At 70.3% G+C, this 55890-nt stretch carries 56 protein-coding genes and 2 riboswitches (1 of these 58 running past the window's edge); of the genes, 29 read left to right on the forward strand and 27 right to left on the reverse strand.

Annotated elements, in window-relative coordinates; translation table 11 throughout:
• Positions 1 to 323: 323 nt before the first annotated feature.
• From AUV07_RS02395 to xseA, 6 genes are all read right to left on the reverse strand, one after another.
• Positions 324 to 1160 carry a type IV toxin-antitoxin system AbiEi family antitoxin domain-containing protein gene (locus AUV07_RS02395; protein WP_062633566.1) on the reverse strand — a complete coding sequence of 279 codons (837 nt, stop codon included), beginning with the start codon at positions 1158 to 1160 and terminating at the stop codon, positions 324 to 326.
• Between the two features lie 294 nt (positions 1161 to 1454).
• A complete protein-coding gene (locus AUV07_RS02400; RefSeq protein ID WP_062633568.1) occupies positions 1455 to 2849 on the reverse strand; it encodes a class II fumarate hydratase in 1395 nt (464 codons plus the stop codon).
• Entirely contained in the window at positions 2846 to 3520 is a 675-nt protein-coding gene (locus tag AUV07_RS02405) for a carbonic anhydrase (protein WP_025103947.1), read from the reverse strand. The genes AUV07_RS02400 and AUV07_RS02405 overlap by 4 nt, the downstream gene beginning before the upstream one ends.
• Positions 3517 to 4161 carry a DUF4245 family protein gene (locus AUV07_RS02410; protein ID WP_062633569.1) on the reverse strand — a complete coding sequence of 215 codons (645 nt, stop codon included), beginning with the start codon at positions 4159 to 4161 and terminating at the stop codon, positions 3517 to 3519. Before AUV07_RS02410 ends, AUV07_RS02405 begins: the two co-directional genes overlap by 4 nt.
• Positions 4158 to 4391, reverse strand: coding sequence for an exodeoxyribonuclease VII small subunit (locus AUV07_RS02415; protein ID WP_062633571.1), 234 nt, complete (start codon positions 4389 to 4391; stop codon positions 4158 to 4160). The genes AUV07_RS02410 and AUV07_RS02415 overlap by 4 nt, the downstream gene beginning before the upstream one ends.
• Positions 4392 to 4427: 36 nt before the next feature.
• On the reverse strand, positions 4428 to 5705 hold the full coding sequence (gene xseA / locus AUV07_RS02420) for an exodeoxyribonuclease VII large subunit (RefSeq protein WP_062633573.1): 1278 nt from the start codon (positions 5703 to 5705) through the stop codon (positions 4428 to 4430).
• A 100-nt stretch (positions 5706 to 5805) separates the two neighbouring features.
• Between xseA and AUV07_RS02425 the strand changes: the two genes are divergently transcribed.
• The 3 genes from AUV07_RS02425 (at position 5806) to AUV07_RS02435 (ending at position 8401) form a co-directional block, all read left to right on the forward strand.
• On the forward strand, positions 5806 to 6852 hold the full coding sequence (locus AUV07_RS02425) for a 4-hydroxy-3-methylbut-2-enyl diphosphate reductase (protein WP_164498174.1): 1047 nt from the start codon (positions 5806 to 5808) through the stop codon (positions 6850 to 6852).
• A gap of 2 nt (positions 6853 to 6854) precedes the next feature.
• Positions 6855 to 7646: an IclR family transcriptional regulator gene (locus AUV07_RS02430; protein ID WP_062633575.1), complete on the forward strand. Its 792-nt coding sequence runs from the start codon at positions 6855 to 6857 to the stop codon at positions 7644 to 7646.
• A gap of 233 nt (positions 7647 to 7879) precedes the next feature.
• Complete coding sequence (locus tag AUV07_RS02435; RefSeq protein ID WP_025103953.1) at positions 7880 to 8401, forward strand: DUF6264 family protein; 522 nt, start codon at positions 7880 to 7882, stop codon at positions 8399 to 8401.
• Between the two features lie 64 nt (positions 8402 to 8465).
• Here AUV07_RS02435 and fbaA read toward each other — a convergent pair whose 3' ends face one another.
• Complete coding sequence (gene fbaA, locus AUV07_RS02440; RefSeq protein ID WP_025103954.1) at positions 8466 to 9494, reverse strand: class II fructose-bisphosphate aldolase; 1029 nt, start codon at positions 9492 to 9494, stop codon at positions 8466 to 8468.
• Between the two features lie 187 nt (positions 9495 to 9681).
• On the opposite strand from fbaA, the gene glpX reads away from it, so the two are divergent.
• Both glpX and AUV07_RS02450 read left to right on the forward strand, forming a co-directional pair.
• Complete coding sequence (gene glpX / locus AUV07_RS02445) at positions 9682 to 10668, forward strand: class II fructose-bisphosphatase (RefSeq protein ID WP_025103955.1); 987 nt, start codon at positions 9682 to 9684, stop codon at positions 10666 to 10668.
• Positions 10669 to 10840: 172 nt separating this feature from the next.
• Positions 10841 to 11128, forward strand: a complete 288-nt coding sequence (locus tag AUV07_RS02450) for a hypothetical protein (RefSeq protein ID WP_062633577.1) — start codon at positions 10841 to 10843, stop codon at positions 11126 to 11128.
• Between the two features lie 36 nt (positions 11129 to 11164).
• Here the strand turns inward: AUV07_RS02450 and rmuC are convergent, their stop codons facing one another.
• Together rmuC and AUV07_RS02460 are read right to left on the reverse strand one after the other, a co-directional pair.
• Positions 11165 to 12433, reverse strand: coding sequence for a DNA recombination protein RmuC (gene rmuC / locus AUV07_RS02455; protein ID WP_062633579.1), 1269 nt, complete (start codon positions 12431 to 12433; stop codon positions 11165 to 11167).
• A gap of 51 nt (positions 12434 to 12484) precedes the next feature.
• Positions 12485 to 13078, reverse strand: a complete 594-nt coding sequence (locus tag AUV07_RS02460) for an exonuclease domain-containing protein (protein ID WP_025103958.1) — start codon at positions 13076 to 13078, stop codon at positions 12485 to 12487.
• Between the two features lie 59 nt (positions 13079 to 13137).
• On the opposite strand from AUV07_RS02460, the gene AUV07_RS02465 reads away from it, so the two are divergent.
• The 6 genes from AUV07_RS02465 to AUV07_RS02485 all read left to right on the forward strand — a co-directional run bounded on the left by AUV07_RS02465 (position 13138) and on the right by AUV07_RS02485 (position 17357).
• Positions 13138 to 13878, forward strand: a complete 741-nt coding sequence (locus tag AUV07_RS02465) for a class I SAM-dependent methyltransferase (protein WP_062633581.1) — start codon at positions 13138 to 13140, stop codon at positions 13876 to 13878.
• 197 nt (positions 13879 to 14075) lie between these two features.
• Positions 14076 to 14435, forward strand: coding sequence for a Cd(II)/Pb(II)-sensing metalloregulatory transcriptional regulator CmtR (gene cmtR, locus AUV07_RS17215; protein WP_082802823.1), 360 nt, complete (start codon positions 14076 to 14078; stop codon positions 14433 to 14435).
• Positions 14432 to 15115 (forward strand): cation transporter, encoded by a 684-nt coding sequence (locus tag AUV07_RS02470; protein ID WP_062633583.1) that lies wholly within the window; start codon positions 14432 to 14434, stop codon positions 15113 to 15115. Before cmtR ends, AUV07_RS02470 begins: the two co-directional genes overlap by 4 nt.
• A 42-nt stretch (positions 15116 to 15157) precedes the next feature.
• Positions 15158 to 16234 (forward strand): redox-regulated ATPase YchF, encoded by a 1077-nt coding sequence (gene ychF / locus AUV07_RS02475; protein WP_062633585.1) that lies wholly within the window; start codon positions 15158 to 15160, stop codon positions 16232 to 16234.
• A 173-nt stretch (positions 16235 to 16407) separates the two neighbouring features.
• Complete coding sequence (locus AUV07_RS02480) at positions 16408 to 16950, forward strand: hypothetical protein (RefSeq protein WP_157523877.1); 543 nt, start codon at positions 16408 to 16410, stop codon at positions 16948 to 16950.
• Positions 16951 to 17015: 65 nt separating this feature from the next.
• The gene (locus AUV07_RS02485; RefSeq protein WP_157523879.1) at positions 17016 to 17357 is read left to right on the forward strand and encodes a hypothetical protein; all 342 of its coding nucleotides are present in this window, start codon (positions 17016 to 17018) and stop codon (positions 17355 to 17357) included.
• A 33-nt stretch (positions 17358 to 17390) separates the two neighbouring features.
• Here AUV07_RS02485 and AUV07_RS02490 read toward each other — a convergent pair whose 3' ends face one another.
• The 5 genes from AUV07_RS02490 to AUV07_RS02510 all read right to left on the reverse strand — a co-directional run bounded on the left by AUV07_RS02490 (position 17391) and on the right by AUV07_RS02510 (position 22665).
• Positions 17391 to 17885, reverse strand: coding sequence for a BLUF domain-containing protein (locus AUV07_RS02490; RefSeq protein ID WP_062633591.1), 495 nt, complete (start codon positions 17883 to 17885; stop codon positions 17391 to 17393).
• Positions 17882 to 18139, reverse strand: coding sequence for a hypothetical protein (locus AUV07_RS02495; RefSeq protein ID WP_025102908.1), 258 nt, complete (start codon positions 18137 to 18139; stop codon positions 17882 to 17884). The genes AUV07_RS02490 and AUV07_RS02495 overlap by 4 nt, the downstream gene beginning before the upstream one ends.
• An 84-nt stretch (positions 18140 to 18223) precedes the next feature.
• On the reverse strand, positions 18224 to 20584 hold the full coding sequence (locus AUV07_RS02500; RefSeq protein ID WP_062633593.1) for a glycoside hydrolase family 65 protein: 2361 nt from the start codon (positions 20582 to 20584) through the stop codon (positions 18224 to 18226).
• 145 nt (positions 20585 to 20729) lie between these two features.
• A complete protein-coding gene (locus AUV07_RS02505) occupies positions 20730 to 21782 on the reverse strand; it encodes an SDR family oxidoreductase (protein ID WP_062633595.1) in 1053 nt (350 codons plus the stop codon).
• A 1-nt stretch (position 21783) separates the two neighbouring features.
• A complete protein-coding gene (locus tag AUV07_RS02510; RefSeq protein WP_062633597.1) occupies positions 21784 to 22665 on the reverse strand; it encodes a manganese catalase family protein in 882 nt (293 codons plus the stop codon).
• Positions 22666 to 22865: 200 nt separating this feature from the next.
• Here AUV07_RS02510 and AUV07_RS02515 point away from each other — a divergent pair, with 200 nt between their 5' ends.
• Together AUV07_RS02515 and AUV07_RS02520 are read left to right on the forward strand one after the other, a co-directional pair.
• Positions 22866 to 24263, forward strand: a complete 1398-nt coding sequence (locus AUV07_RS02515; RefSeq protein WP_062633599.1) for a M20/M25/M40 family metallo-hydrolase — start codon at positions 22866 to 22868, stop codon at positions 24261 to 24263.
• Between the two features lie 144 nt (positions 24264 to 24407).
• A complete protein-coding gene (locus AUV07_RS02520; RefSeq protein ID WP_062633601.1) occupies positions 24408 to 24977 on the forward strand; it encodes an alpha/beta fold hydrolase in 570 nt (189 codons plus the stop codon).
• Between the two features lie 64 nt (positions 24978 to 25041).
• On the opposite strand, the gene AUV07_RS02525 is transcribed toward AUV07_RS02520, so the two are convergent.
• A complete protein-coding gene (locus AUV07_RS02525; RefSeq protein WP_060921362.1) occupies positions 25042 to 25341 on the reverse strand; it encodes a hypothetical protein in 300 nt (99 codons plus the stop codon).
• Between the two features lie 108 nt (positions 25342 to 25449).
• On the reverse strand, positions 25450 to 25905 hold the full coding sequence (locus AUV07_RS02530; RefSeq protein ID WP_062633602.1) for a GNAT family N-acetyltransferase: 456 nt from the start codon (positions 25903 to 25905) through the stop codon (positions 25450 to 25452).
• A 152-nt stretch (positions 25906 to 26057) separates the two neighbouring features.
• On the opposite strand from AUV07_RS02530, the gene AUV07_RS02535 reads away from it, so the two are divergent.
• The gene (locus tag AUV07_RS02535) at positions 26058 to 26618 is read left to right on the forward strand and encodes a Dps family protein (protein WP_062633604.1); all 561 of its coding nucleotides are present in this window, start codon (positions 26058 to 26060) and stop codon (positions 26616 to 26618) included.
• A gap of 34 nt (positions 26619 to 26652) precedes the next feature.
• Here AUV07_RS02535 and AUV07_RS02540 read toward each other — a convergent pair whose 3' ends face one another.
• Positions 26653 to 27198 carry a DUF6328 family protein gene (locus tag AUV07_RS02540; RefSeq protein ID WP_062633606.1) on the reverse strand — a complete coding sequence of 182 codons (546 nt, stop codon included), beginning with the start codon at positions 27196 to 27198 and terminating at the stop codon, positions 26653 to 26655.
• 81 nt (positions 27199 to 27279) lie between these two features.
• Between AUV07_RS02540 and AUV07_RS02545 the strand changes: the two genes are divergently transcribed.
• Entirely contained in the window at positions 27280 to 27483 is a 204-nt protein-coding gene (locus AUV07_RS02545; protein ID WP_062633608.1) for a hypothetical protein, read from the forward strand.
• A 4-nt stretch (positions 27484 to 27487) separates the two neighbouring features.
• Here AUV07_RS02545 and AUV07_RS02550 read toward each other — a convergent pair whose 3' ends face one another.
• Both AUV07_RS02550 and AUV07_RS02555 read right to left on the reverse strand, forming a co-directional pair.
• Positions 27488 to 28072 carry a 1-acyl-sn-glycerol-3-phosphate acyltransferase gene (locus AUV07_RS02550; protein WP_060921358.1) on the reverse strand — a complete coding sequence of 195 codons (585 nt, stop codon included), beginning with the start codon at positions 28070 to 28072 and terminating at the stop codon, positions 27488 to 27490.
• Positions 28073 to 28095: 23 nt separating this feature from the next.
• Positions 28096 to 28689, reverse strand: a complete 594-nt coding sequence (locus tag AUV07_RS02555) for a carboxymuconolactone decarboxylase family protein (protein WP_062633610.1) — start codon at positions 28687 to 28689, stop codon at positions 28096 to 28098.
• A gap of 125 nt (positions 28690 to 28814) precedes the next feature.
• On the opposite strand from AUV07_RS02555, the gene AUV07_RS17725 reads away from it, so the two are divergent.
• Positions 28815 to 28961, forward strand: a complete 147-nt coding sequence (locus tag AUV07_RS17725) for a hypothetical protein (protein ID WP_197462102.1) — start codon at positions 28815 to 28817, stop codon at positions 28959 to 28961.
• A 30-nt stretch (positions 28962 to 28991) separates the two neighbouring features.
• Here AUV07_RS17725 and AUV07_RS02560 read toward each other — a convergent pair whose 3' ends face one another.
• On the reverse strand, positions 28992 to 30467 hold the full coding sequence (locus AUV07_RS02560) for an MDR family MFS transporter (protein ID WP_025102922.1): 1476 nt from the start codon (positions 30465 to 30467) through the stop codon (positions 28992 to 28994).
• 165 nt (positions 30468 to 30632) lie between these two features.
• Here AUV07_RS02560 and AUV07_RS02565 point away from each other — a divergent pair, with 165 nt between their 5' ends.
• A complete protein-coding gene (locus AUV07_RS02565) occupies positions 30633 to 32708 on the forward strand; it encodes an ABC transporter ATP-binding protein (RefSeq protein ID WP_062633803.1) in 2076 nt (691 codons plus the stop codon).
• Positions 32709 to 32720: 12 nt separating this feature from the next.
• Here the strand turns inward: AUV07_RS02565 and AUV07_RS02570 are convergent, their stop codons facing one another.
• The 7 genes from AUV07_RS02570 to AUV07_RS02600 are packed head-to-tail and all read right to left on the reverse strand — an operon-like array spanning position 32721 to position 40050.
• On the reverse strand, positions 32721 to 33494 hold the full coding sequence (locus tag AUV07_RS02570) for an SDR family NAD(P)-dependent oxidoreductase (RefSeq protein ID WP_062633612.1): 774 nt from the start codon (positions 33492 to 33494) through the stop codon (positions 32721 to 32723).
• A gap of 22 nt (positions 33495 to 33516) precedes the next feature.
• Positions 33517 to 34464: a glycosyltransferase family 2 protein gene (locus AUV07_RS02575; protein WP_062633614.1), complete on the reverse strand. Its 948-nt coding sequence runs from the start codon at positions 34462 to 34464 to the stop codon at positions 33517 to 33519.
• Positions 34465 to 34487: 23 nt separating this feature from the next.
• On the reverse strand, positions 34488 to 35624 hold the full coding sequence (locus AUV07_RS02580; protein WP_062633616.1) for a cysteine desulfurase family protein: 1137 nt from the start codon (positions 35622 to 35624) through the stop codon (positions 34488 to 34490).
• A 4-nt stretch (positions 35625 to 35628) separates the two neighbouring features.
• Entirely contained in the window at positions 35629 to 36480 is an 852-nt protein-coding gene (gene nadC, locus AUV07_RS02585; protein WP_062633618.1) for a carboxylating nicotinate-nucleotide diphosphorylase, read from the reverse strand.
• Positions 36480 to 38003: an L-aspartate oxidase gene (gene nadB, locus AUV07_RS02590; RefSeq protein WP_062633620.1), complete on the reverse strand. Its 1524-nt coding sequence runs from the start codon at positions 38001 to 38003 to the stop codon at positions 36480 to 36482. Before nadB ends, nadC begins: the two co-directional genes overlap by 1 nt.
• On the reverse strand, positions 38000 to 39337 hold the full coding sequence (nadA, locus tag AUV07_RS02595) for a quinolinate synthase NadA (protein ID WP_062633622.1): 1338 nt from the start codon (positions 39335 to 39337) through the stop codon (positions 38000 to 38002). The genes nadB and nadA overlap by 4 nt, the downstream gene beginning before the upstream one ends.
• Entirely contained in the window at positions 39334 to 40050 is a 717-nt protein-coding gene (locus AUV07_RS02600; RefSeq protein WP_062633624.1) for an NUDIX hydrolase, read from the reverse strand. The genes nadA and AUV07_RS02600 overlap by 4 nt, the downstream gene beginning before the upstream one ends.
• 265 nt (positions 40051 to 40315) lie before the next feature.
• Here AUV07_RS02600 and AUV07_RS02605 point away from each other — a divergent pair, with 265 nt between their 5' ends.
• From AUV07_RS02605 to AUV07_RS02660, 12 genes are all read left to right on the forward strand, one after another.
• Complete coding sequence (locus tag AUV07_RS02605; protein ID WP_062633626.1) at positions 40316 to 42013, forward strand: ABC transporter substrate-binding protein; 1698 nt, start codon at positions 40316 to 40318, stop codon at positions 42011 to 42013.
• Between the two features lie 43 nt (positions 42014 to 42056).
• Complete coding sequence (locus AUV07_RS02610) at positions 42057 to 43052, forward strand: ABC transporter permease (RefSeq protein ID WP_062633628.1); 996 nt, start codon at positions 42057 to 42059, stop codon at positions 43050 to 43052.
• Positions 43045 to 44025, forward strand: a complete 981-nt coding sequence (locus tag AUV07_RS02615) for an ABC transporter permease (RefSeq protein ID WP_062633630.1) — start codon at positions 43045 to 43047, stop codon at positions 44023 to 44025. The genes AUV07_RS02610 and AUV07_RS02615 overlap by 8 nt, the downstream gene beginning before the upstream one ends.
• Complete coding sequence (locus AUV07_RS02620; protein WP_062633632.1) at positions 44022 to 44876, forward strand: ABC transporter ATP-binding protein; 855 nt, start codon at positions 44022 to 44024, stop codon at positions 44874 to 44876. The genes AUV07_RS02615 and AUV07_RS02620 overlap by 4 nt, the downstream gene beginning before the upstream one ends.
• Positions 44873 to 45730: an ABC transporter ATP-binding protein gene (locus AUV07_RS02625; protein ID WP_062633634.1), complete on the forward strand. Its 858-nt coding sequence runs from the start codon at positions 44873 to 44875 to the stop codon at positions 45728 to 45730. The genes AUV07_RS02620 and AUV07_RS02625 overlap by 4 nt, the downstream gene beginning before the upstream one ends.
• Before the next feature lie 49 nt (positions 45731 to 45779).
• A riboswitch (glycine riboswitch) is annotated at positions 45780 to 45874 on the forward strand.
• Position 45875: 1 nt separating this feature from the next.
• A riboswitch (glycine riboswitch) is annotated at positions 45876 to 45972 on the forward strand.
• A 51-nt stretch (positions 45973 to 46023) separates the two neighbouring features.
• The gene (gene gcvT, locus AUV07_RS02630; RefSeq protein WP_062633636.1) at positions 46024 to 47133 is read left to right on the forward strand and encodes a glycine cleavage system aminomethyltransferase GcvT; all 1110 of its coding nucleotides are present in this window, start codon (positions 46024 to 46026) and stop codon (positions 47131 to 47133) included.
• Positions 47130 to 47507 (forward strand): glycine cleavage system protein GcvH, encoded by a 378-nt coding sequence (gene gcvH / locus AUV07_RS02635; protein ID WP_025102937.1) that lies wholly within the window; start codon positions 47130 to 47132, stop codon positions 47505 to 47507. Before gcvT ends, gcvH begins: the two co-directional genes overlap by 4 nt.
• 61 nt (positions 47508 to 47568) lie before the next feature.
• The gene (gene gcvP / locus AUV07_RS02640) at positions 47569 to 50409 is read left to right on the forward strand and encodes an aminomethyl-transferring glycine dehydrogenase (protein WP_062633806.1); all 2841 of its coding nucleotides are present in this window, start codon (positions 47569 to 47571) and stop codon (positions 50407 to 50409) included.
• A gap of 215 nt (positions 50410 to 50624) precedes the next feature.
• Positions 50625 to 52259, forward strand: a complete 1635-nt coding sequence (locus AUV07_RS02645; protein ID WP_062633638.1) for a peptide ABC transporter substrate-binding protein — start codon at positions 50625 to 50627, stop codon at positions 52257 to 52259.
• Positions 52260 to 52360: 101 nt separating this feature from the next.
• Complete coding sequence (locus tag AUV07_RS02650) at positions 52361 to 53287, forward strand: ABC transporter permease (protein WP_062633640.1); 927 nt, start codon at positions 52361 to 52363, stop codon at positions 53285 to 53287.
• Complete coding sequence (locus tag AUV07_RS02655) at positions 53280 to 54224, forward strand: ABC transporter permease (protein WP_062633642.1); 945 nt, start codon at positions 53280 to 53282, stop codon at positions 54222 to 54224. The genes AUV07_RS02650 and AUV07_RS02655 overlap by 8 nt, the downstream gene beginning before the upstream one ends.
• Positions 54221 to 55890: the 5' portion of a dipeptide ABC transporter ATP-binding protein gene (locus tag AUV07_RS02660; protein ID WP_062633645.1), read on the forward strand. The gene runs 4 nt beyond the window's last position; the window shows 1670 of its 1674 coding nt (coding positions 1-1670); its start codon is at positions 54221 to 54223; the stop codon falls past the right edge of the window. Before AUV07_RS02655 ends, AUV07_RS02660 begins: the two co-directional genes overlap by 4 nt.

Raw genomic sequence — 55890 nt, forward strand, 5'->3', positions numbered from 1 at the left:
ACTCGTGCATCCGCAGGTCCAGACGTCACGTCACACGAGCGACTGGATTCACGGTCCCGTCGGATGCACGGTCTCCCGGATGCACGATCCGACGACAGTGGCGGGGCGATCAGGGGTGTTCCGTCGTGCAGGCGTATCCAGCTCGTGCATCCGTGGCGCGGGCCCTCGGACGTCGGTAGCGACACCTGCACGATCCTGCACGGTCGGCCGGCCGCTGCGGCCAGAGGGGTCGTGCGCGCGGAACGGGGTCGTGCACGCGGAACAGGGCGGGCTCGAGGAACGGGGTCGTGCGGGCGGACGAGAGCGTGCGGGCGGAGCCGTGGTCAGATGCGGTCGTTCGCCCGACGCAGGGCACCCTCGATCGCGGCCTGGACCGTCGGCCAGTCGTGCAGGACCTGGGCGTAGTCGAAGCGCAGCGTCTCGTACCCGAGTCGCGAGGCGGCAGCGTCACGGGCGAGATCGCGGTGGCGCATCGCAGGGGCACCGTGGTGCTCGCGGCCGTCGACCTCGATGATGAGCCGACCGTCGACAACGAAGTCGACGCGGCCGACACCGGAGATCGTGACCTGCGTCGTGAGCTGCACGCCGAGGATGTGGAGACGGAGGCGCAGGAGGGATTCCAGGCCGCTGTCCGCGTCGGAACGGGCGAAGTCCACGAGCCAACGCGCGGACTGGGGCAGCGCGGCGCGGATCCGGGCCCGTGCGGCCCGCCCGATCAGTCCCTGCCGCCAGGCCGACTCGAAGGACACGAAGAAGGCCTCGTCACCCTCGCACACGTGCAGATGCCGAAGCGCGTCCTCGACAGACACGATGCCGAACCGGGTGCGTCCCTCGAAATGATGCGGGATGCACCGGCACTCGATGTGCGGGTGCGCGCGGCCGTTGCGACCGAGCCAGACGTGCGGCGCATCGCTCTCCGACAGCACCCAGACTCCGTGGGCACGGAGCGCGGTGCCGCAGCTGATGGCCCCTCCGTGGGTGGCCGCCGTGAGCACCGTCGCGTCGAGGTCCCGACTGGCGAAGACCCCCGCGCGGACCCGATGGATCCGGCCGGCGCGCACCGCGCGGGACAAGGCGGAGCGGGAGATTCCGAAAGCCCCGAGGTCGCGGCCGCGGGCGATGCCTCCGAGACGGTGAAGGGTCGAGACGGGATCGAGCATTCGCCGATTCTGCGTCCTCCGGTGTCTCGGCGGGGCCCGAAGGGCGTCATGGGGACGAGTCGGGGTGTCCGGGGATCCGTGGAGGAAGAGTCACCTGCACGATCCGGAGCCGCGGGTCGTCCTGATCCGGGGATTCCGTCGTGCAGACGGAACGTGGTCGTGCATCCGAGGCAGGAACCGAGACCGACGGAGACGGGATCGGAGACGGACGGAGACGGGATCGGAGACGGGACGGGCCGGAGACGACGGATGCCGCGAGGACCGAGGTCCTCGCGGCATCCGTGTCGGTGGGGATCAGCCCGGGTGGGTCATCGAGAGCAGGTCGAGCTTCTCGTCCAGCTGCTCCAGGGTGAGCTCACCGCGCTCGACGTAGCCGAGGTCGATCACGGCGTCGCGCACCGTGATGCCCTTGGCGACGGAGTGCTTGGCGATCTTCGCGGCGGCCTCGTAGCCGATCAGCTTGTTCAGCGGCGTCACGATCGACGGGCTCATGCCCGCGAAGGCGGCGGCGCGGTCGAGGTTCGCCTGCAGGCCGTCGATGGTCTTGTCGGCGAGCACCCGCGAGGCGTTCGACAGCAGACGGATCGACTCGAGCAGCGCGGTGCCCATGACCGGGATGGCGACGTTCAGCTCGAACGAACCGGAGGCGCCGGCCCAGGCGACCGTGGCGTCGTTGCCGATGACGCGCGCGCACACCATGAGCACGGCCTCGGGAACGACGGGGTTCACCTTGCCCGGCATGATCGAGGATCCCGGCTGCAGGTCGGGGATGTGCAGCTCGCCGAGACCGGTGTTCGGGCCGGAGCCCATCCAGCGCAGGTCGTTGTTGATCTTCGTGAGCGACACGGCGATGGTGCGGAGCGCACCGGAGGCCTCGACGAGACCGTCGCGGTTCGCCTGCGCCTCGAAGTGGTCCTTCGCCTCGGTGATGGGCAGCTCGGTCTCGGCCGCGAGCAGCTCGATGACCTTCTGCGGGAAGCCGAGCGGCGTGTTGATGCCGGTGCCGACGGCCGTGCCGCCCAGAGGCACTTCGGCCACGCGGGGGAGCGCCGACTGCACGCGCTCGATGCCCAGGCGGATCTGGCGGGCGTAGCCGCCGAACTCCTGGCCGAGCGTGACGGGCGTCGCGTCCATGAGGTGCGTGCGGCCGGACTTGACCGCGTCCTTCCAGAGCTCCGCCTTGGCCTCGAGCGCGACGGCGAGGTGGTCGAGCGCCGGGATCAGGGTGTCGATGAGCGCCTGGGTGACCGCGATGTGCACCGAGGTGGGGAACACGTCGTTCGACGACTGCGAGGCGTTCACGTGATCGTTGGGGTGCACGGTCGAGCCGAGGATGCGGCTCGCGAGCGTCGCCAGGACCTCGTTCATGTTCATGTTCGACGAGGTGCCGGAGCCGGTCTGGTAGGTGTCGACCGGGAACTCGCCGTCGTGGCTGCCCGCGGCGACCTGGTCGGCGGCCTGGGCGATCGCGTCGGCGATGGCGCCGTCGAGCGTGCCGAGCTCCTTGTTTGCCAGCGCGGCGGCCTTCTTGATGCGCGCGAGTGCGGCGATCTGCGTCGACTCCAGGCCCTTGCCGGAGATCGGGAAGTTCTCCACGGCGCGCTGCGTCTGCGCCCCGTAGAGCGCGTTCACGGGCACTCGCACCTCACCCATGGTGTCGTGTTCGATGCGGTACTCGGTGTCGGTCATTCCGAACCCTCCTTGGTTGCGGGGTCGATCCCCTCGGCTTCGATGCCGACCGTGATGACGGGCGCTGCCTCACCCTCGGCCAGACGATAGTTGGCGCCGACGATGCCGAGACGGCCTTCGGCGACGGCGTTGCTGATGATCTCGGACGACTGCAGCAGGTCGTTGACGGTGTTGCGGAGGTGCTCGCGTCCGACGAGCTCCGCATCGATGTCGGCCACCGTGCCGCCGCCGCTCTCCGCGAGGACCTTGCGCGCGGCAGGGACGATCGGCGCGATGAGCTTCCAGATGTGCGGGGGGAGCGGGTCGGCATCGATGGCGGTGCCGTCGATGGCGGCGCGCACCGCCCCACAGGAGTCGTGTGCGAGGACCACGATGAGCGGCACCTCGAGGACCGCGACCGCGTACTCCAGGCTCGCCACGATGGACTCGCCGATCACCTGCCCGGCGTTGCGCACGACGAAGAGGTCGCCGAGGCCGAGGTCGAAGATGATCTCGGCGGCGAGACGCGAGTCCGAGCAGCCGAACAGCGTCGCGACGGGATGCTGGGCCGCGGTGAGGTCCTTGCGGCGGTCGACGTTCTGGTTCGGGTGCTGGGGCTCGTCGCGGACGAAGCGACGGTTGCCGTCCTGCATCTGCTTCCAGGCGGCGGCGGGGGTCAGCGGGTGGGTCATCGGGCCTCCGAGACGGTGCGGATCTGGGGGATGAGCGACTCCGCGAGCTCGGCGGTGGAGTCGGCCGAGCGGGAGCCGTAGAGGAGCACGTAGTCGTCGCCGGCCTGGGTGCCGAGCGCATACGTGACGTTCGCCTCCGCGCCGGCAGCCCCGGGCCGATAGACGTCCCACTCCCGGCCGCCGATGCGGACGGTGTCGGTCGGGGCGACGCCGTTCAGGCGCTGCGGGGCCCACGAGGCGTCGGCGTCGAAGGCCTGGGTGAGCTTGATGAACCCGCGCTCGTCCTGGGCCGCGGGGGCGAGGGTGACCTCCCAGACGACGGGGGCTCCGCTCTGGAGCTCGGCGGCGTTCACCCGCCAGAAGTCGTCCGTCTCGGGGACGATCGCCGGGCTGCCCATGGACGACTCCACGTCTGCGGCGATGGCGGCGACGTCGATCGGCTTCGCCGCGACCGGCTCGCCCCGGGGGACGAGCGCGATGATGACGACGACGACCGCGAGGGTCACCACGAGCGCGGCGACGAGATTGCGGACGGTCTGGCTCGACCGGTAGGCCTTGCTCGACGCGGCCTTGCGTGCGGCGGTTTCGTCGGGCGTCTCCGGTCGACCGAGGTCGGCGTTGATCGCGGGACCCTTGCTCATGACGCGTCGCTCTCGTCGGGGGTGGCGGTGCGCGCGGCTTCGAGGCGACGCTTCGCGCCGAGCAGCCACTCCTCGCAGCGGGCGGCCAGGGCCTCGCCGCGCTCCCAGAGCGCGAGTGAGTGCTCGAGGGTGGGCGCCCCCTGTTCGAGCTCGGCGACGACCCGGACGAGCTCGTCACGGGCCGCCTCGAACGACAGCGTGTCCACAGGGGTGTCGTTCACGGCGCTCACTCCTCCATCCTACGTCGTGCCCCGGACGCCGCCCGCTCAGGCGCCTTCCGCGATCTCGCCCTCCGAGCGCACCGCGAGCGACCCTCGGTCCACCGTGAGGGTGAGCGCGCTGCCCGCAGGCGCATCGGCCGCATCGCGGAGGATGACGCCGCCCTCCAGATGCGCGATCGCGTAACCGCGGGCCAGAGTGGCGGCGGGGGAGAGGGCGCGCAGCGAGGCGCGCAGTTCACCGGTCCGCCGGCCGGCGTCGTCGAGCTGCCGGGTGACCGCGTCGCGACCGCGAGCGAGAAGCAGGAAGGTCTCCTGTGCGCGGCTGTCGATGATCGGATCGGGCGAGCGCAGCACCGGCCGCGACCGCAGCTGCTCGAGCTGGGCGATGTCGTGCGTGAGGCGCTGCGTGAGGCGGGTGGTGGCCCGGGACCGCAGCTGCGCGATGAGTGCGCGTTGCTCCCCGACGTCGGGGACGACGCGCTTGGCGGCATCGGTCGGCGTCGAGGCGCGCAGGTCGGCGACGTCGTCGAGGAGGGGGTGGTCGTTCTCATGGCCGATGGCGCTGACCACCGGTGTGGACGCGGCGGCCACGGCTCGGATGAGGCGTTCGTCGCTGAAGCCGAGGAGGGTCTGCGGGTCGCCGCCGCCGCGAGCGATGATGATGACGTCGACCTCGGGGTCGGCGTCCAAGCGGGCGAGAGCCGCCAGCGTGTCCGGCACGCAGCGATCGCCCTGCACCGCGGCGTACGCGGTCTTGAACCGCACCTGCGGCCAGCGCAGCTCGGCGTTGCGATGCACGTCCTTCTCGGCGTCGGAGCGCTCGCCGGTGATGAGTCCGATGACGTGGGGGAGGAACGGCAGGCGCTTCTTGCGTGCGGGGTCGAAGAGGCCCTCCTGGCGGAGCTGCACCCGCAGCCGCTCCAGGCGCTCGAGCTGGTCGCCGAGCCCGACGTGCTTCATGGCCGAGACGGCGAAGCTGAAGTCCCCGGAGCGGACGAAGTAGTCGGCCTTCACGGCGGCGACCACGTGATCGCCCACGCCCAGGTCGGCGGGGATGCGGCCGCGCACGCTCGACCAGACGCGGATGGAGATCTGCGCGTCGGACCGGGTGTCCTTGAGGCGGGCGAAGACGTTTCCGGCGCGCACGTTCCAGGACGTGATCTCGCCCTCGACCCACACCGTGTTCCATCGCGCCACGAAGTCGCGGATGGTGGCGTTCAGTCGGGCGACCGACGTCGGTGCCTGGGCCGTGGAGTCGCGCGGGGCGACGGCATCCGCCGGCGGGGTCTCGCCCGGTCCCGTCGTCGCTTCGAAGACTGTCATCTGCTCCCGTTCCTGCCCGCGCACTCACCGGCCCCGCCCAGCCGCACGACGGTAGAATCGAGGGGTGACTTCGACTGCCGTTCATCTTCCCGCTCCTCGCATCCCACGAGTGCGCGCCGCGGCCGGGCGGCTTCAGGATAACCCGGTGCCCGGACACAAGCGCGTCCTGCTCGCCGCCCCCCGCGGCTACTGTGCAGGCGTGGACCGCGCCGTGGTCGCTGTGGAGAAGGCGCTCGAGCGCTACGGCGCCCCGGTCTACGTCCGCAAGCAGATCGTGCACAACATCCACGTCGTGACGGAGCTCGAGGCCAAGGGGGCCATCTTCGTCGAGGAGGTCGACGAGGTGCCCGAGGGGGCGCACGTCGTCTTCAGCGCGCACGGCGTCTCCCCGGCTGTCGTCAACGCCGCATCCGACCGTGGCCTGCACGCGATCGACGCCACCTGCCCGCTCGTCACCAAGGTCCACCGCGAGGCCGTGCGCTTCGCGCGGGACGACTTCGAGATCCTGCTCATCGGCCACGACGGGCACGAGGAGGTCGAGGGCACGGCCGGAGAGGCACCGGATCACGTCACCGTCGTGAACTCCCCGGAGGAGGCCGACACCGTGCAGGTGAAGGACCCCTCCAAGGTGGTGTGGCTGTCGCAGACGACGCTCTCCGTGGACGAGACCATGGAGACGGTGAACCGGCTCCGCACCCGGTTCCCCGAGCTGCACAACCCGCCGTCCGACGACATCTGCTACGCCACGCAGAACCGGCAGGTCGCCATCAAGAAGGTCGCCCAGGGGGCTGATCTGGTGATCGTCGTGGGGTCCGCCAACTCCTCCAACAGCGTGCGACTCGTCGAGGTCGCGCTGGAGTACGGAGCCAAGGCCGCCTACCGCGTGGACTACGCCGAGGAGATCCGCCAGGAGTGGCTCGACGGCGTGGAGACGGTCGGCGTCACCAGTGGCGCGTCGGTCCCCGAGGTGCTCGTGCGCGAGGTGCTCGACGCGATCGGCGATGCCGGGTATCGCGACGTGGAAGAGGTCAAGACGGCGGAGGAGGACCTCATGTTCTCCCTGCCGAAGGAGCTCCGTCAGGACGCCACGGGCCAGCGCGACGCGCGCGCCCTCGGCGGCCGCGCCTCCGCAGGAGGGGGTGCGTAGCGGTGAACGCCGCGGAGGCGGAGCCGACCCTCATCGGGTCCGTGCAACGCGCACTCCGCCTGGTCGACATCGTCGCGAACTCGCCGCGCCCGCTGCCGGCGAAGACGCTCTCGTCGGTCACGGGCTTGACGCCGGGTACCACCTACAACCTCGTGCGCACGCTCGTGCACGAGGGGTACCTGAGTACGGAGCCCGACGGCCTCGTGCTGGGGAACCGGTTCCCGTCCTTCCAGCAGCAGATCGGCTCCCGAGGCGTGTTCCTCGCCCGCGTGCGCGCCGCCTTGCGCGCGGTGACCGAGGACGTCGGCGCCACGGCCTACCTATCGCGGTACGCGGATGGGGAGATCCACCTCGTCGACATCGTGGACGCCGTGCGGAACCCGCGGATCGAACTGTGGGTCGGGCTGCACGCCAGCGCGCACGCGACCGCCCTCGGGAAGCAGATCCTCGCCGCCCTCTCGGAAGAGGATCGGCTGGACTACCTCGCCCGGCATCGGCTCGAGGAGCTCACGCCGCGGACGATCAGCGACCGGACAGCGCTCCTCACCCAGCTCGAGCAGACCCCGGGGTGGGCGATCGATCGCGAGGAGTACGCGATCGGCGCGACCTGCGTCGCGGTGCCGGTCATCGCCCCGGGCGTGACGGCATCGCTGGCCGTCTCCCTCCCGGCCGACCAGGCCGTGGTCAACCGGCGGCTCGTCTCGAACCTGCAACGCGCCGCCCGTCGGCTGTCGGTGCAGCTCGGGGCCGATGCGCTCGACACCGACGGGCCGGACGCCGAGTTCACCATCTGAATTCGTGACCCTGGTGCCCGCCACGTCGCTTATCTATGATCGAAGGCGTAGTGGCTGACAACGCCCTATTGATCGCCCATGGCGTCCCCAGCGCCGGCGACCGAACGGGATGAGGAGCGTCCCCAGCGCTCTCCGTCCGCGGCCCCGAGAAGTCCCCACTTCTCCGGGGCCGCTATCGGTTGGGCCCCCTTTTCCTGAACGGGCGGCTGAGCGCCGGCCGATACCATGGCGGCATGACCGACCAGCGCCCCCGCTACGGGGAACTCGCCACGCCCGAGGAGCAGCGGAGGGCCGCGGGGCTGCCGCCCGTGGCTGAGGTGGTCGCCCCGTCGGCTCCCGTCTCGGACCCCGCGCCCGCGGCTCCTGCTCCGGCGCGCCCCTCCTCGGTGGACCGCTTCGCGACGATCGCGCTGCTCGCCTACGGCCTCGTGAACGTCGTCGTCACCGGCCTGTCCTACCTCGACATCGTCCCGGTGATGAATCAGACCATGGGGATGCTGGGCATCGAGGGGGAGTTCACCAACTACGCCGCCGGCCGCACGTGGGGAACGATCGCGGCCGTCGTGCTGGCGGTCGGCTGGTGCGTCACCGCGGCCCTGTCGATCCGTCGCCTGCGTCGTGGCCGCCTCACCTGGTGGGTCCCGCTCGTCGGAGCCGTCATCACGCTGGGCATCGCCTCGTTCTGCCTCGTCGTGCCGATGATGGGCGACCCGGCCTTCATCGCCTACCTCGACCAGGCGACCGGGGTGCGTTGACCCCGGGCACGCAGACGAAAGGGGCCCGGCATGATGCCGGGCCCCTTTCCTGTGTCTGCGTGTGTCAGCTCTTCGACTGGCCGTACGAGCCCAGCTGGCGGGTGGACTCGACCACGCGGGCGGCCATGGCCGACTCGGCGATCTTGCCCCAGGCGCGCGGGTCGTACTGCTTCTTGTTGCCGACCTCGCCGTCGACCTTCAGCACGCCGTCGTAGTTCTTGAACATGTAGTCGGCGATCGCACGGGTGTAGGCGTACTGGGTGTCCGTGTCGATGTTCATCTTGATGACGCCATTGGCGACCGCGAGGGCGATCTCCTCATCGGTCGAGCCGGAGCCGCCGTGGAAGACGAGGTCGAGCGGCTTCTCGCCGGTGTTGTACTTCGCGGCGACCTCGGCCTGGATCTCGCCGAGCAGCTCCGGGCGCAGCTTCACGCCACCCGGCTTGTACACGCCGTGGACGTTGCCGAAGGTGAGCGCGGCGATGTAGCGGCCCTGCTCGCCGAGGCCCAGCGCCTGCACGGCCTGGTCCACGTCGGCGAACGTCGTGTAGAGCGCCTCGTTCGAGCCCTCGTGCTGCACGCCGTCCTCCTCGCCGCCGACGACGCCGATCTCGACCTCGAGGATGGCGTTGATGGCCTTCATGCGGGGGAGCAGCTCCTTGGCGATCTCGATGTTCTCCGCGAGCGGCACGGCCGAGCCGTCCCACATGTGGGACTGGAAGATCGGGTTGCGGCCGGCCTTGACCTCTTCCTCCGAGGCGGCGATGAGCGGCTCGACGAAGCCCGCGAGAGCGTCCTTCGGGCAGTGGTCGGTGTGCAGGGCGACGGTGACCGGGTAGTTCTTGGCGACCTCGGTGGCGTAGCGGGCGAAGGCGAGGGCGCCGGTCGCGCGGGCCTTGACCGTGTGGCCGGCGAAGTAGTCGGCGCCACCGGTGGTGACCTGGATGATGCCGTCGGAGCCGGCCTCGGTCAGGCCCTGGAGGACGGCGTTGATCGTCTGCGAGCTGGAGACGTTGAACGCGGGGTACGCGAAGCCGCCTGCCTTCGCGCGGTCGAGCATGTCGGCGTACTGATCCGGGGTGGCGACGGGCATGAGAACTCCTGCGGTAGGTGAAGCCGGGACAGCTGCCACTCTATCGGGGCGGGTGTCCGGCTCCGGCAGGAGGAGTCGCGCGTCGGTGGGCGCCGTCCTTCGGTGGTGTTAAGAACCGCGATTTCTTCCTCGCGTACGGGCGGAAAACGAGCCGATCGATCCCCTGCTCGCGGATAGGCTGGGAATCATGGTGAGTCTTACTGCCGACCTGAGCCCGCTGCGTCCCGACCGTAACCTCGCGATGGAGTTGGTGCGCGCGACCGAGGCGGCGGCGATCCGTGCCGTTCCGTTCATCGGTCGCGGTGCGAAGGAGGCTGCCGACGGCGCCGCCGTCGACGCCATGCGGGCGTTCCTCGGGACGGTCGACTTCCAGGGCCGCGTGGTGATCGGCGAGGGCGAGAAGGACAACGCCCCGATGCTGTTCAACGGCGAGGTCGTCGGTACAGGACGCGGCCCGCTGTGCGACATCGCGGTCGACCCGATCGACGGCACGTCGCTGACCGCGGCGGGCCGGCAGAACGCGCTCTCGGTGATCGCCGTGTCCGACCGCGACACGATGCTCGACGCCTCCAGCGTCTTCTACATGGACAAGCTCGTGACCGGGCCCGCCGGCGTCGGCGTCGTCGACATCCGCCTGCCCATCGGCGAGAACATCCGCAAGCTCGCCGGCGCGCTGGACAAGCCGGTCGACGAGATCGTCGTCTCGGTGCTCAACCGCCCGCGGCACGAGCAGCTCATCCAGGAGATCCGCGACGCCGGTGCCGGTACGCGTCTCATGAGCGACGGCGATGTCGCCGGTGGCATCAACGCCGCCCGCCACGACGCCCGCACCGACATGTGCGTCGGCATCGGCGGCAGCCCCGAGGGCATCGTCACCGCGTGTGCGATCAAGGCCCTCGGCGGCCACATCCAGGGACGGCTCTGGCCGCGCGACGACGACGAGCGCCAGCGCGGTATCGACGCGGGGCTCGACATGGACAAGGTCTACGAGGCGGACGACCTCGTGCAGGGGAACAACACGATCTTCGTCGCGACCGGTGTCACGGACGGCCAGCTCGTGGCCGGCGTCCGGCGGGAGCGCGGTTACGTGTACACCGAGAGCGTGGTCCTGCGCGGCGCCTCCGGCACGCTGCGCCGCATCGCGTCCGAGCACCTCGTCTCGAAGTGGCTGTGACGGCTCTCCCACGAGCCTGACCTTCGGTGAGGTCTCCAGCCATCGTTACCGACCCGGTATCGCCCTCTGCACGGGTCGGGCCCGGTTCGGCGAGCCGCCGTGTCACAATTGTCACTGGGTTTGTCGCCGTCGACGGAGCCGCCAGGCACCGCAGGCACAGGAGGGCGAACGCATGACAACGCAGCACACGACCGGCTCGAAGAGCGCCGCGCCGACGAAGATCATCACCACGAACACCGGACGCATCCTCCGGGTGAGTGCCGATGCCGAAGCGGCCGCCGTGGCCCCGCCGGCACCCGTCGCTCAGTCGGCCGTCGATCCGGCTCGCCGCGCCGACGTGCTGTTCCGCGTCCGTCGCGCCGAGGGGCACGAGGTCAGCGCCTGGTGGATGATCGGTGCCTTCCTCGCGACGAGCGGCCTCGTCATCCTGCTGCTCAGCGGCGTGCCCGGCGTCGCCTGACGCCCCCGCGGTCGGAACCTCCGGTCGCTCTCGCCCTCACTGCTCCCGGTCGTGGAGTGCGGAGGCGTGGTCGAGACGCGCGCGTACCTCGCCGACGTCGGCCTGCATCGCGTCGGCGGCCTCTTCGGCTTCGGTCGGGGCCAGAAGCTCCGGAGCGGTGAAGCGGCGCCCGTCCGCGGTGATCGGCGACGCCGGCGCCAGGGCCTCCGCATCCACGCCGGGGAACTGCCGGGCGGTCACGAGCACCCGGGACTCCAGGGATCCCGCGAAGCGGTTGTAGCTGTCGACCGTGCGCTCGATCGCCCGGCGCAGGTCGTCGGCGTGACCCGCGAGTGTGCCGAGGCGCTCGTACAGCTGCGTGCCGAGCGCGAGCAGACTCCGGGCCTCGGTGGACACCTCCTGCTGGGTCCATGTGTAGGCGACCGTCTTGAGGACCGCCCAGAGGTTGACGGGGGACGCGAGGGCCACGCGGCGGCTGAACGCGTAGTCGAGCAGCGCCGGATCCTCGTCGATGGCTGCCGCCAGCAGCGACTCGCTCGGCAGGAAGCAGATGACGAACTCGGGGCTCGCGTCGAGGCCCGACCAATAGGCCTTCTTGGCGAGGGCGTCGACGTGGGCGCGGACGGCGCGGACGTGCTTCTGCATGTGGACGCGACGCTGGGATTCGTGGGCGTCGCCGAGGGGGAGCGCCGAGGCCTCGAGGTAGGCGTCGAGGGGAACCTTCGCGTCGACGGCGATCGACGTGCCCCCCGGGAGACGGACGACCATGTCGGGGCGCCCCTGGCCGCGGTCGGAGGTGATCGTCGCCTGGAGGTCGAAGTCGACGTGTCTGGTCAGCCCCGCCGCCTCGACGACGCGCCGCAGCTGGGTCTCGCCCCAGACGCCGCGCGTGGACGTGGAGCGCAGCGCACCCGCCAGTGACTCGGTCGTCGCGCGGAGCGCCTCATCCGACTCCTGGGCGCGCCGGAGCTGCTCGGCGAGCGTGCCGAACTGTGCCTGCCGCTCGCTCTCGATCGCGGCGACCTTGGACTGCATCTGCTGGAGACTCTCGCGGACCGGCGCCAGAGCCTGCAGCACGGCGTTCTGCTGCTGGACGCGCTGAGCCTCCGCCCGCTGCTCGGAGCGGGCGTGCTCGACCGCATCCCGATAGAGGTCGTACTGGCGATCGCGGTCGTCTCGCGCGGCCGCGAGCTCCGCCTGCGTGCGTGCGATGTCGGCGGCGCTGCGACCGGCTCGCAGGAACCACCCGAGAGCGACGCCCGCGGCGAGGGCCACGAGCAGGAGAACGATCGACAGGGCATCCATGGCTCCATGATGCCGGGGGCGTCCGACATCGCGGGGAGGACGCGAGGTGCGTCAGGCGACGGCGCGCTCCAGTGCCGGCACGGCGGGCTCGGTCACGCGGAGGCCGAGGACATCGGCGAGCGCGAAGACATCCGCGGCTCCGGCCCGCGCGGCCGCGTCCACGATGATCTGGGCGCAGGCGAGGGCATCCGCCAGCGCGTCGTGATGCGAGAACTCCGCGTATCCGGCCGCCGCGGCGGCGAGCGGCAGACGGTAGGAGTCGAGCTGGTAGGTCTTCCGCGCCACCTGGAGGCTGCACAGCGACCGGTACGGCGGACAGATCTGACCCGTGACCTCGGTCGCCCGTCGCAGGACGTTCAGGTCGAAGCCGGCGTTGTGGGCCACGAGCACGTCGGCACCCGCGAAGCCGCACAGACGGTCGAACTGGTCGACCCACGTCGCCGCCGACAGCACGTGCTCGGGGCGGATGCCGTGGATGCGGACGTTCCACTCCTGGAACTCGTCATGGCCGGGCGGAGGCTGGATCAGCCAGTTCGCGGTGGCGACGACCTCCCCGTCCCGCACCCGCACGAGTCCCACGGAACACGCGGAGGCCGGGCTGGAGTTCGCGGTCTCGAAGTCGATCGCAGTGAAGTCCAGTGGCACGTCCTCACTCTCTCCCGGGCCTCCGACGTCGCTGTGCAGGCTCGCCGTATGCTGGCCACATGGCGGACGAACTCGCGAGATCCTTCGGCGCGGCGGCCGGAAGCTACGAGGCCGGACGGCCCGAGTACCCCTTCGAGGCCGTCGCCTGGATGCTGGAGCCGATGGCGGACGGTGCGCGTCGGGTCGCCGATGTCGGCGCCGGGACCGGCAAGCTCACGCGGGCGCTCGTCGCGGCTGCGGACGCCGAGGTGGTGGCGATCGATCCGGACCCTGCGATGCTCGCGGCCCTTCGCGACGCCGTTCCCGGGGTGCCCACGTTCGTCGGGACCGCTGAGGAGCTGCCGCTTCCGGACGCGAGCGTGGATGCGGTCGTGCTCGGCCAGGCGTGGCACTGGGTCGAGCCGGTCGCCGCCTCGGCGGAGATCGGTCGCGCGATGCGCCCGGGCGGTGTGCTCGGGCTCGTCTGGAACCTCCGCGACGAGCGCGTGGACTGGGTGCGCCGGCTCACCGACATCATGCACGGCAGCAACGCCGAGATCATGCTCGCCGCGGGCGACCCCGTGGTGGCGGACCCCTTCGGCGCCCTGGCGCAGGAGCGCTGGGAGTGGTCGCGCCCCATGACGCGGGAGCTCCTGCACCGCATGGCCGCCTCCCGCAGCGCCGTGATCACCGCCGACGAGGCCGAGAAAGCACGGATCCGCCGTGAGATGGACGCCCTGTTCGATGAGCTCGGCCTGCACGGGGACGGTGTGCTCGAGGTGCCCTATGTGACGAGGGCCTTCCGCGCGGTCCGCGACTGAACAGGCGTCCGCGCCGCATCAGGCACTTTTCCCACCCTGCCGCCTGACCCCGCGTGGGTGCCTGCCCTCGCGCGGGTGAGGTGGGGGAGAGCGGCGCAGGTAGACTCATACCCCGTGGCTCTCACTATCGGAATCGTCCGTGACGGGAACGTCTAACCCCGCTTGGAAAGCGTCAGTCATCGCTGTATAGTCAGCGTGTGCTGACTATTGCTTCTCGCGTCAACGTGATGAACAGGCTCGGACGGGCAATGGCCGATCCGACCCGTTCGCGGATTCTCCTCACGCTGCTGGATGGCCCCAGCTATCCGGCGGTTCTGTCACGGGGACTTGGATTGACGCGGTCGAACGTCTCGAATCACCTCACCTGCCTGCGCGACTGCGGCATCGTCGTCGCTGAGCCGGAGGGGCGGCAGACCCGCTACGAGATCGCGGATCCGCATCTTGCAGCGGCGCTCTCGAGTCTTGTGTCGGTGACGTTGGCGGTCGACGAGAGCGCACCATGCGTCGATCCGGCATGCTCGGTTGCCGGCTGCTGCGACGCCGGGGAGTCCCGATGACTGCGCTCATGCTCGCACCTGAGCGTCGTGACGTGTTGCGCCGCCGCATCCGGGTCGTGGTTGCGATCACGATCACCTGGAACGTCATCGAGGCGGTGGTCGCGCTCATCGCCGGCGGCGTTGCCTCGTCGGCGGCGCTCATAGGGTTCGGATTGGACTCGATCGTCGAGGTGCTCTCGGCGGCGGCGGTCGCGTGGCAATTCGCTGCGCCTGATCCAGAGAAGCGCGAGAAGGTCGCGCTGCGGGTGATCGCCGTCTCGTTCTTCGGTCTCGCTGCGTACGTGAGCGTCGACGCCGTGCTGTCGCTGTTCGGCCTGCGAGATCCTGAGCACTCGCCGGTCGGCATCGCTATCGCTGCGTTGAGTCTGCTCGTGATGCCCTTCCTCAGCTGGTTCGAGCGCCGCACCGGCCGCGAGCTCGGTTCGGCCTCCGCCATCGCCGATTCGAAGCAGACGCTCATCTGCACCTATCTCTCGGCTGCCCTCCTGGCGGGGTTGCTGCTAAATGGCCTGCTCGGCTGGGCGTGGGCGGACTCGGTAGCCGCGTTGGTGATCGCCGTGTTCGCCATCCGGGAGGGCGTCGAAGCGTGGAAGGGCGACGCATGCTGCGCCGCTCCCGTGGCTGTGCTGACCGGGGAGCGGGAACCTGACACCTGCGAGTACGACTGCTGCGCCCGCTAGGCGGCGGAGGCCGGGTTCTCGCGGCGTTATGCTCATAGAGCCATGCCTAACTTATCCATAGGAATCGTCGGCCTGCCCAACGTCGGCAAGTCCACCCTCTTCAACGCTCTCACCAAGAACGACGTGCTCGCGGCGAACTACCCGTTCGCGACGATCGAGCCGAACGTCGGCGTGGTGAACCTTCCCGACCCGCGGCTCCAGAAGCTCGCGGAGATCTTCGGGAGCGAGCGCATCCTGCCCGCCGCCGTGTCGTTCGTCGACATCGCCGGCATCGTCCGAGGGGCGAGCGAGGGGGAGGGGCTGGGCAACCAGTTCCTCGCGAACATCCGCGAGGCCGACGCGATCGCCCAGGTGGTGCGCGGGTTCTCGGACGACGACGTGGTGCACGTGGACGGTGCCGTGAACCCGGCGTCGGACATGGAGACCATCAACGCCGAGCTCATGCTCGCCGACCTGCAGACCGTCGAGAAGGCGATCACGCGGTACGAGAAGGAGGTCCGCGGCAAGAAGATCGACCCGTCGGTCCTCGAAGCCGCGAAGGCCGCCAAGGACGCCCTGGAGCGCGGGATCCTGCTCTCCACGAGCGGCCTCGACCTCGAGCCGATCCGCGAACTCGGGCTCCTGACCGTCAAGCCCGTCATCTTCGTCTTCAACGTCGACGAGTCCGTGCTGACCGACGACGCCCGCAAGGCCGAGCTCGCCGCCCTCGTCGCGCCGGCGCAGGCGATCTTCCTCGACGCGAAGATCGAGTCCGAGCTCAAGGACCTCGACCCCGAGGACGCCGCCGAGCTCCTCGCCTCGACGGGACAGGACGAGTCGGGCCTCGACCAGCTCGCCCGCATCGGCTTCGACACGCTCGGTCTGCAGACCTACCTCACCGCCGGCCCCAAGGAAGCCCGCGCCTGGACCATCCCCAAGGGATCGAAGGCCCCGCAGGCCGCCGGCGTCATCCACACCGACTTCGAGAAGGGCTTCATCAAGGCCGAGATCGTGTCGTTCGACGACCTCGTGGAGACCGGTTCCGTGCAGGAAGCCCGTGCGAAGGGCAAGGCGCGCCTGGAGGGCAAGGACTACGTCATGCAGGACGGCGACGTCGTGGAGTTCCGCTTCAACAACTGATAGCGTTCCGGCTTATCGGAAGGCGGGCGATGTCTCGATCGACAGCACGAACGGCAGCGCTCGCGTCCGTGGGGGTGGTGGCCCTGCTCTTGGTCGGGTGCGCCGCAGAAGGAACCGGGGACACGTCGAGTGCTCCATCCCCGCCCGCGACACGCGGGACCGAGCCCGTGCCCGTGACGGCGGAGGCACCGGAGCCGACCACGACGGACCGCTGCGTCCGGATGTCCGAGGTCGTCAGCTACACCGACGACTGGCGGTGGGAGCGTCGGCAGCCGCTCGTGGACCTCGGCGCCAGGGAGTTCGCGCAGGGGGAGGTGACCCTCGATGACGACGGTCATGTCGTGATGTACACGGTCGCGCCCGGCGACGTCGAGGCCGTGATCGCCGAACGGCTCTGCGCCTACCCGTCCCTCGCCTCGCTGAATCACGTGCGCGATCTCTCCCCGGGGCAGGTGCTCTGGCTCACCCCGGATCCCGACTCGCCCTGGGTGCCGTACTTCAGCCCGCTGGATGCCGAGGCCGGATTCGCACAGATCCCCTACCAGAACGCCATGACCGCGGCGGGTCTCGCAGTCGACGCGGGGGACATCGACAGCGTGCGTGCGATCTGGAACGACACCCTGGCGGGCATGTTCACCGACCCCGCCACCATCGAGGCCATCCAGAAGGTGGTCGACGCCGGGGACCCCGACGCGCTGCGCCAGCTCTTCTCCTGAGTCCGCCGAGCCCGCGCCCCGAGCGAGGTCTGGATCTCCCTCGGTCCGCCTGGGAGAGTGGTGAGGTGCAGCAAGAAGAAGCGAGTCGACCGCGGCTCCTGAGGAGAGCCCTGCCGGCGGTCGTCGTCGTGCTCGTGACCTGGCTGCTCCTCTGGCTGGCTCAGGGAGTGCCGACCGTGTGCGCCCTCGCGTTCCCCTGCCCCACGCCGGACGTCCGTGTCGCCCCGGCCCTCCTCTTCGGCGGGCTGCTGCTCGTGCCGACGGCCGTCCTGCTTCTCACGTCCGGATCGCGCCACGGGCGGAGCAGGGTCCGTGCCGTCGCGTGGGTGCTCCTGGTCGGCATTGCAGTCGTGGGCCTCGGTGCAGTGCTCTTCTCGGGCGGCTTCAGCATCGGTCTCGGTCGCTGACGTGCGACGGCTCCGGTCCGCCCGCGGGCCCGCTCATACCCGGAGGGAGGAACCCTCGTCGCTCGCGGTCGGAATCGGGACCGCAGCGCCGGAGCGGGTGCGGAACCACAGGGTGAGCTCGAACAGGGCGCGCTCCATCGTGGAGGCGTCCGCGCCGTCGACGAGGTCGTCGAAGGAGTCGCGGAAGCCCGTGGGGGCGGCGGTGCTCCCCGTGCGGAACGACCGGTAGCCCATCGACCAGTCGGAGAAGAGCCGGGCGGTGATCGGCGTCTCCAGCAGGATGCGCATCGCGCGGTGACGCGGATCGTCGGCGATCACGTCGACGAGTCGCCGCACGGCCTCGACCGGTCCTTCGAGGACCTGGAGGAAGCGCCCCTGGCGGAAGAGGAGGAGGCCCGTGATGTCGCGGGCCGCGTTCGACCGGCGGCACTGCTCGAGCAGCTGCTCCAGAGCGGTCTCCCGGAACGGCTGCGCCGCCGTGCTGGTGTAGACGAGGCGGAGCAGCCCGTCGGCCGTGGCCGCCGTCACCCCTGCACCAGCTCCGGAGCGCCGAGGGCGGCGTCGCCCTCCGAAGGGCCGGCGTGGGCGACGACCTCCGTGGTCGCGTCGCTCAACGTGGCGTGCAGACCGAGCGGCTGCGCGGACGCGGAGAACGCGGCGAAGCGGCCGTCGGGCTGACGGTCGACGTAGCCGAGGAAGTCTCCGCCGCGGCTTCCGACATGGAAGCCGTCCTCGACGCACGCCCAGAGGACATCCGATGCGGGGTGGGGGGAATCAGGCACGGCTCCACACTACGGCGGGCGGCCGACATCGCCGCGGGCCTTGCGCTGACCCGTCTCGATATGGCACACGCCCCGAACGCCGCCTCAGTCGCCGGCGCGCGGTCGTCCCGGTTCTCGCCAGCGTGGCGGCACCGGCGCCGGGGTGATCGGCTCGACGCGGTCCGGCGTCGGCAGTTTCGACGGAACGCCGGCATGCAGGACGAGCTCCTCGCCCGCGTGCCGGATGGTCACCGGTTCGCCCGCGCTCAGCCGGTAGGTCGTCTCCGCCGGCGTGATGTCGACGTGCAGGATGCAGCCGTGCAGCCGCACCCCGAACGCGAGACGGGTCACCCCCTCCGGCAGCTGCGGCCGGAAGGACAGGCCGTCGTCCCCCTCCCGCATGCCGCCGTAGCCGGCCGTGACTCCCGTCCAGACGCCGGCCAGAGCCGCGATGTGCAGTCCCTCGTCCGTGTTGCCGTGGAGGTCGTCCAGGTCGAGGGCCGCGAGCTCCGCGAGGTACGCCGCCGCGAGCTCGAGATGACCCACCTCGGCGGCGATCACGGCCTGCGCGGGCGCGGAGAGCGAGGAGTCACGCACGGTGAGGGCGTCGTAGTAGGCGAACGCCCTGGCCTTCTCCTCCCACGTGAACTCCTCGTGCGCGGTGTAGAGCGCCAGCACGAGGTCGGCCTGCTTCAGCACCTGCTTGCGATAGAGGTCGAAGTAGGGGAAGTGGCTGTGCAGCGGATAGTCGTCGGGCCCGGTGGCGTCGAAGTCCCACCGGGCGTGCGCGGTGAACCCCGCCGACTGCGGGTGCACCTGCCGCTCCTCGTCGTAGAGCACGGTCATGCCGTCGGCGGCGGCCTCCCACGCGGAGATCTCGTCGTCGTCCACGCCGAGGCGGGCGGCGACGTCCGGATGCCGCCGGACGGCTGCCGCGGCTCCGCGGAGATTCCGGCGGGCGGAGAGGTTGGTGTAGACGTTGTCGTCGACCACGGCGGTGTACTCGTCGGGTCCGGTGACCCCGTCGATGTGGAAGCCGCCGTCGTCGTCCTGGCGCCCGAGGGACACCCAGAGGCGCGCGGTCTCGACGAGGATCTCCGTGCCCGCCTCCCGCTCGAAATCCTGGTCACCCGTCGTGCGGACATAGTGCATCACGGCACCCGCCACGGCCGCGTTGATGTGGAAGGCTGCCGTGCTCGCCGGCCAGTACCCGGAGCTCTCGCGTCCGTCGATCGTGCGCCAGGCGAAGGACGCCCCGCGCAGGCCGAGCGTGCGCGCCCGCTCCCTGGCGTGATCCAGCGTCGCATGACGCCAGCGCAGTGCCTGGAGCGCGGCATCGGGAGCGGTCGAGGTGAGCACGGGGAGTACGAACGCCTCGAAGTCCCAGAACGTGTGGCCCTCGTAGCCCGAGCCGGTGAGGCCCTTGCCCGGCACGGATCGAGCCTCGGCGCGCGCCGACGCCTGGAACACCTGGAACAGCGCGAAGCGCACGGCCTGCTGCAGCCGGGCATCGCCGTCGATACGGACGTCGCCGCACTCCCAGTACCGATCGAGGACGGCGCGCTGTCCCGCCACGAGCGCGTCCCACCCCAGGCGAGCCGCTTCCTCCACGGCCTCCTCCGCGCGGTCACGCAGCGTCTGCGGTGCGAGAGACGCCGACCACTCGTGGCCGACGAGCTTGACGACCTCGAGCTCCTCGCCGGGGGCGAGGTCGACGCGGATGCGTGTGCGCGCCAGATCGTCGTCCACCTCGGTCGTCACCTCCGGCGTCCCCTCTCCGGAGATCTGCACGAGATGGTCCGCGCTCACCGCCACACGCAGACCGCTGCGGCGGGTGCGGTGCAGCAGCGTGCTCCGCGCGCCGCGCTCCGAAGCCGCGACGGCCTCCAGTGGACGGGCGAGGAGCTCCTGCACCCGCGGATCGTCATGGGTTACGGGAAGCGGCTCGTTCGCGAGCACCTCGGACAGCACGGTGACCGCGAGCGGAGCGTCGAGCGCCTGCACCCGGTAGCGCACGGCGGCCAGCGACCGGTGTTCGAGGGAGACCAGACGGGTCGAGGCGATGTGCACGCGTCGACCCTCCGCCGACTCCCAGTCGATCTCCCGATGCAGGGTTCCCTCGCGGAGGTCGAGGCGGCGGGTGTGCGCATGGACAGTCCCGTGCTCGACATCGAACGGCTCGTCGCCGACCAGCAGGCGGATGAGCTGCCCGTTCGGCACGTTGATCACCGTCTGCCCGGTCTCGGGGTACCCGTAGCCGTCCTCGGCATGCGGCATCGGATGTTCCTCGAACACGCCGTTGAGGTAGCTGCCGGCGACACCCCGCGGATCGCCCTCATCGAGATTGCCCCGCCAGCCGATGTGGCCGTTGGAGAGACCGAAAACGGACTCCTCCTGCGCGAGATGGGCCGTGTCGACGCTCTCGATGCCGACCGCCCAGGGGTCGACGGTGAAGCGCGCCGTCATCGGCGCGCCCCGGCACCGAGACGCCTGTCCGCGGAGGAGCTGAGGATGCCGAGGAGCATGGAGTTCCCTTCTGCCGGAGACCGTGTGCCTCGACGGTATCCGCGCCGATGCACCGGCACGAGGGAGTTGCGCCGCGTCGACCCGGTCAGGTAGGCGGTCGTCGACGCGAGCGGTGCGAGGGCACGAGCATCGCACCCAGGAGGCCGACGACCGCTGCGGTCCGCCACCCCGGGTGCACCCGCAGCCAGGTGCTGACGCTGCCGCGTCCGCGGTGCGGCAGCCCGCCGCGCTGCTCGGTGTCGCGGAGCGGCCCGACGAGGTTCCCGAACTGTGCGGGAGCGGCGTCGGCCGTGTGCATCATCCGCGGACCGAACCGGCCGAGGGCGGCGTCGAGCACGCCCGGCATGACGCGCTGGACCCCGGTGAGCAGGAGGGCGCCGCCACCGACGTGGATGGTGCGTGGGGGATGCACGGCGGCATGGAGGATCGCTCGTGCCACGGACCGCGGACGGTAATGCGGGTGCGGCCCGCTCGGCCGAAACGCCATCCGGCTGCGGGCATGACGGTAGATCGGTGTGTCGATGACGGCGGGTCGGACCACCGTGATCGCGACCGGCGCGCGCTCGGCACGCAGTTCGCGGCGCAGCGCGTCGATCGCTCCTTCCAGCGCGTGCTTGGAGGCGGCATACGCGCCGTGCCACGGCATCGCCACCACGGCCTCGGCCGAGCTCACGACGACGATCGTCCCTCCCGACCGCCGGAGCGCCGGCAATGCCGCCTGGACGCCGTTGAGCTGTCCGACGACGTTGATGTCGAGGACGCGACGGAACTCCTCCGGCGAGGTGTCGGTGACCGGGGCATAGAGGAGCACACCCGCGTTGCCGACCCAGGTGTCGATCCGGCCGAACGCGTGCGTGATCTGGTCGACCGCGTCCTGCACGGCCCGGCGGTCGGAGACGTCGCACACGATCCCGCGGGCGTCCCCGCCTTCCGCGGCGATCTCCTCGACCGTCTCGGTCAGCGCCTGCTCGCCCCGGGCGAGCAGGACGACGGATGCCCCCGCTCGCGCGAAGCCGAGGGCCGCCTCCCGGCCGATGCCGCGGGAGCCGCCGGTGACGACGACCACCTGGGCGTCGAGAGGCGGCCGCCGTGCGCGTGTGCGCGGCGACCGCCCCTTCCGCGAGACCGATAGCGGCATCTCACTCCTTGTGGAGCGCGTCCTGCGCGGCGCCGGCGACCTTCTCCACGACGTTCGGCAGCTCGGTCGTGCCGTAGAAGCGCGCGTCGGGGTGGGTGGGCGGAGGCATCTCGGCCGTGGTCGTGGGGCCCTCGTGGTAGCTGAACTCGCCATGTCCGTCCGGCGTCGGTCCGGATGCCCACGTGCCGTCCGCGGCGGCAGGACCGTCGCTGAAGTTGAGGTACTGGTACGACACGTCGCGGTGCTCCTTGGAGAGCGGGAAGTTGCTGGGCACGGGCAGCTTCTCGGCGCCCTCGGCCTTCAGCTCCTCCGCGGCGGCGAGCCACTGGTTCTGGTGCATGGTGTCGCGCGCCAGCAGGAAGCTCAGCAGATCGCGCACGCCGTGGTCGTCGGTCATGTGGTAGAGCCGGGCGACCTGCACCCTGCCCTGCATCTCGGCGTTCGCATTGGCCATGAAGTCGGCGAGGAGGTTGCCGCTCGCGGTGATGTACGAGCCCTGCCACGGGTTGCCGTTGCTGTCCACCGGGCGGGCGCCGGCACCGGCGACGATGCCCTGCTGCACGTCCGTGCCGCCGACGATCGCGGCGACCGTCGGGTCGTCCTGCACGGCGTCCTCCGTGATGCCGAGCGGCGACTTCTCGAGGAGCTGCGCGATCATGACCGCGAGCATCTCGACGTGGCCCATCTCCTCGGCCCCGATGCCGAAGACGAGGTCGCGGTACTTGCCGGGGATGTGCATGTTCCACGCCTGGAACTGGTACTGGAGAGCGACGGTGATCTCGCCGTACTGCCCGCCGAGGACCTCTTGCAGCTTGCGGGCGTAGACGGCGTCCGGGGCCTCGGGCGTTGCGGAGAATTGGAGCTCCTGTCGATGGAAGAACATATCGAGCCTTTCTCTTCTGGGGTGGGCTGGCCATGCAACGCCCGGTCGGCCGATCCACTCAGGGCCTTTCCAAACCCGGAGTCGCCTGGGACAATCACTCTCGGCCCGCGCGGCATCGGACCTCGCCGCGGTGATAGCCGGTCGGCGCCGACGCCGTCAACCCCCGCCCGTATCCCCGGTCCTCCGGGCAGTCTGTTCGCATGACAGAGGACACGGCTGCAGCGCGGGACGCGATCGACGCCTTCCTCGAGTCCCACCTGGATGAGATGGTCGAGCGGCTGTCGGCCTGGGTCGAGGTCCCCTCCGTCTCGGCGGACCCCGAGCGCCGCATCGACGGCGTGCGGTCGGCCCATTGGATCGCCGCCGAATTGCGTGACGCGGGCTTCACGACGTCGCTGCTCCCGGCGGGCGATGCGGTGACCGTGTTCGCCGAGCGGGACGGCGCGCCGGGGGCGCCCACCGTGCTCGTCTACACCCACCACGACGTCCGCCACGCGAAGCCGGAGGAATGGAGCGAGACGGCGCCGTTCGTGCCGGTTCTCCGCGATGGGCGGCTCTACGGGCGCGGGGCGTCGGACGCGAAGGGTCAGGCGCTCGCGCACGTCTGGGCCCAGCGGGCGCTCGCCGCCGTGGACGGTCCCGCTGCGGGGGTGCATCTCAAGGTGCTCGTCGACGGCGAGGAGGAGATCGGCTCCCCGCACCTCAGGGAACTCCTGGAGGCCGACCCCGACCGGTTCGCGTGCGACCTCGTGGTCTTCTCGGACACTCTGCAGTGGGAGGTCGACTCTCCGGCTCCGGTGACCTCGATGCGGGGGACGTTGACCGCGACGCTCACGGTGCAGGGGCCCGACCGGGACGTGCACAGCGGCGCCGCCTCCGGCGTGACCGTGAATCCGGCCCTCGTCCTGTCCCGGGTGCTCGCGCAGCTGCACGACGAGGACGGGGGCATCGCGATCCCCGGCTTCCATGACGGCGTGGCCCCGCTCACCGACGAGCGCGCCGCGGAGCTCGACGCGCTGCCGTTCGATCCCGACGACTGGACGCGGCGCACCGAGACCAGGGTCATCGTGGGGGAGAAGGGGTTCACCCCGAAGGAGCGCCTGTGGGAGCGCCCGGCCATCGAGGTGATCTCCCTGCTCGCCGGTGACCCGGAGGGTATCGAGCGCTCCGTCATTCCGCGGGAGGCCATGGCCTCGCTGAGCATCCGGACCGTCGCCGACCAGCGCAACCATGACGTCGCCGACGCGCTCCGCGCCTTCATCGCCGACATCATGCCCCCCGAGGCGACGTACCGGCTCGAGGTCGACGAGGACATCGCACAGGAGCCGTATCTCTCTCCTCCGGGGCCGTACCGGGATGCGCTGGAGCGCGCTCTCGCCCGCGGGTACGGCCGGCAGGTCCAGGGAAGGATGGGCAATGCCGGGGGAGGGCCGGCCGAGCTGCTGTCCCGGGAGCTCGATGCCCCGGTCGTCTTCCTCGGAACGGGTCTTCCCGAGGACCGCTGGCATGCGAGCGACGAGAGCATCGATCTGCGCATGCTCGTCCGCGGCGCTGCGACCCTCGCGCATCTGTGGCGCGAGCTCGCCGCCGCTTCTTGACTCCGCCGGGGGATGCGAGGAGGAGGCTCGTCCCCCGGCGGGCTACGCTGGACGCAGGCGCCACCGCCCGGTGCCCGGTCGCAGGAGCCCGGCGCGGACGACGCCTGCGAACCTGACACCGACGGCTTGAGGAGAACGACGCCGATGACCGACACCCAGATCTTCGAGCCCGAGGGCCGTGCCATCCCCTTCGTCGACGAGGGCGACGGGCCGGTCAAGCTCGTGCTCATCCAGGAGCGCGGCCTTGCGGCCGACGTGCTCGGAGTGGTCGGTCACTACCTCGCCGAAGAGGCGGGATTCCACGTGGTGCGGATCGGGCATCGTGCCGACGACGCCGACACCTCGATCGACGACCGCGTCGCGGACGCGCTCGCCGTCATCGACCACCTCGGCCTCGGCGACACGTGGATCGGCGGCCATGGCTTCGGCGGCACGATCGCGCGGTCGTTCGCGCTGGCTCATCCGGACCGGGTGAACGGTCTCGCGCTCCTCGGCGTGGAAGACGTGGAGACACCCCTCGCCCCGGTGATCCCGGTGCTGCTGATCCAGGGGACGGCCGACGAGGTCACCCCGTCCGCGAACGCCGAGAGCCTGCGTGCCACGGCTCCGGAGCGCGCCAGCATCAAGGTCGTCGAGGGCGGAGACCACCTCTTCCCGATGACGCACCCCATCGAGACGGCCGTCGTGCTCGAGGAGTACCTGGACTGGGACTGACTTCGAGCCCGCACAGACGCGAACGCCGCGGCCGGAATGGCCGCGGCGTTCGGGGTCTGAGGTCTCAGGCGACCTGAGGGAGCACGGCGAAGGACACGGAGCCCTCGTCGTCCACGCCCGCGTCGAGGACCTTGTCGTCGAGCGCGGAGGCAGCGGCCTCGTCGAGGAACAGGCGCGTGCCCGACAGCTCGACGACCTGATCGGCGGGCTCCGGATCGGCGGTCACGGCGACGGCGAGACGGGCCGCGCCCGTGTCGTCCTGCGCCTCGGCGGTGTGGATGCGCAGCCCGGCGGCCGGCGCGTCGTTCTGTCGACTCACGAGGGTCGACACGATGGCGGTGGCGTTGTCGGTGAGGGTGAGCACGAGCTCTCCTTTCCGGTTGGGGCATGACGCGGTCGCGACATGTCCCGGCTACGATTCCCCATCGCCCCGGATCCTCTCGACCCCCTTGCGCCGACGGGGGCGCTGCCCTTAACCTCGCAGCCGTTTGCGGAGGAACACCTGCGCCGTGCCGTCGCCCTGCGGCACCCGTTCGCGCTCCTCGTATCCGCAGGACTCGTACAGCCGGATGTTCGCTTCGCTGAGGCTTCCGGTGAAGAGCTCGGACTCGCGGGCGTCGGAGGCCTGTTCCGCCGCCTCGAGGAGCCTCCGGCCGATGCCCTCGCCCTGCATGTCGGGAGCGATCGCGATCCGTCCGATCAGGAGCAGGTCGTCGTCCTCGACGAACCGGATGGCTCCGACGAGGCGGCCGTCGATCCGGGCACCCAGGCCGCGCTCCGAGGTGAGCTCCGCCTCCATCTCGGCGAGTGTCTGGGTCAGCGGCGGCATGTCGACGCTCCCGTAGATCGCCGCCTCCGACACGAAGGCCGCCCGCTGGATCGTGAGCACCTCGCCGGCATCCGCCGCGGTCAGAGGGGCGATGACCACCTCGGGTCGATCCTCGTGTGCTGCTGTTCCCACTGTTCCGCCTCTCGTGATGGCCGTATCGCCTCCCTCACGTTCGGGGGCGCGCCCGGTGGGTGTCAACCCCCTCGAATCGGGTGCGCGGCGGGGCTACCGTGACGGCAGGAGGTCACACCATGGCAGACACGAAGTCCACGAAGACCAGCAGCTCCCGCAGCAAGAGCGAGGCGACGAAGACCGGCGTCAAGACCACGCGCCAGCAGAACGCGGAGAAGGGGTTCACGGCATCCCCGACCCTCGCGGCGAACCTGCAGGCCGTGCTCGTCGATCTGCTCGAGCTCTCGCTGCAGGGCAAGCAGGCGCACTGGAACGTCGTCGGACGGAACTTCCGCGACACCCACCGTCAGCTCGACGAGATCATCGAGGACGCCCGGACGTTCAGCGACACCATCGCGGAGCGCATGCGCGCGCTGCACGCCGTCCCCGACGGCCGCAGCGCCACGATCGCGAAGACGACCACGCTGCCGGAGTTCCCGACCGGCGAGGTGTCCACGACGGAGACCATCGACCTCGTCACCGCGCGCCTCGAGGCCGCGGTCGGAACGATGCGCGACGTGCACGACGCCGTCGACGAGGAAGACCCGACGTCCGCCGATCTGCTGCACGCCGTCATCGAGCGGCTGGAGCAGTTCGCCTGGATGGTGAGCGCGGAGAACCGCAGTCCCGCCGGTCGTTGATCGACCCGCTGTCCGACCGCCGCCCTCGTCGCGCTCACGCCGACGGGGGCGGCGGTCCGTCGTGTGAGCGCACCCGCGATCGGGCGCGCCGCAGCAGGCCGGGCAGCGCCATCCACAGTCCGACCACGAGCACGAGGGACGCGATGAGCGCGACGATCCCGGCGGTCCGGCTGACCGTGAAGTCGATGATGAGAGTCGTGACGCCGATCGTGAGGGCGCCGATCACGAACAGGTCGATCTTCACCAACCGCGCCGCCGTCCGGACGAGGTCGGGCTTCAGCCGGCTGCCGAACAGGGCGCGGTGGATTCCGACGGGGGCGAGGGCGAGGATCGTCGCGAGAGCGGCGAGGGCCACGAGGACGACGTACAGGTCGCGCTGGAACTCGTCCATGTCGGTGAAGCGCGGCTGGAAGGCCACCGCCAGAAGGAAGCCGGTGAGGATCTGGGTTCCGGTCTGCATGACCCGCAGCTCCTGCAGCAGCTCCTCCCAGTTGCGGTCCGCGCGCTCGTTCGGGGTCTCGTCGCGGCCGTCGTCGCGGTCGTCGCGCTCGTCCGCGGCGCCACGGGGTTCTGCTCTCATGGCGATAGTCTCGTGGGCACGATCCGCCGCTGTCCAGGACCTTGCGCGGCCTGGCGGAGACGCCTCAGGAAAGGACCCGAGATGACCCTGCCTCCGATCGACGAATGGTGGCCAGAGCTGTCCGACGACGCGCGCCGAGCGGTCATCGGCAGCGGCTCGCGGCACCTCGATGAGGACGTCCGCGAGGAGATCAGGGAGATCACCGGAGCGGTTGTCGGGATGATCGAGTCGCTGTCCGACGACGACCTCGCGTACGCCCGAGACCACGCGCCCGCGGAGGAGTGAGGCGTCAGCCCTCCGGCCGCTCGGCCGTCTCCTCGCGCAGCCGCGGCTCCGTGCGGCGCTCCGGACGCACGCCGTGCTTGTCGGCGTAGAACGCGCGGATCCGGTCCATGTCGGCGGCCACGTCTCCCGTGAGGTCGATCGTCGGCCCGAGGCCGGTCGTCATCGTGTGGCGGTCGACGAAGCCGAGGGTGACCGGCATGCCGGTGGCACGCGCGATCCGGTAGAAGCCGCTCTTCCAGTACTCGTTGCCGCCGCGGGTGCCGTCGGGGGTGACGACGAGGCCGAACACGGTCCCGGCGTGAACTTGCTCCACGACCTCGCCGACAATGCGTGCCGGATCCGCCCGGTCGACGGCGATGCCGCCGAGGCCGCGCATGATCGGGCCGCGCCAGCCGCGGAACAGGCTCTTCTTGCCCAGCCAGTGCACTTCGATTCCCAGCCGCCAGGCGATCGCGAGCATGAGCACGAAGTCCCAGTTCGAGGTGTGCGGGGCGCCGATCAGGACGGTCGGCCGCGTGGGGGCGGCGTCGGCGACGAGGGTCCACCGGCTGACGGCCCAGTACACGCGGGCGAGGAATCGTCGGAGCATCCGTCCAGATTAAGGGGAGCGGCCTATCGATCACCTGGCGGCTCGGCCGCGGAGGCGTGCGTGAGCGCCGCGGCGAGAGCGGGGTCCAGCCCGGAGATCTCCTCGACGGGGACGGCCAGCGCGAGCAGTGCCCTGCTGAAGTAGTTGCGCGCCGCCGCCGCCAGGGTGATGTCCACGATCTGCCGGTCGCTGAACCCCGCCTCGCGCAGCTCCTGCGTGTCCGCATCGGTCATCGCCCAGGGAGCCGTCGACAGGCGTGCGGCGAAGCGGATCACGACCTGCTCCTGCTCCGTGAAACCGCGGTCGTCTCCGGCGGCGAAGGCGGCGAGTCCTTCCTCGTCGACGACTCCCGCGCGGAGGGAGCGGCGGCCGTGGGCGAGCAGACAGTGTGCGGAACCGAGGGCCCGCGCCGCACCGAGGGTCGCGGCTTCGTAGACTCCCACGCCGATCGACGGGACGACCGCGCGGACGAGCTCCTCGAAGGCGGCGTGGGCTTCGGGGTTCACGGCCATGGCGCGGGTGTGTGCGAACACGATCCCGTCGTCGGCGAGGTCGCTCTCGTACATCGCCGCGACATGTCCGGTCGCGGTGGCCCGCTCGGGAGGGTGGATGATCATGGCGCCTCCTCGGCTCCGGGGGCGCGGCGAGGGTGCGCACCCCCTCGCCGGGAACGATACGCCGCTCTCAGGTCGCAGAGAAGAGCCTCGGCGCCGGGTGCTCCTGGCAGGCGTACGATCGAGGGATGACCGAATCGAAGCAGGAGAGCACCGGGCAGGACGCGCCGCTCGGGCTGCAGCCGCTGCCGGGCGCGATCGAGCTGCTCGACGGCGCCGCCGCCGGCTACTGCAGCAACGGCGTCTGCCACATCCCCGCCCCGAAGGAGCGGTGAGCAGCAGACGCCGTCGGTGTCTCTGCGCGGTCAGTGACCGCCGTGCGCCGCGTCGCCGATGTCGTCGGCGGGCTTGCGCACCAGCGGGCTGAGCGCGACCGCGGCGAGCGAGATGATCGCCGCGATGAGGAACGCCGTCCGCGCACCGGGGGCACCCGCCACCGCCCGCGACAGGCCCTCGTCCTCGCCGGCGTGCAGGATGGCCGAGTACGTGACCGTGAGCAGCGCGACGCCGGCCGCGCCGCCGACCTGCTGCAGCGTGTTCAGCACGGCCGAGCCGTGCGAGTACAGCGAACGGTGCAGCGACCCCAGCGACGAGGAGAAGAGGGGCGTGAACGACATCGCGAGGCCGACCGACATGGCCGCCTGCACGATGATCAGCAGCCACCACACGGTGTGCTCGCCGACCGTCGAGTAGAAGAAGAGCGAGGCCGAGACGAGGATCGTGCCGGGGATGAGCAGCGGTCGGGTGCCCTTCGCGTCGTACACGCGACCCATGATCGGTCCGAGGAGACCCATCAGCACCGAACCGGGGAGCAGGATGAGGCCCGACTCCAGAGCGCTGAGTCCGGCGACGTTCTGCAGGTACTGCGGCAGCAGCGTGAGCGTGCCGAACATCGACAGCGCCAGGATCGTCATGATGATGACGGCCAGCGAGAAGTTCGCCGAACGGAACACGCGCAGGTCGAGCAGCGCGTCGTCCACCCGCTGCAGCACGAGCTGGCGCCAGACGAAGAGGGCGAGCGAGACGGCGCCGACGACCAGGGCGATGACGCCGGTCGTGCCGCCCGCACCGCCTTCGCCGCCGAACTGGCTGAGGCCGAAGACGATGCCGCCGAAGCCGAGCGCCGCGAGCGGGATGGACAGCACGTCGAGCGGAGCCTTGCGGGTCTCGCCGAGGTTCGTCATCCACTTCGCGCCCATGCCGAGCGAGATCAGGGCGATGGGCAGCACGATCGCGAACAGCGCGCGCCAGTTGAACGCGTCCAGCACGGCGCCCGCGAGCGTCGGGCCGATGGCGGGCGCGAGCGAGATGACGAGGCCGACGCGACCCATCATGCGGCCGCGGGACTGCGCGGGCACGACGTTCATGATCGTCGTCATCAGCAGCGGCATCATGATGCCGGTGCCGGCGGCCTGGATCACGCGACCCACGAGCAGCACGGAGAACCCGGGCGCGACGAGCGCCACGAGCGTGCCGAGCGAGAAGGCCGTCATCGCGGCGATGAAGACCTGTCGCGTCGTGAAGCGCTGCAGGATGAAGCCGGTGGTCGGGATGACCACCGCCATCGTGAGCATGAACGCGCTCGTCAGCCACTGCCCGAGCTCGGGCGGGATGCCGAGATCAGTGTTCAGGTGCGGGATCGCGATGCCCATCGTCGTCTCGTTGAGGATGGCGACGAAGGCGGCGACGAGCAGCAGCCAGATGACCCGCATGTCCTTGCGGGGGATGCCCCCGCTCGATGCGGGGGGCGTCGTGATGGAGCCGGTATCGACGGCAGACATGGGCGGCCTCCAGGGCATCGGAGAGAAGAGGAAGGTGCGAGAGTTCGCGAGAGTCATTCAGCGTAACGGGTCGGACGGACATTTCATTCCGAAATCTGGGATATCGCTGAACGCCGAGACAGCGGAGCCGGTGTCCTGGGGGGTGAGTACGCTGGCGCCATGAGCATGGGCGGGATGGGCGGCGGTCCGCGGGGCGGTTTCCGCGGCGTGGACGAGGACGCGCAGCGTCGGCTCAACGCGGAGGCTCCGAAGATCGACGGGCTCGGCACCCGGGTCGTCGCTCTGTTCAGCGCCTACCGGTGGCGCATCCTCTTCACCGGTGTTCTCGTGGTCCTGGGCGCTGGCATCGCGGTCATCCCGCCGCTCCTCGTGCAGCGCATCTTCGATGACGCGCTGTTCCCCGTCGACGGCGGCGGCCCCCACCTCTCGCTGCTCGGCGTGCTCGTCGGCGCGATGGTCGGCCTCTTCCTCTTCTCGGCGGTCCTCGGCGTCGCACAGACCTGGCTCACGGCCACGGTCGGCAACAGCGTCACGGGCGATCTCCGGGTGCGGCTGTTCGAGCACCTGCAGGCCATGGAGCTCGGCTTCTTCACCCGCACGAAGACCGGCGTGATCCAGTCCCGGCTGCAGAACGACGTCGGCGGCGTCTCGGGCGTGCTGACGAACACGGTCACCAGCATCCTCGGCAACGCCGTCACGGTGATCGCCTCCCTCGTCGCGATGATCCTCATCGACTGGCGCCTCACCCTCATCGCCGTCGTGCTCATGCCGTTCCTCGTGCTCGTGCAGCGACGCGTGGGACAGGTGCGCGCCCGCATCGCGGGGGAGACCCAGGAGTCGCTGTCCGAGCTGACCTCCATCACCCAGGAGACCCTGAGCGTCTCGGGCATGCTGCTGTCCAAGGCGTTCAACCGCCAGCGCACCGAGTCCGAGCGCTATCAGCAGGAGAACCGCAATCAGGTGCGCCTCCAGGTGCGGCGGGCGATGAGCGGTCAGGGCTTCTTCGCGGTCGTCCAGGTCATCATGGCCAGCGTCCCGGCCGTCATCTACCTCGTCTCCGGATACCTCATCGCGGGCGGCACGGGAGCGATCACCGCGGGGACGATCGTGGCCTTCACGACGGTCCAGGCGCGGCTGCTCATGCCGCTCATGGGGCTCATGCGGGTCTCGCTCGATCTGCAGACCTCGTCGGCGCTGTTCGCCCGCATCTTCGAGTACCTGGACCTCGTGCCCGAGATCACCGACGCCCCCGATGCGATCGCCGTGGCGCAGGCCCCCGGGCCGCGTGGACGCATCGAGTTCCAGGACGTCGTGTTCCGGTATCCGGATGCCGCGGCGGACTCGCGTCCCACCCTGCACGGCGTCTCCTTCGTGGCCGAGCCCGGGCAGCACGTCGCCTTCGTCGGCCCCTCCGGCGCGGGCAAGACCACGATCCTCTACCTCGCGCCGCGGCTGTACGAGGTCAAGGGCGGCGCGGTGCTGTTCGCGGGGGCCGACGTGCGCAGCCTCACGCAGGAGTCGATCATCGACGACGTGGGCATCGTCTCCCAGGAGACCTACCTGTTCCACGCGACGATCCGGGAGAACCTCCGCTACGCGAAGCCCGATGCGACGGACGAGGAGCTGGTCGCCGCCTGCACCGCGGCCAACATCCACCACATCATCGCAGGATTCGAGAAGGGCTACGACACGGTCGTGGGGGAGCGCGGGTACCGGCTCTCCGGTGGCGAGAAGCAGCGCATCGCGATCGCCCGCGTGCTGCTGAAGGACCCGCCGGTGCTCCTGCTCGACGAGGCGACCTCCGCCCTGGACACCGTGTCCGAGCGCGTGGTGCAGGAGGCCCTCGACGAGGCGGCCAAGGGACGCACGACCCTGTCGATCGCGCACCGCCTGTCGACGGTCATGGGGGCGGACGTCATCCATGTGCTGGAGGCCGGGCGCATCGTGGAGTCCGGCACCCACGCCGAGCTGCTCGCGCAGGGCGGCCTCTACGCCGAGCTGGCGGCGCAGCAGGTGGCCGCATCGCGCGTGCTCGACGCCGAGATCGAAGCGGAAGCGGAGGAGGAGGCGGCGATCCGGGGCGGTGTCGAGGAGGGCGTCGAGGCGGGCCTCGCCGCGCGCCGTGCGGATCGCGAGCCGGAGGATTCCGCCGCAGCCGATGCCGTCGTGGCGCTGACGACGGGCGTCCCGTTGCCGACGGCATCGAGCACTGACGCCCGGCCGCGCCCGACCGACGGGTGACGACCGCGAGGGTCAGTGCACGGAGAGCCCGCCGTCGATGAACAGCGACTGGCCAGTGACGTAGGCCGAGCCTGGACCGGCGAGGAAGATCGCGGCTGCGGCGAAGTCCTCCGGAAGACCGTTGCGTCCGATCATCGTCCGGGCCGCGAGGGCCGCGATCGTGGCGGGGTCCTCCTGCAGCCGGGCGTTCAGGGGCGTGAGGACGAATCCCGGGACGAGGGTGTTGCTCGTCACCCCGGTGCCGCCCCAGGCCTCGGCCTCCGAGCGCATGAGCGATTCGACCGCGCCCTTGGAGGCGCCGTACACCCCGCTGCCCACGAACGCGCGGTGCGCCTGCTGGGAGCTGATGTGGATCAGTCGCCCGTAGCCGCGCGCCGCCATGCCCTGCGCCCAGCGCTGACCGAGGAGGAACGGGGCGAGCGCATTGACGGTCATCGTGGCGTCCCAGTCCGCCTCGGTGATCTCCGCGTAGGGCGGACGGATGTTGATGCCGGCGGAGTTGACGAGGATGTCCGGCTCGCCGAAGGGGACGGCCGCGGCCTCCGCGACCGCGTGGATGCCGTCGCGGGTGCTCAGATCGCCGACCGCGCCCGCGGCCCGGCACCCCTGCGCGTTCAGCTCCTCCACGGTCTCGGCGATGCGCTCCGCGCCGCGGGCGACGATCACCGTGGCCGCGCCGGCCCGGGCGAGCGCCGTCGCGATGCCGCGACCGACACCCGAGCTGCCGCCGGTCACGACGGCGGTGCGGCCGTCGAGCGCGAACAGCGAGGAGAGATAGTCGGTCATGCGGGGGTCCTTCCGGCGGGGCTCACCATGCGAGGGCGTCGGCGAGGCTGGGGTCGGGGCGGGCGTCGGCGAACTCGGGAAGGGCACGCAGCTCGGTCAGGAACGCGGAGACCTCCGCCGCGTAGGCGGGATCGGGATGGGTGTCCGCGATCTCCCGGAGCGGAGCGACGTCCATCGCGAGGATGAGGTCGAGCCGCGCGGTCACGGCGGCATGCGCGCCCGCCTCCTGCAGGACGCGGATCCCGCCGCGGAGCGCGGCGAGGTAGTCGCGGAGCACGGGGAGCTGCGCCTTGCTCTGGGTGATCGAGGTGCCGTCCGCTCGGACGCGCCAGCGCACCACGACGTCCGGCAGCACGTCGAAGGCGCGCGCCCGGGTGTACATCGTCTGCGCGACGACCTGGTCCTCGTAGGCCACCCCTTCGGGGAACCGCAGGTCGGACCACATCTCCGTGCGGCTCACCTTGGACCACGCGACGATGTTCGACACGGCCTGCGGGTGCTCCGCGAGAGCGGTGCCGAGGCGGGCCGGAGAGGTCGCCGCGGCCACCCACGGCTGCACGCGGCCGGGCACGTATCCTCGCCCCTGCGGGCGCAGCCGCACGTAGGCGCCGGCGGCGAAGTCGCTCCCCGTGCGCTCGAGCGTGCCCACGAGGGTCGACAGGGCATCCGGCGTGAGCTCGTCATCCGCGTCGAGGAAGCCGGTGTAGGGCGTGTCGACCTGCGCGAGGCCGACATTGCGCGCGGCGCCGAGCCCGACGGAGGCCTCGTGCCGGATCACGGTGAACCGGGCGTCCCTCGCGGCGGCGTCCGTGAAGATTGCTCCCGTGTCGTCCGTGGAGCCGTCGTCGATGAGGATGGCACGCCACCGCTCGTCCGTCTGCGCGCGGAGGGAGTCGAGGGCGGCCGGGGCGAACGCGGCGATGTCGCGTCCGGGCACGATCAGCGTCACGGTCGGGGAGGGGGCGGTCACTCCGCCGAGTCTAGGGCCGTCCGTCAGCCGCGGACCGCGACGACCGCCTCCGCGACCAATGCGGCGAGGCGCTCGGGAGCGTCCGCCGGGAGGGCGGTGCGCCCGAAGGTGAACCGCACGGCCGTCTGGGCGACCTCCGGGGTGATGCCGCAGGCGAGCAGCACGGGGGAGGGCTCGTCGCTGCCGGCCGCGCAAGCGGAGCCGCTGGACGAGATCACCCCGCGGCGCTCCAGCTCCAACAGCACCGCCTCGCCGCTCACACCCGCGATCGTGAAGCTCGCCGTCGCGGGGAGCCGATGCACGGGATGCCCGGTCAGCGTCGCGTCGGGCACCCGCCGGGTCACCTCGCCGATGAAGCGCGCCGTCGCCTCTGCCGCTCGGGCCGCAGCGGCCGCGCGCTCGTGCTCCGCGAGCTCGAGCGCCGTCGCCAGGCCGACTGCTCCGGCGACGTCCACCGTGCCGGACCGCCGTCCGCGCTCCTGGCCCCCACCGTGCAGGAGCGGCTCCAGAGGGAGGCGTCCGCGGACGACGAGCGCCCCGGTCCCTTTGGGAGCGCCGAGCTTGTGCCCGGCGATCGACACGGCGTCGGCATCCAGATCGTGCAGGGGCAGCCAGCCGGCCGACTGCACGGCGTCGACGTGGAGGGGCACGCGGCGGGCGCGGACGACCTCGCGGAGCGCGGCGATGTCCTGGACGGTGCCGATCTCGTTGTTCGCGTGTCCGACGGACACGACGGCCGTGTCGTCGGTGAGCACCGTGTCGAGGGCGTCCGGCCCGATCCGCCCGGTCCCGTCCACCGCGGGCATCGCTACCGTGGCCCCGTGGAACCGCGCGAGGTACGCTGCCGACTCCCGGATCGACTCGTGCTCGATGGGCGACACCACGACGCGCCGCCGCCCGGAGGCGAGCGCTGCCAGCGTGACTCCCTTCACGGCGAGTTTGTTCGCCTCCGTGCCGCCGCCGGTGAAGACGACGTCGCTTACCCGCGCCCCGAAGACGCGGGCGACCCTGGTGCGGGCGTCCTCCAGCGCCCGCGCCGCCGTTTCGCCCGCGGTGTGGTGGCTGGCCGGGTTGCCGAACACCGCGGTGAGGTAGGGCTCCATGGCCGCGCGCACCTCGGGGCGTACCGGCGAGGTCGCGGCGTGATCGAGGTACAGCACGGACTCAGTCGATCCGGAGGTCGAGTCCGAGATCCAGCGCCCGCGCGGAGTGCGTGAGGGCTCCGACCGAGATCACATCCACCCCGGTCTCGGCGATGGCGCGGACGGTGGTCAGGTCGACGCCGCCCGAGGCCTCCACGGTGGCGCGCTCGCCGATGAGGGCCACCCCGGCGCGCAGGTCGTCGAGGGAGAAGTTGTCCAGCAGCACCGTGTGGGCACCGCCGTCGAGCACCGCCGGGATCTGGTCGAGACGGTCGACCTCGACGACGACGTGGGCGGTGTGCGGCAGCCGCGAGAGCGCCTCGCGAAGAGCCGTCGCGAGGTCGAGCCCGGACCGCTGGAGCACTGCGAGGTGGTTGTCCTTCGCCATGACCGCGTCGGAGAGGGAGTACCGGTGGTTCCGGCCGCCGCCGGACACCACGGCGTGCCGCTCGAACGCCCGCAGTCCCGGCGTGGTCTTGCGGGTGTCGGCGATGCGCGCCCGCGTTCCCTCGACTTCGCGGACGTAGGCGGCGGTGAGGGTCGCGATGCCCGACATCCGCTGCACGAAGTTCAGGGCGACGCGCTCGGCCGTGAGGACCGCGCGGGCCGGCCCGGTCACGGTGGCCAGCACGTCGGAGGCGGTGAAGGCATCGCCGTCGCCCACATGCAGGTCGACGGTGGTGTCCGGATCGGTGAGGAGGAACGCGGTGGCGAAGACCTCGCCGCCGCTGAAGACCCCGTCCTCGCGGGCCACGAGGTCGGCCGTGGCCGTCGTCTCCGCCGGGAGCAGGGTGGTGCTGGTGAGGTCGCCCCAGGGGGCGTCCTCCTCCAGTGCAGCTCCGACGACGCGGTGCAGGGTGGCGCGGGTGAGCATCAGGCGGTCTCCAGGATCGGTGCGTGTGCCGGGGTCGGCGCGGCGGGGGCGTGGTCGTCGCGGTGGTGGGCGCCGACCGAGACGGGGCGGGCCAGGGCGGCGCGGATGGCGGCCTCGGCGACCCGCAGCAGGTTCCTGTCCTCGTGCGAGCGGACGTTGGACGCGGGTGGCATCCCGACGGCCCACGCGCACACGGTCCGGAGGGCGCGCTGCAGTCCGGAGCCCGTCCGGTGCAGACCGACCTCGTCCCACAGCAGCCGCTGCAGCGCCGCGCGGTCGAACGGGGGAAGGGGCTCCGGTGGCGCGAGCGCGTCTTCCCTGGTCGTCGGCGGCGGGGAGGGGAGGCGGTCGACCACGGGAGGCCACGGTCCATCCAGCGCGGCGGCGGCCCTGGCGCCGAACACGGCCCCTTCGAGGAGCGAGTTGGAGGCGAGCCGGTTCGCGCCGTGCACCCCGGTGCGGGCGGTCTCGCCGACGGCGTAGAGCCCGGGGATCGTGCTCCGTCCGTGCCGGTCGGTGACGACGCCGCCCATGAGGTAGTGCGCAGCGGGGGTCACCGGCACGGGCTCCGTAGACCAGTCGAAACCGCGAGCGCGCGTCACCCGGTCGATGGTCGGGAAGCGGCGGGCGAGCGCGTCCGCCCCCAGCGCCGTCGCATCGAGGTGCACGGGCGCCCCCTGCCGGGTGGCCTGCCGGGCGATGGCCCGCGCGACGACATCCCTCGGCGCGAGCTCCCCGTCGGGGTGGCTGTCGAACACGAACCGTCGCCCTTCGTGGTCGCGGAGCACGGCACCCTCGCCGCGGATGGCTTCGGAGAGGAGGAAGACCGGGCTGCCGGGAAGCGCGGTCGGGTGGAACTGCACGAACTCCAGGTCGGCGACGGCGGCGCCGGCACGCAGGGCTGCGGCGACGCCGTCGCCCGTCGCCTCCGGCGGATTGGTCGTGTGCGCGTAGAGCTGCCCCGCCCCGCCCGTCGCGAGAATCACGGCGTCGGCGCGGATCTCGGTCGTGTCGCCCTCGCGGACGACCGTGATCCCGCGGACCCGTCCCTCCTCGACGACGAGGTCGAGGAGCATCGTCCCCTCGCAGACGGCGACGTGTGCGCGGCGAACGGCTGCGCACAGCACGCCGGAGATCGCGGCTCCGGTGGCGTCGCCTCCGGCGTGCAGGATGCGGGCATGGGTGTGCGCCGCCTCGCGCCCGCGGGCGAGAGCGCCGCCCGGAGTCCGGTCGAAGGCGACGCCGCGGGCGAGGAGCTCGGCGATCCGGGCGGCGCCGTCCGCCACGAGCGTGTCGACCGCGGCCGGATCGCACAGACCCCCTGCGGCGCGGATCGTGTCGGCGGCATGGGCATCCGCGCTGTCGCCAGGCCCGTAGCTGCCGGCTACGCCGCCTTGCGCGAGAGGCGTGCATCCGCCCCCGAGGCCGCCCTTCGTCACGACGGTCACCGTGTGCCCGGCCTCGTGCGCGTGCAGTGCGGCGGTGAGCCCGGCGATGCCGGAGCCGACGACGACGACGTTCATCGTGCCCCGGCGGCCACCGGCGGCTTGGCGGCCAGCATCCGCTCGAGCGCGAGGCGAGCCGGGTCGGCGACATCGGGGGAGACCGTGATGCGGTTCGGTGTGCGGCCGGCGACCAGCTCCTCCAGGACCCACGCGAGGTAGCCCGGATGGATGCGGTACATGGTCGAGCACGGGCACACGACCGGGTCGAGGCAGAAGATCCGGTGCTGCGGGTACTGTGCGGCCAGGCGGCGCACGAGGTTGATCTCGGTCCCCACCGCGAACGTCGTCGGCTCCGTGGCCTCGGCGATGGCGCGGCGGATGTACTCCGTGGAACCGGCCTCGTCGGCCGCGTCGACGACCTCCATCGGGCACTCCGGGTGCACGATCACGCGGACCCCCGGGTGCTCCGCGCGGGCCTGCTCGATCTGCGCCACGGTGAAGCGCCGGTGCACGGAGCAGAAGCCGTGCCAGAGGATCACCTGCGCGTCGACGAGCTCCTCCGCGGTGGAGCCGCCGAGCGCTCGCCGCGGGTTCCACATCGGCATCCGATCGAGGGGCACCCCCATGGCCTTCGCGGTGTTCCGGCCGAGGTGCTGGTCGGGGAAGAAGAGCACGCGGCGGCCGCGGGCGAACGCCCACTCCAGGACCGTGGCGGCGTTGGACGAGGTGCAGACGATGCCGCCGTGTCGCCCGACGAAGCCCTTGATCGCCGCCGAGGAGTTCATGTAGGTGACGGGGATCACCGGCACGCGGCCGTCGGCGTCCGGGGTGTCGAGGTCGCCCAGCACGTCGGCGAGCTGCTCCCAGCACTCCTCCACCTGGTCGATGTCGGCCATATCCGCCATCGAGCACCCGGCGGCGAGGTTCGGCAGGATCACCGCCTGGTCGGGACGCGAGAGGAGGTCGGCGGTCTCGGCCATGAAGTGCACGCCGCAGAAGACGATCGCCTCCGCGTCCGGCCGCATCGTGGCGGCGGTGGCGAGCTGGAACGAATCGCCCACCTCGTCGGCGTGCGTCACGACCTCCTCGCGCTGATAGAAGTGCCCGAGGATCACCACGCGATCTCCGAGCGCGGCTTTCGCCGCCTCGATGCGTCGGTGGAGCTCCGCCTCGCCGGCCTCGCGGTAGGCCGCGGGGAGCTCTCCCTGCCGGGGAGCCCCGGTGGGGATGACATCGCCCATGGAGGAGCCGGGGCCGTAGCCGGGGCGTGTGTCGAAGTCCCAGGGGCCGACGGCGAGGTCGGTCGTGCAGGTGGCGTCGGTGGAGACCCCGCCGACGATGGCCTGGATGGCGTGGTCGACGGACGGATCCGACGACGGGATGGCGGGCATCGGGACGGAGGTGGTGCTCATCGGGTTCTCGTTTCCTCCGGGCGGAGCGGACCGCGGTCGGCCAGCTCGAGATCGGTGTCGTCGCGGTACAGGCGGGCCGGGCGATGACTGCCCGTCCGGAAGCGGTCGGTGCGGGTCAGGTTGCCGGCGGACTCGACCTGCCGCCGGAAGTTCGCGGGGTCGAGTGCGCGCCCCAGGATCGACTCGTAGGCCTCCCGGAGCTCGGCGAGCGTGAACTCGGCGGGCAGGAAGCCCTGGGCCACGCGGCTGTACCCGACCTTGTTCCGCAGGCGCCAGAGCGCGTACTCGATGATCTCGTGATGATCGAAGGCGAGCGCCGGCAGGTCGTCGACATCGAACCACTCGACGTTCTCCGGCGCACGGCCCGATGCCCGGTGCGCGGTTATCTGGGCTTCCACGTCGTCCTGACGCAGCAGTGCCCAATACACGATCGAGACGACCCGCGTGGGGGAGCGGTCGACGGCGCCGAAGGCGTAGAGCTGTTCCAGATAGGTGGGCGCGAGGCCGGTCGTCTCGGCGAGCGTACGGGCGGCGGCGTCGACCGGCGACTCCTCGGAGGTGAGCCACCCGCCGGGGAGCGCCCACCGCTCGGCGAACGGCTCGCGGGTCCGGCGGACGAGGGGGAGCGCCAGCACGGGCGGACCGTCGTCACCGCGGCGCAGCGTGAGGATCACCGTCGAGACGGCGACGCGGATGTCCGCACTTCGAGTCATAGACACCTTAACCTCCGGATTCGATCTTAGTGTCATCGAGACCTTTAGTGCGCACCTATGACGAGGGAAGACGTCGAGTCCGAAACGTTATCTCTCGCCCGCGGGAAGGCTTGTCCCCCCGGGGTGGGTTTGTTAGGTTACTGTCCTAACAAACCCCTTCGAGGGCGGCCGCAGGCCACCTCCCGGGGTTCCCGTGAACCCCGCCCGGGGTTCAGCTCCAACCGGAGAATCCCTCCTGCAGTGCAGCACCGAGAGGAAATGAAGAATGATCCGTAACGGAAAGCGCAAGATCGCGCTCACGGCGGTCGCGGGGGCCTCGGTCCTCGCCCTGGGCCTGACGGCCTGCGGCAGCGGTGGAGGCGGCGACGACGGCGGCAACGCCGACGGCGACCGCGCGCTCCGCGTCTGGGCCGGCAGCACGACCCCGATCACCACGAACTACAACCCCTTCGCCCCGAACGTGCTCCACGGCGCACTCGGCCCCATCTACGAGCCGCTGTTCTTCTACAACAAGACCAGGGACGAGGAGCCCATCGGCCTCATCGGCGAGTCCTTCGAGTACAACGAGGACGGCACGCAGATCACGGTGAAGATCAAGCCCGACCTGAAGTGGAGTGACGGCGAGCCGCTCACGGCTGCGGACGTGGCCTTCACCTTCCTGTACGAGGCGAACAACCCCGAGGGCAACAAGCTGATCTCCGCGGAGGCCATCGACGACACGACGGTCGTGCTCACCTACGGCATCGCGCAGTACACCACCGAGTTCCAGCGGATGGGGTCCAGCTACATCCTCCCCGAGCACATCTGGAAGGACGTCGACGACTTCGCGAACTTCACGAACGAGAAGCCGGTCGGCTCCGGGCCCTACGTCGTCGACAAGACCACCAGCGAGTCCTACACCTTCGTGGCGAACGAGAACTTCCGCGGTGCCGACGAGCTGGCCATCAAGAAGGTCCAGTACATCGCGGTCGACAACAACCAGACCGCCCAGGATCTCGTCGCCGCCGGCGAGCTGGACTGGACCGGGATGTTCATCCCGAACCCGGACGACGTGACCGGCAACGGCAAGATCGAGTGGATCAACACGCCGCAGGACCCGTCGGTCCTCTACACCTGCTCGAACGCCGACCTCGGCTGCACGGGCCCGCAGACCGACGTGGCCGTCCGCCAGGCGCTGAACGTCGCGATCGACCGTGCGACCATCAAGGACAAGGCGTTCGTCGGGCTCACCGCCGACATCTCGCCGGCGTACACGCTGCTCCCGCGCGACGAGAAGTGGCTCACGGACGACGCGTACGAGGTCAGCCCGCAGGAGGCGAACGTCGAGGAGGCCACGTCGATCCTCGAGGCCGCCGGATACACCAAGGGCTCGTCGGGCATCTACGAGAAGGACGGCGTTCCGGTCGAGCTCAGCTTGATCTCGGTCGACGGCTGGACGGACTACAACGACGCCGCGAAGCTCATCGCCGAGCAGGCCGAGGCCGCGGGCATCAAGATCACTCCGTCGACCGTGCAGTGGCAGGAGTTCGTCGACACCCGCCAGTCGGGTGAGTACCAGCTGATCGTCGGCGGCGTCGTGGGCACCACGATCGCCGACCCGTTCCAGATCTACCGCGACTGGTTCGGCGGCACCGAGGTGCAGTCCACCAGCCCGGTCGGCACCGAGATCCCCCCGGGGCGCTGGAACTTCAGCCGGTACAACAACCCCGCCGTCGATGCGGCCATCCAGCAGGCCATCAGCACCGAGGACGAGGCGGAGCGCAAGGAGCTCTACGCCACCATCCAGGACGCGATCGTCAATGATGTGCCCTACATCCCGCTCGTGATCAACGCCACGCAGACCTTCTACAACACGAAGGACTACACCGGGTGGCCGACCGAGGAGAACCTCTACGCGTTCCCGCCGTCCTGGGGCGCCATCGCCGCCGGGTACGTGCTGACGCAGATCAAGCCCGCCGGCTGAGCGACGAGAGGAGCAGGGGAAGCAGGAAGTCAGGACGAGTGACATGAAGTTCTATGCACGAAGGATCGGGTTCTACGCGTTCACGCTGTGGGCCGCGATCTCCATCAACTTCCTGCTTCCCCGGCTCATGCCGGGGGACCCGGCCGATATCTTGATCGCCAAGATCCAGCGGGCCGGCGGAGAGGTCTCCGAGACCACCATCCGCAACATCAAGCTCCTGCTCGGCGGTGATGATTCCTCCCTCTGGGAGCAGTACCTCGCGTACTGGGGACGCATGCTCCGCGGCGATCTCGGGGTGTCGGTGACGAAGTTTCCCACCCCGGTGGCCGAGCTGATCGCCGGCGCCCTGCCGTGGACGCTGGTGCTCGTCGGCACCGCGACGGTCATCTCCTTCCTGCTCGGCGTCGTGCTCGGCGCGTGGGCCGGCTGGAAGCGGGGTACCTGGGTCGACCACCTGATCCCGGCGACCACCGTGCTGCAGTCCATCCCGTACTTCTGGCTCGCGCTCGTCCTCATCGCCGTCTTCGCGGTCGGTCTCGGCTGGTTCCCGATGTTCGGCGGCTACGACGTCTTCGACTTCCCGGACGGCCCGGAGCCGACCTGGGCGTTCTTCAGCGATGCGGTGGCCCACTCGCTTCTTCCCGCGATCACGATCGTGATCAGCTCGGTGGGCGGCTGGATGTTCGGCATGCGCAACATGATGGTCTCCACGCTCGCCGAGGACTACGTCCTCACCGCCGAGGCGAAGGGACTGCGGCCGCGACGCATCATGACGACGTACGCCGCGCGCAACGCGGCCATCCCGTCGATCGCGGGCTTCTCGATCACGCTCGGGTTCGTCGTCGCCGGCTCCATCGTCATGGAGCAGGTGTTCACCTATCCGGGCGTCGGCAAGCTCATGTTCCAGGCCGTCACCAACAACGACTACGCGCTGATGCAGGGGCTGTTCCTCGTGATCACCCTCACGGTGCTCGTCGCCAACTTCTTCATGGACCTCGTCTATGGCTTCATCGATCCGAGGGCTCGCCAGAATGTCTGACACGAAGAACCCGCTCCTCGTGGAGGAGCCTCCCACCGTCGCCCCCGAGGGCACCGTCGCCCTGGCCACGCAGCGTCAGGAGCGCCGGCGCCGCCGGATCCTGCCCCGCACGTCGCCGAAGTTCATCGTCGGCTCCGTGCTCGTGCTCGCCATCGTGCTCTTCGCGATCATCGCGCCGTTCTTCACGCAGAACCCGCGCAGCACCGACAACCCCGCTCTCGCCGCGCCGTCGGCGGAGCACTGGCTCGGCACGACCAAGCTCGGCAACGACGTGTTCGCGCAGCTCGCCGTCGGGGCGCAGGGGTCGCTGCTCATCGGCGTGACGGCCGGCGGCATCGCCATCGTGCTGTCCCTCCTCTTCGGCGTCCTGGCCGGGTATCTCGGCGGCTGGCGGGAGGATGTCCTCGCTCTCCTGACCAACGTCATGATCGTCATCCCCGGACTGCCGCTGGTCATGGTGATCGCGTCGTTCGTGCCGCAGCGCAGCTGGCAGCTCGTGGCCTTCGTCCTCGGCATCACGTCGTGGGCCGGCGCGGCGTACGTGCTGCGATTGCAGACCCGCTCGCTCCGCACCCGCGACTACGTGTACGCCTCGAAGGTGGCGGGGGAGAAGTCCCTGCGGGTCATCCTCGTCGAGATCATGCCGAACCTGCTCCCGCTGCTGACCGCGCAGTTCCTGTTCGCGATCATCTTCGCCATCCTCGGCGAAGCGGGGCTGTCGTACCTCGGCCTCGGTCCGAACTCCTCGATCACCTGGGGCTCGATCCTCAACGACGCCCAGTCCGGTCAGGCCCTCGGCCGCGGTGCCTGGTGGTGGTTCGTGCCGCCGGGCATCATGATCGCGATCCTCGGCGCGGGACTCGCGCTGATCAACTTCGCCATCGACGAGGTCATCAACCCGAAGCTGCGCAACGCACCCGATGCGGCCCGTCGTCTGCGCAAGGCCGCGAAGGAGAAGGGGGTCACCGCATGAGCGACGCCGTGCTCACCGCCAGGAACGTCTCGATCGAGTACGAGGTCGATCCGCCCGTCAAGGCGGTCCGGGATGTCTCGCTGACCCTCCACCGGGGCGAGATCCTCGGTCTCGCGGGGGAGTCGGGCTGCGGCAAGACCACCCTCGCGTACGGGATGAACCGGCTACTCAAGGCGCCGGCCCTGATGACCGGCGGCGAGATCGTGTTCCACGACCGCGACGGCCATGACATCGACGTCGTCGGACTCGACGGAGACGGGCTGCGCGCCTTCCGCTGGGACAAGATCTCGATGGTCTTCCAGGGGGCGATGAACTCCCTCAACCCCGTCATCTCGGTCCGCGCGCAGATCTTCGACATCTTCGACACCCACCGCCCCGGAATGTCGAAGAAGGCCAAGCAGGAGCGCGCCGAGGAGCTGCTCACGCTCGTCGGCGTGGACCCCGGCCGGCTGACGAGCTTCCCGCACGAGCTCTCCGGCGGTATGCGCCAGCGCATGATGATCGCGATGGCGCTGGCGCTCGACCCGCAGGTCATGATCATGGACGAGCCCACCACGGCGCTCGACGTGGTCGTGCAGCGCGGCATCATCCGGGAGATCATGCGCCTGCGCGAGAAGCTCGGCTTCGCGGTCATTTTCATCACGCACGACCTGCCCATGCTCATCGAGATCAGCGACCGCATCGCTGTCATGCTGCAGGGCCGGATCGTCGAGCAGGGCACCGCGGCCGAGATCTACCGCAACCCGCAGCACGAGTACACCCAGCGCCTGCTGTCGAGCTTCCCGTCCCTCACGGGCGAGCGGGGCGACTTCGTCCGCAGCGGCGGCGTCAACCAGGAGGTCATCCGATGAGCGTGGACGAGACGAAGCGCGGCGGCAGCCTCGAGGCGAGGAACCTCGTGAAGGACTTCCACCTGCGATCGGGGTTCCGCACGAGCGTGCTGCACGCGGTGAAAGACGTGTCGTTCACCTTGGAGGCCGGGCGGACCACGGCTCTCGTCGGCGAGTCCGGGTCGGGCAAGTCGACCATCGCCCGGATGCTGATGAAGCTGGAGACGCCGACCTCGGGCAGCATCCTCCTCGACGGCGAGGAGTCCGGCACGCGGGGGGCGGCCCTCGAGCGCTACCGGTCGGACGTGCAGATGGTCTTCCAGGACCCATTCGCCTCGCTGAACCCGTTCCACACGATCGTGCACCACCTCGAGCGTCCGATCCGGCTGCACCACCCCAAGCTCGACAGTCGCGAGGTGCGGGCGCGGGCGATCGAGCTGCTGGAGCGCGTGCGGCTCACTCCGGGCGAGAGCTTCGCCGAACGGCGCCCGCACGAGCTCTCCGGCGGACAGCGGCAGCGTGTGGCGATCGCGCGGGCCCTGGCCCCCGGCGCCCGGTTCATCGTGGCGGACGAGCCGGTGTCGATGCTCGACGTGTCGATCCGGCTCGGCGTGCTCAACCTGCTCGCCGAGCTGCAGCGGGAGGAGAATCTCGGCGTCCTCTACATCACGCACGACCTGGCGACCGCGCGGCACTTCTCCGACGACATCATGGTCCTCTTCCGGGGCGACGTCGTGGAGCGGGGATCGGCCGACGAGGTGATCCTGAACCCGCAGCACGAGTACACCAGGACGCTTCTGGCGGCGGCCCCCGAACCGGAGAACCTCGGCAGGCTCCGCGACGAGGTCAGGGCGGAGCTCGCGCTGGGCTCCTGAGCCGGCGGGGGAGACCGCTAGACTGAACCCACAATCGAAGACAGGCCGAACGACCGACGCGGGAGAGCCCCGGCGCATGCAGCCGGGCACCGAAGGAGCAAGCCTCCCCGCCAATCTCTCAGGTACGCGTACCGCGGAGGTCCGGCCGCTCTGAAAAGCGATCCCGAGCACCGGGGGATCCGCCGACGGTGAAAGCCCTGCGCTCGCGCGGGCGAAGCTCTCAGGCCCATGACAGAGGGGGAGTTCCCAGGGACGACGTCGTCGTCCCGCCCGACCCAGCCCGGGAGAACTCCATGTCCGACCCCCGCTACACCCCGTTGCGCGAGCGCCATGAGGCGCTCGGCGCCTCCTTCACCGATTTCGGCGGCTGGCAGATGCCGGTGCGCTACACGTCCGACCTCGCCGAGCACCACGCGGTGCGGCAGGCGGCGGGTGTCTTCGACATCTCGCACATGGCCGAGTTCACGGTCCGCGGCACCGGCGCGGCGGCCTTCCTTGACTACGCCCTCGCCGGGCGGCTGTCGGCGCTCGCGGTCGGCAAGGCGAAGTACTCCCTGCTGCTGACGGCGGAGGGCGGCATCGTCGACGACGTGATCGTGTACCGGCTGGCCGACGACGACTTCCTCATCATCTCGAACGCCGGCAACCGCGACGCGGTGCGTCGGACTCTCACCGAGCGGGTCGCGGACGCGGACGCCGTGGAGGTCGCCGACGTCTCGGACGACTACGCGCTGATCGCCGTGCAAGGCCCGCGGGCCGAGGAGATCCTCGCGGCGACGGCGGGCATCGCCGATGTCAGCATCCCCTGGGCGGAGCAGAAGTACTACGCGTGGGCGACCGCGTCGTTCGCCGGCGAGCCGCTGCTCCTCGCCCGTACCGGCTACACCGGGGAGGACGGCTTCGAGCTCCTCGTCCCGGCCGCCCACGCGACCGCGCTGTGGGACGCCGTCCTCGATGCCGGCGCGCCGCACGGGCTCGTCCCCGCCGGCCTCGCCGCGCGCGACACCCTCCGCCTGGAGGCGGGCATGCCGCTCTACGGCCACGAGCTCAGCCTCGACACCGCACCCGCCCAGGCCGGCCTCGGCCGCGTCGTGGTCGTCACGAAGGACCGTTTCGTCGGCAAGGACGCTCCGGCGCCCGCCGACGATGCCCGCATCCTCGTCGGACTGACGGCCGAAGGACGACGCGCCGGCCGCGCCGGCTACGCGGTCGTCGACGCCGACGGCACCCCGATCGGAGAGATCACCAGCGGCGCCCTGAGCCCGACGCTCGGCCATCCCATCGCGATGGCGTACGTCGACCCTTCTTCCGCGGAAGAGGGAACCGCAGTATTCCTTGATGTGCGGGGGACCCGCATCCCCGCGACCGTGACCGCCCTGCCTTTCTACCGGAGGACAAAATGACCGACCTCAGCGCACTCCGCTACACCGACGAGCACGAATGGATCGCTGGTGACGGCGACACCGTGACGATCGGCATCACCGACTACGCCGCCGAGAAGCTGGGGGATGTCGTCTTCGTCGAGCTCCCCGCCGTCGGCACCGAGCTGACCGCCGGCTCCGTGGTCGGCGAGATCGAGTCCACGAAGTCGGTCGGGGAGCTCTACGCTCCGGTCGCCGGCACGGTCGTCGAGGTCAACGACGCCGTCGTCGACGACCCCTCGCTCGTCAACGCCGAGCCGTTCGAGGGCGGCTGGCTGCTCAAGGTGTCCGTCGCCGCCGGTGCGCTGGACGGACTGCTGGACCGCGACGCGTACGTCGCACTCACGGAGGGCTGATCCGGAAGTGGTTGCATTCGCCGATCGTCACATCGGACCGACCGAGGCCGCCCAGCGCACGATGCTCGACGCGCTGGGTCTCGGCTCCGCCGGCAACGGGACGCTGAGCCCGGTCGAGGAGCTCATGCGTCAGGCCGTCCCCGCCTCGATCTACACGGGACCGGAGGACGCGGTCGCCGACTCCCGCATCCCGGTCGCCGCGTCGGAGACGGAGGCGCTGGCCGAACTGCGTGCCCTCGCCGCGCGGAACACGGTGAACCGCTCGATGATCGGCCTCGGCTACTACGGCACCGTCACGCCGCAGGTCATCCAGCGCAACGTGCTCGAGAACCCGTCCTGGTACACGGCCTACACGCCGTACCAGCCCGAGATCTCGCAGGGGCGCCTGGAAGCGCTCATCAATTTCCAGACGATGGTGGCCGAGCTCACCGGCCTCACCACCGCGAACGCGTCGATGCTCGACGAGTCCACCGCGGTCGTGGAGGCGATGCTGCTCGCACGCCGCGCCTCGAAGACCGCGTCGAACGTGTTCGCGGTGGACGCGGACGCACTGCCGCAGACGAAGGCGATGCTCGCGTCCCGCGCCGAGGCGCTCGACATCGAGCTCGTCACGGTCGACTTCGCGGCGGGGGAGGAGCTGCCCGCTGAGCTCTTCGGCGTCTTCGTGCAGTACCCCGGGGCCTCGGGTCGCGTGTGGGATCCGTCCGCGGTGTTCGACGCCGCGCACGTCGCCGGTGCGCTCGCCGTCGCGGCCGCCGACCTCCTCGCGCTGACGCTCCTCACCGCGCCCGGCACCCTCGGGGCCGACGTGGCCGTGGGCACGACGCAGCGCTTCGGCGTGCCGATGGGCTTCGGCGGCCCGCACGCCGGCTACATGGCCGTGCGGGCAGGCCTGGAGCGGCAGCTGCCCGGACGCCTCGTCGGCGTGTCCGTCGACGCCGAGGGCAAGCCGGCCTACCGCCTCTCGCTGCAGACCCGCGAGCAGCACATCCGCCGCGAGAAGGCGACGTCGAACATCTGCACCGCCCAGGTGCTCCTCGCCGTGATGGCCTCGATGTACGCGGTCTACCACGGCCCGGACGGGCTCCGCGAGATCGCCCGCGACGTCGCCGCCAAGGCGACGCTGCTGCGCGACTGGCTCGTCGAGGCCGGCGCCGAGGTCGTCCACGAGCACTTCTTCGACACGCTGACCGTGCGCGTCCCGGGCCGGGCGGCGGAGTACGCCGACCAGGCGCGGGGCGGCTACGGCATCCTCCTGCGGGTCGCCGACGCCGACACGATCGGCATCGCGGTCGACGAGACGACCACGGTGGCCGAGCTGCACCAGGTCGCGCAGGTCTTCGGCGGGAAGCAGGAGCGCGCCTTCGGCTTCGGCCTCGGCGACGCGGACGCGCTGCCGGACGCCCTCCGCCGCGAGGACGAGTACCTCACGCACCCGGTGTTCCGCAGCCACCGCAGCGAGACCGCCATGATGCGGTACCTCAAGAGCCTGTCCGACCGGGACTACGCCCTCGATCGCGGCATGATCCCGCTCGGCTCGTGCACGATGAAGCTCAACGCCGCCACGGAGATGGCCGCCATCACGTGGCCGGAGTTCGCGGGCATCCACCCGTTCGCCCCGGAGGCCGACGTGCGCGGCTACCTGGAGCTCATCGACCAGCTCGAGGGCTGGCTCGCCGAGATCACCGGGTACGACGCGGTGTCGCTGCAGCCGAACGCCGGCTCGCAGGGTGAGCTGGCGGGCCTCCTCGCGATCCGCGGCTACCACCGCGCGAACGGCGACGACCACCGCATCGTGTGCCTCATCCCGTCCTCCGCCCACGGCACGAACGCGGCCTCCGCCGTGCTCGCCGGCATGAAGGTCGTCGTGGTGGCGAGCGACGCGCTCGGCAACGTCGACCTGGACGACCTCCGCGCGAAGATCGCCCAGCACGCCGACGACCTGGCGGCGCTGATGATCACGTACCCGTCCACGCACGGCGTCTACGAGGAGCAGGTCGTCGAGATCACCGGGGCGGTGCACGCGGCCGGCGGTCAGGTGTACGTCGACGGCGCGAACCTCAACGCGCTCCTCGGCTACGCCCGCTTCGGCGACCTCGGCGGCGACGTCTCGCACCTCAACCTGCACAAGACCTTCGCCATCCCGCACGGCGGCGGCGGCCCGGGCATCGGTCCGGTCGCGGCGAAGGCGCACCTCGCGCCGTACCTGCCGTCGCACCCGCTCGCGCAGCGCGCCGAACACTTCGGCGGCCACACGTTCGAGGGTGCGGTCATCTCCGCGGCCCCGTACGGCTCTGCGGGCATCCTCCCGATCTCGTGGGCGTACGTGCGCATGATGGGGGCCGAGGGCCTCCGGCGCGCGACCGCCGCGGCCGTCCTCTCGGCGAACTACATCGCCGAGCGCCTCGGCGGGCACTTCCCCGTGCTCTACACGGGGGAGAACGGACGGGTCGCGCACGAGTGCATCCTCGACCTGCGTCCGCTCAAGGAGGCCACCGGCATCTCCGTCGACGACGTCGCCAAGCGCCTGATCGACTACGGCTTCCACGCGCCGACCATGTCGTTCCCGGTCGCCGGCACCCTCATGGTGGAGCCCACCGAGTCGGAGGACCTCGACGAGATCGAGCGGTTCATCGAGGCCATGATCATGATCAAGGCCGAGGCGGACGCCGTCGCCGCGGGGCGCTGGCCTGCGGACGACAACCCGCTCGTGCACGCCCCGCACACCGCGGTCTCGCTCATCGCGGGGGAGTGGGCGCACGCCTACACCCGCGAGGAGGCCGCCTATCCGGTGCGCTCGCTGGTGGCGACGAAGTACTGGCCGCCTGTCCGCCGGATCGACCAGGCGTACGGCGACCGCAACCTCGTCTGCGCCTGCCCGCCGATCGAGGCCTTCGCCTGACACGGACCCGCACGACGAACGGCGTCGCGCCCGCCTCCTGGCGGCGCGGCGCCGTTCGCGTTGCGCCATGTTTCCGTCATGTGACAGATGGTCACCACTCAGTAACAGTTCGTTAGCCGAATGTCCTGGACGCGCGACCGCCGGGTTACGCTCAGGTATCCCTGCGCGCTCGATGATGAGCCGCGCAGAATTCCCACGTCCACAGGAGGACAAAAGTGAAGCGCAACAAGATCGCCCTCGCGGGCAGCGCACTGTTCGTGATCGGCGCCCTGACCCTGGCAGGCTGCGCCAGCGGCGGCGGCAACACGAGTGACGGAGGAAGCGACGCGAACGCGAACGCCGACGCCATCATCACCACGAACGGCTCCGAGCCGGAGAACCCGCTCATCCCGACCAACACCAACGAGGTCGGCGGCGGCAAGATCCTCGACGAGATCTTCGCCGGGCTCGTCTACTACGACGCCGAGGGCAAGCCGGTCAACGACATGGCCGAGGAGATCGTCACCGACGACCCCCAGCACCTCACGATCAAGCTGAAGAAGGGGCAGACCTTCACCAACGGTGAGGAGGTCACGGCCGACAACTTCATCAAGGCGTGGAACGAGGGTGCCAAGGCATCGAACGCCCACCTGTCGGGCTACTTCTTCGAGGACATCGAGGGCTTCAGCTACGAGGAGGACACCGAGCTCACCGGGCTCGAGCAGATCGACGACTACACGTTCACCATCGCGCTGAACAAGCCCGCCTCGGACTTCGCCCTGCGCCTGGGGTACTCGGCGTACTACCCGCTGCCCGATGTCGCGTTCGAGGACATGGACGCCTTCGGACAGAACCCCATCGGCAACGGCCCGTACATGATCGACGGTGACGACGCCTGGCAGCACGACGTGCAGATCGACCTGGTCCGCAACGACGACTACGAGGGTGGACGCCAGGCGAAGAACGGCGGCCTGACCATCAAGTTCTACGCGACCCAGGAGTCCGCGTACGCCGACCTCCTCGGAAACGAGGTCGACGTGATCGATGCGATCCCGACCAACTCGCTTCCGGTGTTCACGGACGAGCTCGGCGACCGTGCGGTGAACCAGCCGTCCGCCGTCTTCCAGTCGTTCACGATCGGCCAGTTCCTCCCGCACTTCAGTGGCGAAGAGGGCAAGCTGCGTCGTCAGGCGATCTCGATGGCCATCAACCGGGAAGAGATCACCGAGACGATCTTCTCGGGAACGCGCACTCCGGCTGCCGACTTCACGTCGCCCGTGATCGCCGGCTGGTCGGAGGACGTGCCCGGCAACGAGGTTCTGGACTACGACCCGGAGAAGGCGAAGGAACTCTGGGCAGAGGCAGACGCCATCTCGCCGTGGGAGGGTGACTTCAAGATCGCCTACAACGCCGACGGCGGACACGACGCATGGGTTGACGCAGTCAGCAACAGCATCAAGAACACGCTCGGCATCGAGGCGTCCGGCGACCCGTACCCGACCTTCCAGGACCTGCGCACCAAGGTGAACGACCGCACCATCACCACGGCAGCGCGCTCCGGCTGGCAGGCGGACTACCCGGGTCTGTACAACTTCCTCGGCCCGCTCTACGCGACCGGTGCCAGCTCTAACGATGGCGACTACACGAGCCCGGAGTTCGATGAGCTCATCAAGGCCGGTATCAGCAACCCTGACCCGGACGCTCAGCTCGAGGACTTCACCAAGGCTCAGGAGGTCCTGTTCCAGGACCTCCCGGCGATCCCGCTCTGGTACTCGAACGTGACCGGTGGGTACAGCGAGAACGTCGACAACGTGACGTTCGGCTGGAACTCGGTCCCGCTCTACTACGAGATCACGAAGGCCGGCGAGTAAGTCTGACGGCACTTCACCTGTGAGGCGGTGGCGATCTTCGTCACCGCCTCACAGGCTGTGTTCGGCTCGCTTTCTTTGCCCCTCAGAGAAGGGACAAGCGGATGCTCGGTTACATTCTGAGACGTCTTCTGCAGGTGATCCCGGTCTTCTTCGGAGCCACCCTGCTCATCTATTTCCTGGTGTTCGCCATGCCCGGCGACCCCATCCTCGCCCTCTTCGGCGACAAGACCCCGAACCCGGCTGTCATCGAACAGCTCCGTGAGCAGTACCACCTGAACGACCCATTCCTCGTCCAGTACTGGTACTACATCACCGGGGTGTTCCAGGGCGACCTCGGGACGACCTACTCCGGTCGCCCGGTGTCGACGGTCCTGGCGGCGACCTTGCCCGTGACGGGACGCCTGGCCGTCATGGCCATCGGCATCGAGTTCGTGCTCGCCATCGTCATCGGCACGATCTCCGCTCTGCGGAAGGGCAAGTTCTTCGACAACGTCTCCCTCATGGTGGCTCTCGTCGCGATCGCCATTCCGATCTTCGTGGTCGCCTTCCTGGCGCAGTACTTCCTCGCCATCCGACTCGGGTGGTTCAAGCCCACGGTCGGAGCGGATAACGACTGGGGCGGACTCTGGCTCCCTGCCATCGTGCTCGGGTTCAGTCTCTACGCCGTGAGTATGCGGCTCATGCGGAGTTCCGTCATCGACACCCTCAATCAGGACTGGGTGCGTACCGCCTACGGCAAGGGGCTCTCGCGCAATCGCGTGCTCCCCGTGCACGTGCTGCGAAACTCCCTCATTCCCGTCATCACCAACTCGGCCACCAACTTCGGTGTCCTCCTCGTGGGGGCCACCGTCACGGAGGGCATCTTCAACGTGCCGGGTGTCGGCAACACCCTCTTCGAAGCGATCCGACGGGGCGAGGGCCCGACGGTCGTCTCGTTCGTCACGGTCTTCGTCATCCTGTACGTCTTGGTGAACCTGCTCATCGACCTGCTCTATGGTCTGCTCGACCCGAGGATTCGATATGTCTGATCCCACGACCCAGAAACACTTCGTCGCCCCTGTCGAGACGGAGTCCATCAACGTCGATGCCGTCCGAATTTCCGACAAGCCGAGCAATCTCTGGCGCGATGCGTGGCGCGACGTGCGCCGCCGCCCGCTCTTCTGGTTCTCGGTGGTCCTGGCCGTGGTCTTCCTGCTCATGGCCGTCTGGCCGACGCTGTTCACATCGACCCCGCCGAACAGCGACTGCCAGCTCTCCAACAGCAACGGGGGCCCGACGGAGGGCCACCCGCTCGGATTCACGTTCCAAGGGTGCGATATCTACGCCCGGATCGTGTGGGGCTCGCAGACCTCGCTCGCGGTGGGCCTCATCGCCACCGTCATCTCCTCGATCCTCGGCCTGATCATGGGAGCCCTGGCAGGTTTCTACGGCGGCTGGCTGGACTCGGTCCTGTCCCGCGTCGGCGACATCTTCTTCGCGATCCCCTACATCCTCGCCGCCGTGGTCGTGATGACGGTGCTGAAGGACGCGCGCTCGGTCTGGACGCTCGCTCTCGCCATCGGCGGGTTCGCGTGGGCCTCGACGGCGCGAGTCGTCAGGGCGGAGATCCTCCGCGTGCGGCAGGCGGACTTCGTCATGGCCTCTCGGGCCCTGGGGCAATCCAAGTTCCGAGTCCTCCTCAGCCATGTCGTACCCAATGCGATCGCACCACTGCTGGTCGTATCGACTCTCGGCCTGGCGGCGGCGATCGTCGCGGAGTCGACATTGTCGTTCCTCGGGGTCGGGCTCGGCAGCGAGGTCATGTCGTGGGGTAATGACATCGCCAGGGCACAGGCTTCGCTCCGCGTCGCTCCGATGTCACTCATCTATCCGGCGCTCGCCCTCACCCTCGCGGTGCTGGCGTTCGTCACCCTGGGCGAGCTCATCCGAGACGCCCTCGATCCGAAGGCGAGGGCCCGTCGATGAGCGACCGCACCACCCCACAGATGCCGCTGCTGAGCGTGCGCGACCTCACCGTCGCGTTCCGCACCCAGGGCGGGATGCGCGAGGTCCTGCACGGGGTCACGTTCGACGTGATGCCCGGTGAGACCGTGGCCATCGTCGGCGAGTCCGGCTCGGGCAAGTCGACCACGGCGACCGCCATCGTCGACCTGCTCCCGGGCACGGGAACGATCACGGGCGGGTCCATCACGCTGGAGGGCCGCCCGCTCACAGGGCTGAGTCGGCGCGACATGGAGGCGGTGCGCGGCCGAGACATCGGCTTCGTCCCGCAGGACCCGATGTCGAGCCTGAACCCGGTGTGGAGCATCGGCTTCCAGGTGAAGGAGGCCGTCCGTGCCAACGGCGTCGCCCAGGGGCGCGCCGCGGTGAAGGCCCGGACGATCGAGGTGCTGCAGCAGGCCGGGCTGGCGGATGCCGAGCGGCGCCTGCACCAGTATCCGCACCAGTTCTCCGGCGGTATGCGCCAGCGCGCGTTGATCGGGATCGGGCTCGCGGCCGACCCGAAGCTCCTCATCGCCGACGAGCCGACCTCGGCTCTCGACGTGACGGTGCAGCGGGTCATCCTCGACCACATGGCGTCGCTCACGCGCGACAAGGGCACCTCGGTGCTGCTGATCACGCACGACCTGGGACTCGCGGCCGAACGCGCCGAGAAGATCATCGTCATGAACGGCGGCAACATCGTCGAGGCGGGCCCCAGCCGGCAGATCCTGGAGAACCCGCAGCACCCGTACACGAAGCGACTGGTCGCCGCGGCGCCCAGCGTCGCCTCGCAGCGGATCCAGGCGGTGGTGGAGGACCGGGGCATCGAGACGCTCGACGACCTGGCCGACATCCCGCCGACCGTCCGCGTGGCCGGCCTGACCAAGGACTACAAGATCCGGCAGGGCAACTTCCGCAGCGAGGCGTTCCGGGCGGTGGACGACGTGTCGTTCGAGATCCCCCGGGGAAAGACGCTGGCCCTCGTCGGCGAGTCGGGTTCGGGAAAGTCCACGGTCGCCAAGATGGTCCTCAAGCTGGAGGAGCCGACGAGCGGGACGATCGAGATCGACGGGCAGGACGTGTCCCATCTGTCGAACGCGCAGTCGTTCGGACTCCGCCGGCGCATGCAGCCGGTGTTCCAGGACCCCTACGGGTCGCTGGATCCGCTGCGGAACATCGGCAACACCATCGCGGAGCCGCTGCAGATCCACGGCGTCGGCGACCGGGCCTCGCATCGGGCTCGCGTGGAGGAGCTCCTGGAGCAGGTCGCCCTGCCGCAGGCGCTGGCCACGCGCTACCCGAACGAGCTCTCCGGCGGACAGCGGCAGCGCGTGGCGATCGCGCGGGCGCTGGCGCTCAAGCCCGACATCATCGTCCTCGACGAGGCGGTGTCGGCGCTCGACGTGCTCGTGCAGGACCAGATCCTGCAGCTGCTCGCCGAACTCCAGTCGGAGCTGAACCTGACGTACCTCTTCATCACGCACGACCTCGCGGTCGTCCGGGTCTCCAGCGACCTGGTCTGCGTGATGGAGAAGGGCAAGGTCGTCGAGCAGGGGACGGTCGACGAGATCTTCGCGAACCCGCAGCAGGAGTACACGGATCGTCTGCTGCAGGCGATCCCCGGTGCCTCGATCCCGCTCGGCGGCCT

It is taken from the genome of Microbacterium sp. CH1 (genome assembly GCF_001595495.1).
Lineage (GTDB): Bacteria > Actinomycetota > Actinomycetes > Actinomycetales > Microbacteriaceae > Microbacterium.

Bases quoted from the DNA above. Each gene is read 5' to 3' on its own strand.
- AUV07_RS02395 (WP_062633566.1), bottom strand. From the start codon at position 1,160: ATGCTCGATCCCGTCTCGACCCTTCACCGTCTCGGAGGCATCGCCCGC.
- AUV07_RS02400 (WP_062633568.1), bottom strand. From the start codon at position 2,849: ATGACCGACACCGAGTACCGCATCGAACACGACACCATGGGTGAGGTG.
- AUV07_RS02405 (WP_025103947.1), bottom strand. From the start codon at position 3,520: ATGACCCACCCGCTGACCCCCGCCGCCGCCTGGAAGCAGATGCAGGAC.
- AUV07_RS02410 (WP_062633569.1), bottom strand. From the start codon at position 4,161: ATGAGCAAGGGTCCCGCGATCAACGCCGACCTCGGTCGACCGGAGACG.
- xseA (WP_062633573.1), bottom strand. From the start codon at position 5,705: ATGACAGTCTTCGAAGCGACGACGGGACCGGGCGAGACCCCGCCGGCG.
- AUV07_RS02435 (WP_025103953.1), top strand. From the start codon at position 7,880: ATGACCGACCAGCGCCCCCGCTACGGGGAACTCGCCACGCCCGAGGAG.
- fbaA (WP_025103954.1), bottom strand. From the start codon at position 9,494: ATGCCCGTCGCCACCCCGGATCAGTACGCCGACATGCTCGACCGCGCG.
- glpX (WP_025103955.1), top strand. From the start codon at position 9,682: ATGGTGAGTCTTACTGCCGACCTGAGCCCGCTGCGTCCCGACCGTAAC.
- AUV07_RS02450 (WP_062633577.1), top strand. From the start codon at position 10,841: ATGACAACGCAGCACACGACCGGCTCGAAGAGCGCCGCGCCGACGAAG.
- rmuC (WP_062633579.1), bottom strand. From the start codon at position 12,433: ATGGATGCCCTGTCGATCGTTCTCCTGCTCGTGGCCCTCGCCGCGGGC.
- AUV07_RS02465 (WP_062633581.1), top strand. From the start codon at position 13,138: ATGGCGGACGAACTCGCGAGATCCTTCGGCGCGGCGGCCGGAAGCTAC.
- AUV07_RS02470 (WP_062633583.1), top strand. From the start codon at position 14,432: ATGACTGCGCTCATGCTCGCACCTGAGCGTCGTGACGTGTTGCGCCGC.
- ychF (WP_062633585.1), top strand. From the start codon at position 15,158: ATGCCTAACTTATCCATAGGAATCGTCGGCCTGCCCAACGTCGGCAAG.
- AUV07_RS02500 (WP_062633593.1), bottom strand. From the start codon at position 20,584: ATGACGGCGCGCTTCACCGTCGACCCCTGGGCGGTCGGCATCGAGAGC.
- AUV07_RS02505 (WP_062633595.1), bottom strand. From the start codon at position 21,782: ATGCCGCTATCGGTCTCGCGGAAGGGGCGGTCGCCGCGCACACGCGCA.
- AUV07_RS02510 (WP_062633597.1), bottom strand. From the start codon at position 22,665: ATGTTCTTCCATCGACAGGAGCTCCAATTCTCCGCAACGCCCGAGGCC.
- AUV07_RS02515 (WP_062633599.1), top strand. From the start codon at position 22,866: ATGACAGAGGACACGGCTGCAGCGCGGGACGCGATCGACGCCTTCCTC.
- AUV07_RS02520 (WP_062633601.1), top strand. From the start codon at position 24,408: ATGACCGACACCCAGATCTTCGAGCCCGAGGGCCGTGCCATCCCCTTC.
- AUV07_RS02535 (WP_062633604.1), top strand. From the start codon at position 26,058: ATGGCAGACACGAAGTCCACGAAGACCAGCAGCTCCCGCAGCAAGAGC.
- AUV07_RS02540 (WP_062633606.1), bottom strand. From the start codon at position 27,198: ATGAGAGCAGAACCCCGTGGCGCCGCGGACGAGCGCGACGACCGCGAC.
- AUV07_RS02545 (WP_062633608.1), top strand. From the start codon at position 27,280: ATGACCCTGCCTCCGATCGACGAATGGTGGCCAGAGCTGTCCGACGAC.
- AUV07_RS02550 (WP_060921358.1), bottom strand. From the start codon at position 28,072: ATGCTCCGACGATTCCTCGCCCGCGTGTACTGGGCCGTCAGCCGGTGG.
- AUV07_RS02555 (WP_062633610.1), bottom strand. From the start codon at position 28,689: ATGATCATCCACCCTCCCGAGCGGGCCACCGCGACCGGACATGTCGCG.
- AUV07_RS17725 (WP_197462102.1), top strand. From the start codon at position 28,815: ATGACCGAATCGAAGCAGGAGAGCACCGGGCAGGACGCGCCGCTCGGG.
- AUV07_RS02560 (WP_025102922.1), bottom strand. From the start codon at position 30,467: ATGTCTGCCGTCGATACCGGCTCCATCACGACGCCCCCCGCATCGAGC.
- AUV07_RS02565 (WP_062633803.1), top strand. From the start codon at position 30,633: ATGGGCGGGATGGGCGGCGGTCCGCGGGGCGGTTTCCGCGGCGTGGAC.
- AUV07_RS02570 (WP_062633612.1), bottom strand. From the start codon at position 33,494: ATGACCGACTATCTCTCCTCGCTGTTCGCGCTCGACGGCCGCACCGCC.
- nadC (WP_062633618.1), bottom strand. From the start codon at position 36,480: ATGCTCACCCGCGCCACCCTGCACCGCGTCGTCGGAGCTGCACTGGAG.
- nadB (WP_062633620.1), bottom strand. From the start codon at position 38,003: ATGAACGTCGTCGTCGTCGGCTCCGGCATCGCCGGGCTCACCGCCGCA.
- nadA (WP_062633622.1), bottom strand. From the start codon at position 39,337: ATGAGCACCACCTCCGTCCCGATGCCCGCCATCCCGTCGTCGGATCCG.
- AUV07_RS02600 (WP_062633624.1), bottom strand. From the start codon at position 40,050: ATGACTCGAAGTGCGGACATCCGCGTCGCCGTCTCGACGGTGATCCTC.
- AUV07_RS02605 (WP_062633626.1), top strand. From the start codon at position 40,316: ATGATCCGTAACGGAAAGCGCAAGATCGCGCTCACGGCGGTCGCGGGG.
- AUV07_RS02610 (WP_062633628.1), top strand. From the start codon at position 42,057: ATGAAGTTCTATGCACGAAGGATCGGGTTCTACGCGTTCACGCTGTGG.
- AUV07_RS02615 (WP_062633630.1), top strand. From the start codon at position 43,045: ATGTCTGACACGAAGAACCCGCTCCTCGTGGAGGAGCCTCCCACCGTC.
- AUV07_RS02620 (WP_062633632.1), top strand. From the start codon at position 44,022: ATGAGCGACGCCGTGCTCACCGCCAGGAACGTCTCGATCGAGTACGAG.
- AUV07_RS02625 (WP_062633634.1), top strand. From the start codon at position 44,873: ATGAGCGTGGACGAGACGAAGCGCGGCGGCAGCCTCGAGGCGAGGAAC.
- gcvT (WP_062633636.1), top strand. From the start codon at position 46,024: ATGTCCGACCCCCGCTACACCCCGTTGCGCGAGCGCCATGAGGCGCTC.
- gcvH (WP_025102937.1), top strand. From the start codon at position 47,130: ATGACCGACCTCAGCGCACTCCGCTACACCGACGAGCACGAATGGATC.
- gcvP (WP_062633806.1), top strand. From the start codon at position 47,569: ATGCTCGACGCGCTGGGTCTCGGCTCCGCCGGCAACGGGACGCTGAGC.
- AUV07_RS02650 (WP_062633640.1), top strand. From the start codon at position 52,361: ATGCTCGGTTACATTCTGAGACGTCTTCTGCAGGTGATCCCGGTCTTC.
- AUV07_RS02655 (WP_062633642.1), top strand. From the start codon at position 53,280: ATGTCTGATCCCACGACCCAGAAACACTTCGTCGCCCCTGTCGAGACG.